The sequence below is a fragment of the Xanthomonas sp. BRIP62409 genome, assembly GCF_003992965.1.
Taxonomy (GTDB): Bacteria; Pseudomonadota; Gammaproteobacteria; order Xanthomonadales; family Xanthomonadaceae; genus Xanthomonas; species Xanthomonas euroxanthea.
On the sequence record NZ_QEZJ01000022.1, the window covers coordinates 1 to 56,817 of the forward strand.

Sequence of the window (56,817 nt, forward strand, 5' to 3'; positions counted from 1 at the left end):
ACAAAACACATCGACCATCCCGACAGGTCCTTGCCCGCCCACCCCCGCAGGACACGCCGCAAGGACGTCCTTGTAGGCTCTTACGCGGCATCCATGCCGCGTGAGGTCTCGCGACGGCGGGCGGGCAAGGACCTGTCGGGATGGTCGATGTGTTTTGTTGCAAACAGCGCTGGTTGACCACGCTGTTTTATTAGCCGTTTCCAGGCGAACTCACGCCTCGCTGCGTACCGCGCGCGTCGGCAAGATCAGGCGTTCGATCAGGTCGACCAGGCCGGGCGGCTCCACCGGCTTGCCCATATGCGCATCGAATCCGGCCACTACGGCGCGGTCGCGGTCTTCTTCGCGCACATAGGCGGTGAGGGCGATCGCGGGGATATGCCGTGGCAGGTCGGTGCGACCGGAGCGCACCGTGCGGATCAGGTCGTAGCCGTCGCGCATCGGCATGGCGATATCGCTGACCAGCACGTCGAAGGGTGCCTCTGCCAGGCATTGTTCGGCTGCCTCCACCGAGCCGGCCGCCTGCACCTGCGCGCCGGCCAGCATCAGGAACTGCACAACTGCCTCGCGCGAATCCTGGTCGTCGTCGACCAGCAACAGGCGCACGCCATCCAGGCGCCCGAGGCAGTCGCTCGGCAACGGGCCGACCTGCAGCGACCCGGACGCCGCCGGCCGCAGATCGCTGACGCCGTGCTGGAACGGCAACACGATGGTGAAGGTCGCCCCCTTGCCTTCGCCTGCACTGGATGCCCCCAGGCTGCCGCCGTGCAGATCGACCAACTGACGCGAGATCGACAAGCCCAGCCCCAGCCCACCGACGCGGCGCGTGGTACCGGCATCGGCCTGCCGAAAACGGTCGAACACGTGCGGCAGGAAGTCGGCTGCAATCCCGATGCCGGTGTCCTGCACGCATAGCCGCAGCCGCTCGTCCTCGATGTCCAGCGCCACCCGCACCGTGCCACCGGGCGAGGTGAACTTGAGTGCGTTGCTGAGCAGATTGGTCAGCACCTGCTGCAGGCGCCCGGCATCGCCGAAGAACCACAGTTCGCCTGCATCGGGCGCATCCAGTTCCAGCGCGATGTCACGCGCCAGTGCGGACGGCTGCATCAGTTCCACCGTGCTGCGCATCAGTCCTGCGATATCGAAGTGCTCTGCCTGCAGGCGGATCTTGCCCGACAGGATCGCGCTCATGTCGAGCAGGTCGTCGATGATCTGCGTCTGTGCACGCGCACTGCGCTCGATGATGATCAGGCCTTTGCCCACATTGGCCGGATCGAACACCTCCGACTGCATCAACCGCGACCAGCCGAGGATGGCATTGAGCGGCGTGCGCAATTCGTGGCTGAGCGTGGCCAGAAACTCGTCCTTGACCCGGCTGGCATGCTCGGCCTGGCTGCGTGCGGCGGTCTCGGCTTGCAGCGATTGGTTGAGCTTGGCGTCCACGCGCGTGCGCTCGATGACGATGCCGGCCAGATGCGATGCAGAGCGCGCCATTGCCTGTTCGCGCAGCGAGGGCAGGTGGGCGCGATCGTAGTAGATGTTGAGCGTGCCCAGCACCTGACCGTTGCTGTCCAGGATGGGCGTCACGCAGCAGGCGACGATGCCCAGTGCCGACGACACCGCATGATGGTCGCTGAAGCTGGGGTCGGCCTGGATGTCCTCGCAGATCACCTGCTGCCCGAGGTAGGCAGAGCGCGCGCAAGGCGGCCCGTTCAGCCCGATCGGCGAGGCTTCGAAATGCCCGCGGTACTCGATCGGAAAATGCGGCGCCGAGCCGAAGCTCAGCGTTTTTCGTACCTCGTCGAGCACCATCACCGCGCAATACAAGGTCGTCTCGCCACGCGCTTCCACGCTCGATGCGATGGCATCCAGCACCACCGGCAGCGGTGCGCCGGTGGTGATCAGGCTCAGGATGGCGCGGTCGGAGGCGGTGGCATCTTCGATGTGCTTGCGTTCGGAGATATCGGTCAGCGAACCGATGTGGCCGAGAAAACGTCCATCGCTGGCGAAGTGCGGCGATGCGGTATCGATGCACCAGCGATACTGCCCATCGTGACGACGCACCCGGTACTCGGCCAGGAACTCGCCACGTTGCGCCAATGCCTGCCCGAACGCATGGCGTACGCGCTCGGCATCGTCGGGATGCATCACATCCCACCAGCCCTGATTCATCGCCTGGTCTTCGGCCTGCCCGGTGAAGTGGTACCAGCGTGGATTCCAGTACACGCAGTCACCCTGCGCGTCGGCCATCCAGATCATTGCCGGCACCGTCTCGCACAAGGCGCGGAAGCGCACTTCGCTTTCGCGCAGCTGTTGTTCGAACGCACGACGGTCATGGATGTCGGTGTAGGTGCCGATCCACTCGCCGATGCTGCCGTCGTCGCCGCGCACGGGCAGGGCGCGCGCCAGGTGCCAGCGCCTCTGGCCATCGTGGCGTTGCAGTTCGCACTCCATTTCATAGGCGCGCTCGCCATCGACTGCCAGCGCCCAGGCCTGCGAAGACACCCGCAGGCCATCGGCGGTATGCGCCCGATGCCATGCGGCGGTCTGGTTGTCTGAAGGATCCAGTCCGGTGTATTCGTACCAGCGCCGATTGAAGTAATGCGGCTGACCCTCCCGGTCGGCGATGAAGATGATCTGCGGCAGCGTGTCGGCCAGTCGGCGCAGCCGCGCTTCGTTGGCGGCCAGTTGCTGCTGTGCCTTGGCGCGTTGCATGGACTCCCAGCAGCGTGCAGCGACCAGGCGGACCAGTTCGATCTCGGTGGACAACCATCGCCGCGGTGCGCGCTGATGCACGCCGATGGCCGCGACCAGGCGGCCGTGTTTGTGCAGCGGAATCGCCAGTGATGCGCGCAGGCCGGAGCGGCGGTACTGCTGGGACACATAGTCCGGTGCACCGGGCGCCATCGCATCGGTGGTGAACCAGGGGCGGTTTTCCAGCAACGCGTCGCGCAAGCCCTGTGCCACTTCCAGCGGAAAATCGCCCTGCAGGCTCGGCATGTCCTGCACATGGTCGCTGATCACGTGCATGGTCCTGCCGTCGGCCGCCGCCAGGCCAAACGCGCAGCGATTGACCTGCAGATGTTCGCCCAGCAATCGCACACTGGTATCGATGATCTGGCGCGGATCGGAGACGTTCTGCAGCGCGTCTTCGAGCATCAGCAAGAAGCTGTCGCGACTGGCCACGTTGCGTTGCTCGGTGACATCGAATCCGTGCACCAGGATCGCGTCGATGCGGCCATCGCGCTCGCGCATGGGCTGATACAGGAAATCCACGAAGGTCTGATCCAGCACGCTGCCGGGCCTGCGCTGCAGATAGGCCGCCATCGATTCGCCGATGAAAGGACGGCCGCTGCGTCGCACCTCATCGAGCAGCTCGACATAGCCCTGGTCGGCGAGTTCCGGCATCGCCTCGAGTAATGGTTGGCCAAGCAACGGACGGTGGCCGACCAGGTCGTGGAAGCGTTGATTTGCGCTCTCGACGATATAACCGGGGCCACGCAGCACCGCCATGAAGGCCGGCGACTGATCGAGCGCGGTGGACACCGCTGCAGGCTCGGCCTCGCTACGGGTCTGTGTCGCAGCAGGGGCGAGTGTGCCGGCGACATACAACATGCCCAGACGTTCGCCGGCCTGCAGGATCGGGCTGCACGACCACGCCGACAGCGGCAATGCTGCATGCGGATGCGCACCGTGGTGGTCGGCTTCAGCGGTGTCTGCAAGTTCCGCCAATGGCTGGCCGAATGCTGCCGGGTGGCGCGCGCCCAGCAGCGCGATGCAGGCATCGTTGTAGATGCAGCGCGACTGGTCGCCCCAGACCAGCAGCATCGGAACCTGCGCGTGCAGGCACACCGAGAGGGTCGTCCGCAGCGCCTGGCTGTCGCGCAGCAGCGGATCGGCGGCGCATGCGGACGACGACAATAATCCGGCGATCTCGCACGTTTCCGGCAGCAGACCGGCAAACGGCGACACGACGCTATCCATTGGGTGACCTGCCCATCATCATGCCTGGATGCACGATTCTAGTGGCAAGCGGGCTGTAGGCGAGGGGTTTGCGACAACCGGCACGGCAGCGCTAACGGCCTGCATTAAGCGCAGCAGCGCGATTGGTTACCGAAGAGTACCAACTATCGACCGCGCCACGTGCTGGCGACACACCGGTAAGCGGTTGCGCTCAGCTGGCGGCACCGCTCAGCTGCCGTGCCCTGGACAGCGCGCTGATCAGCTCTTCGGACAAGTAAGGCTTGGTCAGGATCACGCCGCGTTCGAAGCCGCCGGGGATGGTGCCACTGGCAACACCGGTGGCCAGCACGAACGGAATCCCCAGTTCCGACAACAGTCGGGCGACCGGCTCGCTGGTCTCGCCGTTGCCAAGACGGTAATCGAGCACCGCGATTTCTGGCGCATCGGCCTTGATCAGCGTCAGCGCCTGTGCAACCTCTCCGACCGGACCCAGCACGACGGCACCGGCCTGGACGAGCTGCAGGTCGAGCAGCATGGCATTCATCTGGTCGTTCTCGACCACCAGCACCCGAACTCCACGCAACACCGACATTGCTTACTCCTTCACCTAAGTCGGCCAGTATATCGACACTGCTTCGCCGCGGCGCTGATGACTCCGCTTGCACCTGAATTCGTCAGGCGCGTTCTGACACTGTTCGTTTCATGCACAACTCGCTATACTGCGCGGCCACGCCGAAGTGGCGGAATCGGTAGACGCAGCGGACTCAAAATCCGCCGCCCTTAAAAGCGTGTGGGTTCGAGTCCCACCTTCGGCACCAGGATATAGCGGTACAAGCAGAGCCCTTCTGGCGACAGTCAGAGGGGCTTTTCTTTTTGGCGCTCGACAGCCCTGCCGGAGCAGGCTGGTGATTGCATCGCCGCGCTTGCGCAGTGCCGTCAGGCGTGGAGCGAGGAGGTGTCGATGGTGTGCGCCAGGCGGCGCAGCGTCGTGCCGTGCTTGCATGGCAGCGTGTTCGCTGGCCCGCATCGCTGCCGCGTAGTTGCTGAAGAATGCGGTCGAGATGAGACAGCGCTGCCACCTTGCGCCTGCAGGCACGTAACCATCACGCGCGGTGCGTACCTTGGACAGCTCTTTCAAGCAGGTGGCTTCCATGGATTTTGATTCTTCGCAGCAGCTGCGCATTTTGCGCGACATCCACGACACCAAGCCGGTGACCGACGAAGAGGCCAACTGGGCGGTGCGCGCCGGCTATGCGACACAGGCCGAAGACGGCGATATCGATCTCACCCACGAAGGCCGCAAGGCGCTGGATGTCGGCCAGACCTGATCTGGCGTGGTGCGGACGTTGGTCGATGCGCAAGCCGGTTGGTGCGTCATCGAGTGCACACGTTCCACAGTCGATCGGCGGTGCGTGCGTGTGGATGTAGCGACACGATGCGCCGGCGTTGTGTCGCTACCGATCGGATGCGGTGAAGCAGGGGGCTGCTGAGCAGTATCAGGCAAAAAAAAGCCCCGGCAATGCCGAGGCTTTCTGATGATTGGCGTCCCCACGGGGATTCGAACCCCGGTGTCCACCGTGAAAGGGTGGTGTCCTAGGCCTCTAGACGATGGGGACGCGTATCAAAACCTGGTTGTAGATTCCAGACGGCCTATGTCGGGAATATTGGTGGAGCCAGGCGGGATCGAACCGCCGACCTCCTGCATGCCATGCAGGCGCTCTCCCAGCTGAGCTATGGCCCCACGATGCTGCGAGCCGGCAATCATAGCGACATCGATGACGCTTGGGAAGTGGTGCGTGCAAAAAAAGATGTGCTGAGCGATTTGCCGGTGGCCGGGATCAGCATGGCGTGTGCAGACGCAAGTATGCGATGCGTTCAAGCACCGCCGATTGATCGGGCTGGATGTCGCTGTGCGGGGATTGTCTGATCGGGTAGAGCGCAACGATGCAGTGGCCGTGGTTATCCGCAGGCTCGGCATGTGCGACAGTCCTTGCGCAAGTGATCGACCCGCGTTGCAAGGGGTGCGTGTTCGCGGTCATCGGCATGCGTGCAGTTGCGCTGCAGCCGACGGCGGATCAGCAAAGGGGCCGCTTGCACTGCGGCAACACGCTGCCGCTGCATCTTCGATATCCGCATGACGACATGCCGCACCAGGTGGGCTGCGTGCAAATCCACGACACACGAGCGATGCCGAAAAGCACGCAAAAAAAAGCCCCGGCGATGCCGAGGCTTTCTGATGATTGGCGTCCCCACGGGGATTCGAACCCCGGTGTCCACCGTGAAAGGGTGGTGTCCTAGGCCTCTAGACGATGGGGACGCATATCAAAACCTGAGTTTGTCTACCTGGCGGCCTAAGCCAGGATTGGTGGAGCCAGGCGGGATCGAACCGCCGACCTCCTGCATGCCATGCAGGCGCTCTCCCAGCTGAGCTATGGCCCCACGAAACTGAGAACGAAATGATAGCGGCCTGTTAATGTTCGCGCAAGTGCTTTTTCATCTCGAATGAGACGCAACGTGCGCGGTGGCACCCGACGCGTCTGCAACTCAGTTGACGCCGTGCAGATCGCGCAGCTGCGTCTGCCGCGCACCAAAGTAGGCAGCCAGATCGGCAATGTCCTGATCGCTCAGCGCGGTGGCCTGTGCGGTCATCAGCGGGTGCTGGCGATCGCCGCTGCGGTAGGCCTGCAAGGCGTGCGCAAGGTAGTCGCCGTACTGGCCGCCGAGCTTGGGATAGCTGGGGTCGATGGGAACATTGCCGTCGGCGCCATGGCAATCGATGCAGCTCTGGCCGGTGGCCTTGCCCTTCGCATGCGCCAGCTTGTCGCCGGCCTCGGCGCGCCCGGTCGGCAGCCCGGCGGACGAACCGGAGCCATGTTCGCCGCTGGCGTGGCCGGCATCGCCGGCGGAATGATCGGTGGACTCCACCTGGGATTGGGAGCAGGCCGCCACCATCAGGGCAGCGACCAGGACGATGGCTAGACGCGGAGCGTGCAGGGCGTTCGGCATGTGGGCGCTTATTTGAGGGTGGACAGGTAGGCGGAGATATCGGCGATGTCCTGCTCGGAAAAGCTCTGCGCCTGCGCTTGCATGGTGGGATGCTTGCGTTTGCCCTGGCGGTACTCGGTCAGCGCCTGGGTCAGATACTGACTGGACTGGCCGCCGATCTTGGGCACGCGATAACTCGGATAGGCGTTCTTGTACCCGGTGACGCCGTGGCACCCCTGACAGGTATAGGCCAGCAAGCGGCCGTTGGACGGGTTGCCGGTGGGCGCTGCGGGGGTGGCCGCCGCCGCAGTGGGCGCAGGCGTGGCGGGTGCGGCTGGCGGGACTGATGGTGTCGCTGATGCGCCCCCAAACGGCAGGAAGACGACCAGAGCGAGACAAGCGGCGAGCGGCTGCGGGCGCATGGTTTCGTATCCGGAAGACTGATTGAACGTCCGCACGTGGGGGCATGACGGAACCGGTCCGAGTATGCCTGCGATTTGGCCCCGCGCAAACGGGGTGAATAGGCGAACTTGAACAGACCATGACCTTTGGCGCATTGGCGACATCATCGTTCGGGTGGTCTACTTGCCTACAACACCTGTTCACGCATCCACTAGGACACGACGATGTCGCCACGCTCTTTCTTGCCCGGCCGCAGCGGAACCTGCGCCGCCGCATTGTTGATCACCACGAGCCTGTTGTTGGGCGGTTGCAAGGCCGGAGATGGCGCGGCCAAGGCGGCTGAGGAAAAGAAGAGCGTCGACGCGGTGCCGGTGGAAATTGCCAAGGCCGCACGCCGTGCGGTGGCGGCCAGCTATACCGGCACCGCCGCACTGGAGCCGCGTGCCGAAGCACAGGTGGTGGCAAAGACCTCCGGCGTGGCGCTGGCGGTGATGGTGGAAGAGGGGCAGAAGGTGTCCGCGGGCCAGGCGCTGGTCCGCCTGGATCCGGACCGCGCGCATCTGGCGGTGGCGCAAAGCGAGGCGCAGCTGCGCAAGCTGGAGAACAGCTACCGCCGCGCCACCCAGTTGGTGGGGCAGCAACTGGTCAGTGCCGCCGATGTCGACCAGCTCAAGTTCGATGTCGAAAACAGCCGCGCGCAGCACCGCCTGGCATCGCTGGAACTTTCCTACACCACGGTGCAGGCGCCGATTTCCGGGGTGATCGCCTCGCGCTCGATCAAGACCGGCAACTTCGTGCAGATCAATACGCCGATCTTCCGCATCGTCGACGACTCGCAGCTGGAGGCCACGCTCAACGTGCCCGAGCGCGAACTGGCCACGCTCAAATCCGGCCAGCCGGTGACCTTGCTGGCCGATGCCTTGCCCGGCCAGCAGTTCATCGGCAAGGTCGATCGCATTGCGCCGGTGGTGGATTCGGGCAGCGGCACCTTCCGGGTGATCTGTGCGTTTGGCCAGGGCGCCGAAGCGCTGCAGCCGGGCATGTTCGGGCGCATCCGCATCGACTACGACCAGCGCAAGGATGCATTGGTGATTCCGCGCCTGGCATTGCTGGACGATGGCGAGCCGGCGGTATTTGTGGTGCGCAACGGCAAGGCCAGCCGGGTGCCGGTGAAACTCGGCTATGCCGAAGGCCCATGGCTGGAAGTGCGGCAAGGCCTGAAGGAAGGCGATCAGGTGGTGACCGCCGGCAAGGTGGCGCTGCGCGATGGCACTGCGGTGCAGGTGATCGGCCAGCCCGATCGCAAGCCGGTTGCGGCTGCGGCGCCGGCAACCGGCAGCGACGGGAAGCGCTCATGAGCGATTACGGCAACCTGCACGGACCCGTGCACGACCCGCATGCGTCCTTGTCCGGCGGTGGCGGTCTGGTGGCCTTCGCCACGCGGCGGCGGGTGACCATCGCGATGATCACCGTGACCATGCTGCTGTTCGGGCTGATCGCTTTGCGCAGCCTCAAGGTCAATCTGCTGCCGGATCTGAGCTATCCCACGCTGACCGTGCGCACCGAATACACCGGCGCGGCGCCGGCGGAAATCGAAACGCTGGTGACCGAGCCGGTGGAAGAAGCGGTCGGCGTGGTCAAGAACCTGCGCAAGCTCAAGTCGATCTCGCGCACCGGGCAGAGCGATGTGGTGCTGGAATTCGCCTGGGGCACCAACATGGACCAGGCCAGCCTGGAGGTGCGCGACAAGATGGAAGCCTTGTCGCTGCCGCTGGAAACCAAGCCGCCGGTGTTGCTGCGCTTCAATCCATCGACCGAGCCGATCATGCGGCTGGCGTTGTCGCCGAAGCAGGCACCGTCCTCCGACAGTGATGCGATCCGCCAGCTCACCGGCTTGCGTCGCTATGCCGACGAGGATCTGAGAAAGAAGCTCGAACCGGTGGCCGGTGTGGCCGCGGTCAAGGTCGGCGGCGGGCTGGAGGACGAGATCCAGGTCGATATCGATCAGCAGAAGCTGGCCCAGCTCAACCTGCCGATCGACAACGTGATCACCCGGCTCAAGGAGGAGAACGTCAACATCTCCGGCGGCCGGCTGGAAGAAGGCTCGCAGCGGTACCTGGTGCGCACGGTCAACCAGTTCGTGGATCTGGACGAGATCCGCAACATGCTGGTGACCACGCAGAGCAGCAGCGGCAGCGCCGCGGAAGCGGCGATGCAGCAGATGTATGCGATCGCCGCGTCCACCGGCTCGCAGGCGGCGCTGGCGGCGGCGGCCGAGGTGCAGAGCACGTCCTCGTCGTCGACCAGCAGCATTGCCGGCGGCATGCCGGTGCGATTGAAGGATGTGGCCGAGGTGCGCCAGGGCTACAAGGAGCGCGAGGCGATCATCCGCCTGGGCGGCAAGGAAGCGGTGGAGCTGGCGATCTACAAGGAAGGCGACGCCAACACCGTGTCCACCGCCGCAGCGCTGCGCAAGCGGCTGGAGCAGTTGAAGGCGACCGTGCCCGGCGATGTCGAAATCACCACCATCGAGGACCAGTCGCACTTCATCGAGCACGCGATCAGCGACGTCAAGAAGGATGCGGTGATCGGCGGGGTGCTGGCGATCCTGATCATCTTCCTGTTCCTGCGCGATGGCTGGAGCACCTTCGTGATCAGCCTGTCGCTGCCGGTGTCGATCATCACCACGTTCTTCTTCATGGGCCAGCTGGGCCTGAGCCTCAACGTGATGTCGCTGGGCGGTCTGGCGCTGGCCACCGGCCTGGTGGTGGACGATTCGATCGTGGTGCTGGAAAGCATCGCCAAGGCGCGCGAGCGCGGCCTGAGCGTGCTGGATGCCGCAATCGCCGGCACCCGTGAAGTGAGCATGGCGGTGATGGCGTCCACGCTGACCACGATCGCGGTGTTCCTGCCGCTGGTGTTCGTCGAAGGCATCGCCGGGCAGCTGTTCCGCGACCAGGCGATGACCGTGGCGATCGCGATCGCGATCTCGCTGGTGGTGTCGATGACGCTGATCCCGATGCTGAGTTCGCTCAAGGGCGCGCCACCGATGGCGTTCCCGGACGAGCCGAGCCACCCGCAGTGGCAGCCGCAGCAGCGCTGGCTCAAGCCGGTGGCCGCCGGCCGGCGCGGAGCCGGGGCGAGCGTGCGCTACGCGTTCTTCGCTGTGGCGTGGGCGGTGGTCCGGCTGTGGCGCGGCATCGCGCGGGTGGTGTCGCCGGTGATGCGCAAGGCCAGCGATCTGGCGATGGCGCCGTATGGCCGCGCCGAGCGTGGCTATCTGGCGATGCTGCCGGCGGCGTTACGGCGGCCCGGGTTGGTGCTGGGACTGGCGGCGGCCGCGTTTGTCGGCACCGTGTTGCTGGTGCCGATGCTGGGGGCGGACCTGATTCCGCAGCTGGCGCAGGACCGCTTCGAAATGACCGTGAAGCTGCCTTCCGGTACGCCGTTGGCGCAGACCGACGCGCTGGTGCGCGAGTTGCAGCTGGCGCACGACAAGGACCCGGGCATCGCCTCGTTGTATGGCGTCAGCGGCAGCGGCACGCGGCTGGACGCCAATCCCACCGAAAGCGGCGAGAACATCGGCAAGCTCACCGTGGTGATGGCCGGTGGCGGCAGCCCGGCAGTGGAAGCGGCTGCCACCACGCGGCTGCGCAACAGCATGGCCGGGCACCCGGGGGCGCAGGTGGATTTTGCACGGCCGGCGTTGTTCAGTTTTTCCACGCCGCTGGAAGTGGAGCTGCGTGGGCAGGACCTGGGCGAGCTGGAACGTGCCGGGCAGAAGCTGGCGGCGATGCTGCGGGCCAATGGCCACTATGCCGACGTCAAGTCGACGGTGGAGGAGGGCTTCCCGGAAATCCAGATCCGTTTCGACCAGGAGCGCGCGGGTGCGTTGGGCTTGACCACGCGCCAGATCGCCGATGTCATCGTCAAGAAGGTGCGCGGGGACGTGGCCACGCGTTACAGCTTTCGCGATCGCAAGATCGACGTGCTGGTGCGCGCGCAGCACAGCGACCGCGCCAGCGTGGACGCGATCCGGCAGCTGATCGTCAACCCCGGCAGTAGTCGGCCGGTGCGTCTGGCGGCGGTGGCCGAGGTGGTGGCGACGACCGGGCCGAGCGAGATCCATCGCGCCGACCAGACCCGCGTGGCGATCGTGTCGGCCAGCCTGCATGACATGGACCTGGGCGGTGCGGTGCGCGAGGTCGAGTCGATGGTGCGCAACGATCCGCTGGCCGCCGGCGTGGGCATGCATATCGGCGGGCAGGGCGAGGAGCTGGCGCAATCGGTGAAGTCGCTGCTGTTCGCGTTCGGCCTGGCGATCTTCCTGGTCTACCTGGTGATGGCCTCGCAGTTCGAATCGCTGCTGCATCCGTTCGTCATCCTGTTCACCATCCCGCTGGCGATGGTCGGCGCGGTGCTGGCCTTGCTGATGACCGGCAAGCCGGTGTCGGTGGTGGTGTTCATCGGCTTGATCCTGCTGGTGGGGCTGGTGACCAAGAACGCGATCATCCTGATCGACAAGGTCAACCAGTTGCGCGAGGACGGCGTGCCCAAGCGCGAGGCCTTGATCGAAGGCGCGCGTTCGCGCTTGCGGCCGATCGTGATGACCACGCTGTGCACCTTGTTCGGTTTCCTGCCGCTGGCGGTGGCAATGGGTGAGGGTGCCGAGGTGCGCGCGCCGATGGCGATCACCGTGATCGGCGGGTTGCTGGTGTCCACGCTGCTGACCCTGCTGGTGATCCCGGTGGTGTACGACCTGCTGGATCGACGCGCCGATGCGTACTACCTGGAGCGTGGCCGACGCATGGCCGGGCAGCGTGCGCAGGCACCCGGGAACTCCGACGGGCTGGAGGCGCTATGAGCGTTGCCGCCTTCAGCATCCGTCGCCCGGTCACCACCATCATGTGCTTCGTCTCGCTGGTGGTGGTGGGGCTGATTGCCGCATTCCGGCTGCCACTGGAGGCGCTGCCGGACATTTCCGCACCGTTCCTGTTCGTGCAACTGCCGTACACCGGCTCCACCCCGGACGAGGTGGAACGCAACCTGGTGCGGCCGGCCGAAGAGGCGCTGGCGACGATGACCGGTATCAAGCGCATGCGCTCGACTGCCACCGCCGATGGCGCCAACATCTTCATCGAGTTCTCCGACTGGGATCGCGACATCGCCATCGCCGCATCGGATGCGCGCGAGCGGCTGGATGCCATCCGTGACGATTTTCCGGAAGATCTGCAGCGCTTCCACATCTACAAATGGTCCAGCAGCGACGAACCGGTGCTCAAGGTGCGCCTGGCCAGCCAGACCGACCTGACCGGCGCGTACGACATGCTCGACCGCGAATTCAAGCGGCGCATCGAACGGATTCCCGGCGTGGCCAAGGTGGAGATCTCCGGCGCCCCGCCGAACGAGGTGGAGATCGCGATCGCGCCAGACCGGCTCACTGCGCACGACCTGAGCCTCAATGAGTTGAGCGAGCGCCTGGGCAAGCTCAACTTCTCGGTGTCCGCCGGCCAGATCGATGACAACGGCCAGCGCATTCGGGTCCAGCCGATCGGCGAATTGCGCGACCTGCAGGAGTTGCGCGAGCTGGTGCTCAACGCAAAAGGGCTGCGTCTTGGCGATATTGCGCAGGTGCGGCTGAAGCCGACGCGGATGAATTACGGACGCCGCCTGGATGGACGGCCGGCGATCGGGCTGGATATCTACAAGGAGCGCAGCGCCAACCTGGTGGATGTGTCCAGGGCGGCGTTGAAGGAGGTCGAAGACATTCGCGCCGAACCTGCGATGCGCGATGTGCAGATCAAGGTGATCGACAACCAGGGCAAGGCGGTGACCTCGTCGCTGGCGGAGCTGGCAGAAGCCGGCGCGGTGGGCTTGCTGTTGTCGATCACGGTGCTGTTCTTCTTCCTGCGCCACTGGCCATCGACACTGATGGTGACGCTGGCGATTCCGATCTGCTTTGCGATCACGCTGGGCTTCATGTATTTCGTCGGCGTCACGCTCAACATCCTGACCATGATGGGCCTGTTGCTGGCGGTCGGCATGTTGGTCGACAACGCGGTGGTGGTGGTGGAAAGCATCTACCAGGAGCGCGAGCGCATGCCCGGCCAGCCGCAGCTGGCGGCCTTGCTCGGCACGCGCAGTGTGGCGATCGCGCTCAGCGCCGGCACCTTGTGCCATTGCATCGTGTTCGTGCCGAACCTGTTCGGTGAGACCAACAACATCAGCATCTTCATGGCACAGATCGCGATCACCATTTCGGTGTCGCTGCTGGCTTCTTGGTTGGTGGCCATCAGCCTGATTCCGATGTTGTCGGCGCGCATGAAGACACCGCCGATGGTGAGCTCCGAGCGCGGCGTGATCGCACGGCTGCAGCGCCGTTATGCCAGGGTGCTGGCGTGGACGCTGGCGCATCGTGGCTGGAGCGTGGCCGGCATCGTGCTGGTCAGTGCGATCAGCCTGGTGCCGATGAAGTTGACCAAGGTCGACATGTTCGGCGGCGACGGCGGCAACGAGGCCTTCATCCAGTACCAGTGGAAAGGCTCGTACACGCATGAGCAGATGGGCGAGGAAGTCGGGCGGGTCGAGCACTACCTGCAGACCCATCGCGACAAGTACCACATCACCCAGATCTATTCGTGGTTCAGCGAGGCCGAAGGCAGCAGCACCACCGTGACCTTCGACGCGGGCAAGGTCAAGGACCTGCCACCGCTGCTGGAACAGATCCGCAAGGCATTGCCGCGCTCGGCACGTGCGGACTACAGCATCGGCAACCAGGGCGATGGCGGCAGCGGCAATCAAGGGGTGCAGGTGCAGCTGGTCGGTGACTCGACCCAGGCCCTGCAGGCCTTGGCCGACGAGGTGATCCCATTGCTGGCGCAGCGCAAGGAATTGCGCGATGTGCACGTGGATACCGGCGATCGCACCAGTGAGTTGGCGATCCGGGTGGACCGCGAGCGTGCGGCGGCCTTCGGCTTCAGTGCCGAGCAGGTGGCAAGCTTCGTGGGCCTGGCCTTGCGTGGCACGCCATTGCGCGAGTTCCGCCGCGGCGACAACGAGGTGCCGGTGTGGGTACGCTTTGCCGGCGCCGAACAGAGCAAGCCGGAAGACCTGGCCAGCTTCACGGTGCGCACCAAGGATGGCCGCAGCGTGCCGTTGCTCAGCCTGGTCGATGTGCAGATTCGCCCGGCCGCCACGCAGATCGGCCGTACCAATCGGCAGACCACGCTGACCATCAAGGCCAACCTGGCCAGCAAGGTCACCGTACCGGAAGCACGCGCGGCAATGGAAAAGCCGCTCAAGGCAATGAGCTTCCCGGCCGGTTACAGCTACACCTTCGACGGCGGCGATTACCAGGACGACGGCGAAGCGATGGGCCAGATGGTGTTCAACCTGGTGATCGCGCTGGTGATGATCTATGTGGTGATGGCGGCGGTGTTCGAGTCGCTGCTGTTTCCTGCGGCGATCATGAGCGGCGTGGTGTTTTCGATCTTCGGGGTGTTCTGGCTGTTCTGGATCACCGGCACTTCGTTCGGGATCATGTCCTTCATCGGCATCCTGGTGTTGATGGGCGTTGTGGTGAACAACGGCATCGTGATGATCGAGCACATCAACAACCTGCGTCGCCGCGGCATGGGCCGCACCCAGGCGCTGATCGAAGGCTCACGCGAGCGCCTGCGGCCGATCATGATGACGATGGGCACCGCCATCCTGGCGATGGTGCCGATCTCGCTGACCAGCACCACGATGTTCAGCGACGGCCCGCCGTACTTCCCTATGGCCCGCGCGATTGCCGGCGGGCTGGCATTTTCGACGGTGGTGAGCCTGCTGTTCCTGCCGACGATCTACGCGATTCTCGATGACATGAGCAATGGCGCAGCAGCGCTGGTACGACGTGCGCGCGGTGTGCCGAAGATGCTGCCGGCGAGCGTTGCGCTTGAGTCTTGAACGTTACGCGCTGCCTGAGCCCCTCTCCCGTCGGGAGAGGGGTTGGGGTGAGGTTACGGGTTCTCCGGGCACTGCCAATCAAGCGGCTGTCAGTCGCTGGCTTCGGTAAGGGCGGCAGCGCGTCCGGGGACTGGCTCCTCGGCTCGGTCAGACATCCTGTCTGACTCGCCGCCGCGGCACATCCATGTGCCGCTCTCCGCCAATCCCCGGCCACGCTGTCGCTTCGGCGAGTCGTTTCCGCGACGTTGGGCGACGAAAAACGGCAGCCGGTTCAGTGCTCGATTTTGATGCGTGCCAATCTGCTCTCCGTTCCGCCAACGCAGGAACACTCGAGAGTGGTCCGCGGGCGTCGGGGCAGGACCTTACACGACATGGCGCGTGTAAGAGCCCCATGGATGGGTTCACGGCGTGTCCTGCCCCGGCGCCCGCGGGCCGCTCCCACGCATGGAATCAAGGCGCCAGCCAATCGGGCTCTCCTCGACCAAAACCAAACCGCCAGCAACCCGGGCTTTCCTCAATCAACACCAGGACGCCAGCTGATCAGCGTTCCTCAGCCAACCAGCTTCCACCCGGCTATCCAGCGCGGGATGCGGCCCACAAATCAGCCAGCCCGCACCTGCCGCACGATCGCCGCAGCCTTGGCCGAGCTTTCCTTGACCTTGTCCCACTGGCCCTGGGCCAGCCAGTCCTTGGGCACCATCCAGGAGCCGCCGATGCACAGCACGTTCGGCTGCGACAGGAACTCGGCCGCGTTGGCTTCGCTGATGCCGCCGGTGGGGCAGAGCTTGAGCTCGGACAGCGGACCGGCCAGGCCCTTGAGCATCTGCAATCCCCCCACGGCGGTGGCCGGGAACAGCTTGCAGACGCGGAAGCCCAGGCCCATCAGGGTCAGCAGCTCGGTCGGCGTGGCCGCGCCAGGCACTGCGGGAATCGGCGCATCGGCCAGCAGGCGCGCCAGCGGTGCCGGCGTGCCCGGGGTGACCAGGAAGTCCGCACCGGCATCCACCGACTGACGCAGTTGCAGCTCGCTCAGCACGGTGCCGGCGCCGATCACGATGTCGGGCAGCTCGCGCTTGAGCATGGCCAGTGCGTCGATCGCGACCGGAGTGCGCAGGGTCAGCTCGATCGCGGGCAGGCCGCCTTCGAGCAGCGCATCGGCGACGCGGCGGGCCTGGTCCAGCGTGTCCACGGTGACCACCGGCAGGATGCCGGCGTCGCGCAGCAGCTGTTCGGCGGTGTTCTGGGTCTGGGCAATCGTCATTGCAACTCCGGTAGACGGCGACCGCAGGGCGGTCGCGCAGAGGGAAGGGGAATCAGGCGTCCTTGGACTCGTGCGGTGCGGCGGCGGCCTCGGCATCGGCACCGAGTTCGTACTCGGCGTCGTAGCTCCACAGTGCGCCGTCCGGACGGGTCGGGCCGCAGGAAATCGAGATGGCGCCCTGGTCGGCGGGGCCAACCACCTGGCGGTTGATCGCGAACAGGTTGCGTCCCAGGTCGTTGCCGGCCACCGAGGTGTTCGGCGCGACCTCGCGCGATGCCCATTCTTCGGCCGACACCAGCACTTCCAGCGTGCCGGCTTCGCCGTCCAGGCGCACGATGTCGCCTTCGCGCACACGCCCGATCGGACCGCCGCGTGCGGCTTCCGGGGTCATGTGGATCGCCGCCGGGAACTTGCCCGAGGCACCGGACAGACGGCCGTCGGTGACCAGCGCCACGCGCCGTCCCTGGTTCTGCAACAGGCCCAGCAGCGGTGCCATCGAGTGCAGTTCCGGCATGCCATTGGCACGCGGACCCTGGTAGCGCAGCACCACCACGAAATCGTGCGGCAGCACGCCGGCGGCATGCAGCTTGTTGAGCACCTGCGGCGTATCGATCACCACCGCCGGCGCCTCGATCGTGCGGTGCTGCGGCTTGACCGCCGACAGCTTGATCAGCGAACGGCCCAGGTTGCCGCGCAACAGGCGCAGGCCGCCCTGCGACTCGAATGCGGCGCTGACTGGGCGCGCCACGCTGTCGTCGGCGGTGGTCGCGGTGCCGGGCACGTACACGATCTTGCCGTCCTGCAGGCGTGGCTCGTTGGCATAGGCGCGCATGCCGCCCTCGACCACGGTGGGCAGGTCGTCGTGCATCATCCCGGCGTCCATCAGCTCGCGGAACACGAACGCGGTGCCGCCCGCAGCCTGGAAGCGGTTCACGTCGGCTTCGCCGTTGGGATAGATGCGGGTCAGCAACGGCACGGTCTGCGAGATCAGGTCCATGTCGTCCCAGGTCAGCACGATGCCGGCCGCGCGCGCCACCGCAATCCAGTGGATGGTGTGATTGGTCGAACCGCCGGTGGCCATCAGCGCGACCACGGCGTTGACGATGGCGCGCTCGTCGATCAGGCGACCGAACGGACGGAAGTCCTGGCCCAGCGCGGAGATTGCCAGCGCACGCGCGGTGCCCTCGCGGGTCAGCGCATCGCGCAACTGCAGTTCCGGGTTGACGAACGAGGCGCCGGGCAACTGCACGCCCATCGCTTCGAGCAACACCTGGTTGGAGTTGGCGGTGCCGTAGAAGGTGCAGGTGCCGGGCGAGTGATACGAGGACGATTCGGCTTCCAGCAATTCGGCGCGGGTGGCTTCGCCAGCGGCGTAGCGCTCGCGCACTTCGGCCTTCTGCTTGTTCGGAATGCCCGGCGTCATCGGGCCGGCCGGCATGAACAGCGCCGGCAGGTGCCCGAACGCCAGCGCGCCGATCAAAAGGCCCGGCACGATCTTGTCGCACACGCCCAGGTACACCACGCTGTCGAACATGTCGTGGCTCAGGCCGATCGCCGTGGCCTGGGCAATGTTGTCGCGCGAGAACAGCGACAGCTCCATGCCCGCGCGGCCCTGGGTCACCCCGTCGCACATCGCCGGCACGCCGCCGGCAACCTGCGCGGTGGCGCCGAGCGTACGCGCGGTCTCACGGATCAGCTGCGGGTAATGCTCGAACGGCTGATGTGCCGACAGCATGTCGTTGTAGGCGGTGATGATGCCCAGGTTGGGCGTGGCCGCACCGCGCAGGCGCGACTTGTCGGTCGGCTCGGACGCAGCGAAACCATGCGCAAGATTGCCGCAGCTCAGACGGCTACGGAACGGACCCTCGCGCAGGGCGGCATCGAGACCGGCCAGATACGCCGCGCGCGACGGCGCGCTGCGCTTGCGGATACGGTCGGTGACAGCTTGGATGTTCGGATGCAGGCTCATTGGCTACCGGCTATGAGAAACGGGGAAAGAAAGTAATCACGCTTGTTAGATACCCGCACATGGATGTGCGGGCTGTTGCGAGGGATTCGCACATTTGAATCCCCGCACATGGATGTGCGGGCTGTTGCGAGGGACTCGCACGTTTGAATCCCCGCACAAGGATGTGCGGGCTGTTGCGAAGGAGTCGCACAAAATCGGCTGTTGCGAAGGACTCGCACCAAATCGGCTGTTGCGAGGGACTCGCACTCAAGCACACCAGTGAACCCGCAACTTCGGGCCCGGCTGCTGCAGCGCCACCCGGATCGGATACTCGCTGACATCATCGCCCGCCAGCGCAGCCTGCAACACGTCAAGCTTCTGCTTGCCGCGCAGCAGCAGCAGGCGGGTCGGGATGGTGGCCAGCCCGGCCGGTGTCAGCGTGATCCGCAGCGGCCACTGATTCGAACCGGGGCAGCCGGTGGCATCCAGCGACGCATAGGGCTGCGGGCTGGACAGCGCCTTGCTCAGGTCGGTCGAGCCCGGAAACAACGAGGCGGTGTGGCCGTCGCCGCCCATGCCCAGCACTGCCAGGCATGCGGGTTCGGCATGCCTGGCCTGCAGGTTCGCGGTGTGCACGCACTCGGGCAATTGCTTGCCCGGACGTACCAGCGGAATGAAGGTCGCCGCCGGCGCGTGGGTCAAGAAGCTGTGATTGACCAGCCAGGCGTTGCTGTCCTGATCCTGCGGCGAGAGCCAGCGCTCGTCGACCAGGCCCACTTCCACCCGCGACCAGTCCAGCGGACGGTGGGCGAGGGATTCGTACACCGGCGCCGGTGTGGTGCCGCCGGACAGCAGCATGCGCGCCTGGCCGCGGCGCGAAATCTCCTGTTCCAGCAGGTCGGCCATCTCGCTGGCGACCGCCTCGGTCCATTCGGCCGGGTCTTCGTAGCGCACCAGTGTGATGCGCGGATTGTCCTGCAGGTTCATCGCTGCTCCCCTGGATGCTGACGTTGTGCATCCACCGCATAGGCGGCGGCGCCGAGCAGGCCGGCATGCGGATGCATGACTGCCAGCGACGGCACCCGCGACATGATCGCGGAGAAGCGTCCCTTGTGTTCGAAGCGCTGGCGGAAGCCGGAATGCTGCAGCGAATCCAGCACCTTGGGCACCAGCCCGCCAGTGAGGAACACGCCGTCCCAGGCGCCCTGCATCAGCACCATGTCGCCGGCGATCGCGCCGAAGATGGCGCAGAACAGATCGATGGTGCGCGACGAGCGCGGGTCGCCCGCCGCCGCCCGTGCGGTGATGTCCTTGGGCTGCAACGGACCCGGGTCGACCCCGGCGATCTCGCTGAGCGCGCGGTGGATGTTGACCAGGCCGGGGCCGCAGATCAGCCGCTCGTTGGAGACCCGGCCGAACTGCTCGGACAGGATCTCCAGGATGCGGATCTCCTCCGGCGTGCCGGGCGGGAAGCTGACGTGGCCGCCTTCGGTTTCCAGCGGGAAACAGCGTCCGTTGCGGATGATCAGCCCGCCCACGCCCAGCCCGGTGCCCGGGCCGATCACGCCGTAGTTGCGCGCCTGATCGATCGGCGCCGGCCGCCAGCTGGCGCCGCCGACCTGGACCACGTCCTGCGGGCGCAGCAGGCTGATCGCCATGGCCTGCGCGGCGAAGTCGTTGATCAGGTGCAGGGTGCTGAAGCCCAGCATCGCCGCGGTGCGCGAGCGCGAGATCACCCACGGATGGTTGGTAATGCGTGCCTCGTCGCCATCCACGCGGCCGGCCACGGCGAACACGCCCTGGGTGGCCTGCACGCCGATCTGGTCGAGGTAGTAACGCGCGGCTTCGCCGAGCGAGCCGAAGTCGACCACCGCAAATTCGCGCGAGGTGTCATCCAGCAGCGGTACCGAGGCGTCGACGTCGGCCAGCGCGAAGCGCGCGTTGGTTCCGCCGATATCGGCAACCAGCACCGGCTTGGAAGGAGCGGTCATGCGGTGTGTCCCTGTGCGTCGGTGGCGGGGGGCAGGAAGGGGGCCGCGGCATCGGGGCCCCAACTGCCGGCCGGGTAGGGCTGCAGTGGCAACTGCGCGTCTTTCCAGGCATCGCTGACGCTGTCTATCCACGACCAGGCGGCCTTGACCTCGTCGTCGCGCACGAACAGCGCCGGGTTGCCGTTGAAGGCATCCACGAACAGGCGCTCGTAGGCGATGCGCCGGTGCAGGCCGGTTGGCACCGACAGTTCCAGTTCCAGCGGCTGCAGCTCGATCGCCCCCCATTCCGGGCCGGCCAGGCTGCTCATCAGGCCGAGCTCGATGTTTTCCTGCGGCTGCAACTGGAAGGTCAGCCGGTTGGGCACGGCGTTCTGCCGGTCCGGGCGCTCGAACAGCCAATGCGTCACCGGCTTGAGCGTGACCACGATGCGGGTGGAGCGCTCGGCCAGACGCTTGCCGGTGCACAGATGGAACGGCACCCCGGCCCAGCGCCAGTTGTCGATATGCGCGGTCACCGCGACGAAGGTTTCCACATCGCTGCCTTCCGGCGGGTGATAGGCCTGCGCCGGCTGGCCATTGATGCTGCCGGCGGTGTAGCGACCGCGCACGCTGTCATGGGCGGCATGCTCGGCGGTCATCGGGCGCAGGGCGCGCAGCACCTTGACCTTCTCGTCGCGGATGCGGTCGGCTTCCAGCGAGGCCGGCGGCTCCATTGCCACCAGGCACAACAGCTGCAGGATGTGACTCTGCACCATGTCGCGCAGCGCGCCGGAGCGGGCGTAATAGGCATCGCGCCCGTCCACGCCTTCGCTTTCGGCCACCAGGATCTGTACCGACTCGATGTAGGTGCGGTTCCACACCGCTTCCAGCAGCGTATTGCCGAAGCGCAGCGCGATCAGGTTCTGCACCGCCGCCTTGCCCAGGTAATGGTCCAGGCGGAACACGCGGTCTTCGTCGATCAGCGCGCCGATCGACTGCAGGATCTCGCGGGCGCTGTCCGAATCGTGGCCGATCGGCTTTTCCAGCATCAGCCGGTGCGGCGCGGCCAGTGCGCCGCCCAGCGCCAGGCCCTGGCAGGTGCTGATGTACAGGCCCGGCGGAATCGCCAGATAGCTCACGCACTGGCGGCTGGCCAGCTCGCGCACGGCGTTGGCCACCGACTCGGCATCGCGCAGATCCACCGAGCGGTAGTCGACCCGCTGCAGCAGCGTCTGGATCTGCTCGGGCGTGGCGATCGGCAGCGCGGCGGCCAGGCGCGGGCGCAGGACCTCGCGGAAGGCCTCGGTGTCGTGCGGCGACAACGCCAGCGCACGGATACGGAAATCCTCCGGCAGCAGGCCGTCGACGAACAGTCGCAGCAGGGACGGGAAGAGATAGCGCTGGGCGAGATCGCCGGTGGCGCCGAACAGGATCAGGGTGTTATGCATGGACCGAATTTCAGATTCTGGAGACATCGTGATCAGCAGCTGGTCGGAAAGGCGCCGGACAGCCGGCGGTCGGTATGTCTGTTCCTGAGCGTCACTGGCGTGCGCGCAGCGGGGGATGGACGCGCGCGCCCAGTCCCCGATTGTTGCAGCAAGTGGCCGTCAGCGGTTAGCGCCGCGGCGGTAGATCTGCCCATGCGTGGCCGGATGCCGGCCCTTGCACGGTAGGCTGCACCGCTTGAAACAGCGGCTTGGGTTGGTGGCGGCATGGTCCCTCCCGAGATCGATGTTGCCATGTGAAAACGATTACATGTCAGAATAAACCAATGCATTCGTTTGCAGGAGATTTCCTTGCAGGCGCATGTGGCGTCACCGCCGTCGGGAGGGCCGAGGGCAGGGCGCACAACTTACGTTGAGGCCGAAGATGGCGAAAGTGCAGTTGGAAGGTGTCCGCAAGGTCTACGAGAACGGCCAGGTCGCGGTGCAGGGTGCGAGTTTCGAGGTCGCCGATGGCGAGTTGATGGTGCTGGTCGGGCCGTCCGGCTGCGGCAAGTCGACCCTGTTGCGCATGATCGCCGGGCTCGAGGACATCAGTGCCGGCACGTTGAAGATCGGCGAGCGTGTGGTCAACGACGTGGCTCCGAAGGACCGCGACATCGCCATGGTGTTCCAGAGCTATGCGCTCTACCCGCACATGACCGTGGCCGAGAACCTGGCCTTCGGGCTCAAGTTGCGCGGCCACCCCAAGCAGGTCATCGCCGAACGGGTCAACAACGCCGCCGAGTTGCTGGGGCTGACCCCGATGCTCGACAAGCTGCCCAAGGCGATGTCCGGCGGCCAGCGTCAGCGCGTGGCGCTGGGACGGGCGATGGTGCGCGAGTCGTCGGTGTTCCTGCTCGACGAGCCGCTGTCCAATCTGGATGCCAAGCTGCGCCACAGCGTGCGCACCGAGATCGCGCAGCTGCATCGCAAGCTGGGTACCACGATGATCTACGTCACCCACGATCAGGTCGAGGCGATGACGCTGGGTCAGCGCATCGTGGTGCTCAAGGACGGGGTGATCCAGCAGATCGACAGCCCGATGGCGCTGTACGACCGCCCGGCCAATCTGTTCGTGGCCGGATTCCTGGGCAGCCCGGCGATGAACGTGCTGCAGGGGCGCCTGGATGAGCAGGACGGCCTGCATCTGGTCATGGCCGATGGCTGGCGCGTGCCACTGGGTGCGGCCCGCATCGATCGGAGCTGGTTCGGTCGCGACGTGATCGTCGGCGTACGCCCGGAGCACCTGCAACCGTCAAGCGATGCCGCACTGGGCTTCGATGCGCGTATCGATGTGATCGAGCCGGTCGGCAACGAGATCTTCCTCAACCTCGACCGTGGCGGCCAGCCGCTGGTGATCCGTGTCGCACCGCAGGCCTTGCCGGCGGTAGGCGAGCCGCTGCGCCTGGCGTTGCGCAGCGAGGCGTTGCACTTCTTCGACCCGGCCAGCGGCGAACGGCTGGCGCCGGCCTAACGCGCCAGACCCTGCACGAACGCAAGCGGGCGGGCGGTACGCGCGCCCGCCTGCAGCACGGCGTCGGCCTCCAAGGTCAGCTCCAGCGGCAACACCGCCAGTGCGAGATCGCCCGCCACGCTGACCAGCGTGCCGACGGTGGTCTCGCCCAGCAGCACGGCCTGGCCCGGTTCTGCCGCGGCATCACCGACGGCCGCCTCGACCTGCAGCAGCTGCAGCGCACGCTTGGCCTTGCCCAGGAAATGCGTCCGCGCAACGATTTCCTGGCCCGGATAGCAACCCTTCTTGACGCTGAAGGCGTGCAGGCGATCCAGCGCCAGCTGTTGCGGCGTCCATTGCTCGCGCTGCGCGTCGGGCAGGCGCGCCAGCCCCAGTTGCAGGTCTGCACGGCGCCAATCGGCGTCCATGCGGGCAGATTCGATAGGCGCGGCCAATGCCTGCTGGTCTGACAGCAGCACCAGCGTGCGCGGCAGGGCCGGGCTGCCCATGTCCAATTCGATACGCTGCGTTCCGATATCGGCCTGCGCGCCTTCCGCGCGCGCAGGTGTGGCGAAGCCGCCATAGGCCGAAAGCGCCGCCACGCCGATCTTGAGCTTGCGTCGGAACACAAAACGGCCGAGTTGCGCCGCAATCCCGGCCGCATTGCCGTCGGGCAGCAGCAGCAACAGGTGCGTGTCGTCCTCACGCAGGAGTGCGAAGATGGCGATCACGCGCCCCTTCGCCGTCAACCACGCATTCCATTGCCACTGCCCGATCGCCAGCGCCTGTACGTCGTTGGCAAATTGCGCATGCGCGAACGCCACTGCATCCGTCCCGGTCAAGCGGACGTATCGCATGTCGTGCAGGGAGCCAAAACCCTGCGGAATAAGATTCAGGTTGTCAGCCACGGAAGGGGAGGACTAAAATCGCAATGTTGTGAGACCACTATGATAGGCCATCCAACCCCCACCCCAGCGCAGGATTCCGAGACGCAGCCTTCTCCTCAGGAGCATATTCCCGAGAAGCAGCCACTGCCCAAGGAAATTGGTGGACGCGACGGCCCTGAGCCAACGCGCTACGGCGACTGGGAAAAAAATGGACGCTGCATCGATTTTTGAGCAGCTTTTAGCCACAGCGGCCTAGTGCCGCCCAGCCGAGATACGAGCCCAGCGAATGGCGATACGCGAACGTCCTCTTTCCCCGCATCTCCAGGTGTACCGCTGGCAGATACAGATGGTGACCTCGATTCTCAATCGAGCCACCGGCATCGTACTGTCCATCGGCGCTCTGGCGATTGCCGCCGCCCTGCTGACGTTGATGCTCGGCCCCGACCACTGGAATTGTTTCCGCGCGCATGCCGGCGCCTGGTACGGGCAAGTGTTCCTGTTCGGCTGGACCTGGTGCTTTGCGTTCCATCTGTTTGGCGGCCTGCGCCACATCCTGCAGGACTTCGGGCAGGGCTATGCAGTGCGCTCGTTCGTCAGCCTCGGCTGGCTGTCGCTGATCCTGAGCTTCGTGCTCACCGCTGCCATCTGGGCATATGTGCTGCTGGCCGGAGGTGCCGTATGAACCGCTACCGTACCCCGTTGAAGAACGTGCGTGGCCTGGGTGCCGCCAAGACCGGTACCGAACACTTCGTGGTGCAGCGCCTGACCGCCACTGCCCTAGTGCCGCTGTCGATCTGGTTCCTGATCTTCGTGCTGAGCCTGATCGGTGCCGATCACGCCGCAGCCAGTGCCGCCGTGGCCAAGCCGTGGAACGCGATTCTGTTGGTCGGCTTCCTGATCGCCTCGTTCTGGCATGCGCAGCTGGGCATGCAGGTGGTGCTGGAAGATTACGTGCACAACTCGCTGCTGGCGCTTGCGGCGCAGACGATCGTGCGCTTCGTCGCCGTGCTGGGCGCCATTGTCAGCGTGTTTGCCGTGGCGCGTATTGCGCTTGGCATCAGCTGAGTCGTCCGCGACCAAACAGGAATCCATAATTCGATGTCCGCTTACAAGATCACAGAACACAAGTACGACATGGTCGTGGTGGGCGCCGGCGGTGCCGGCCTGCGCGCCACGTTCGGCCTGGCCCAGAAGGGCTTGCAGACCGTCTGCCTGACCAAGGTCTTCCCGACCCGTTCGCACACCGTGGCGGCACAGGGTGGTATTTCGGCCGCGCTCGGCAACATGGGCGAAGACGACTGGCGCTATCACTTCTACGACACCATCAAAGGCTCCGATTGGCTGGGTGACCAGGACGCAATCGAGTACATGTGCCGCGAGGCGATCCCGGCCATCATCGAGCTCGAGCACTACGGCGTGCCGTTCTCGCGTACCGAAGATGGCAAGATCTACCAGCGCCCGTTCGGTGGCATGACCACCAAGTACGGCGAGGGCCCGTCCGCGCAGCGCACCTGCGCGGCGGCCGACCGGACCGGTCACGCGATGCTGCATACGCTGTATCAGCAGTCCTTGGCGCACAACGCGCGCTTCATGATCGAGTACTTCGCACTCGACCTGATCTTCGACGAAGAGGGCGTCTGCCGCGGCGTACTGGCGCTGGACATGGCCGATGGCAGCCTGCATCTGTTCCGCGCCCATGGCGTGGTGCTGGCCACCGGCGGCTATGGCCGCGCCTACTTCAGCGCCACCTCCGCGCACACCTGTACTGGTGACGGCGGCGGTCTGGTGATGCGTGCCGGCCTGCCGGTGCAGGACATGGAGTTCGTGCAGTTCCATCCCACCGGCATCTACGGCGCGGGCTGCCTGATCACCGAGGGCGTGCGTGGCGAAGGCGGCATCCTGCGCAACAGCAACGGCGAGCGCTTCATGGAGCGCTATGCACCGCATTACAAGGACCTGGCATCGCGCGACGTTGTCTCGCGCTCGATGACCGTGGAGATCCGCGAAGGCCGCGGCGTGGGCGAGCACAAGGACCACATCCTGCTCGACCTGACCCACCTCGGCCCGGAAGTCATCAACGAAAAGCTGCCCGGCATCGCCGAGAGCGCGCACATCTTTGCCGGTGTGGACGTGACCAAGCAGCCGATTCCGGTGTTGCCGACCGTGCACTACAACATGGGCGGCATTCCGACCAACTTCTACGGCGAAGTCGTGCGCAAGCAGGGCGACAACCCGGATGCGGTCGTGCCGGGCCTGTATGCGATCGGCGAAGCCGCCTGCGTGTCGGTGCACGGCGCCAACCGCCTGGGTTCTAACTCGCTGCTGGATCTGGTGGTGTTCGGCCGTGCGGTGGCCAACCGTTGCGCCGAGACGGTCAAGCCCAACCAGCCGCACAAGACGCTGCCGTCCGATGTCTGTGACAAGGCGCTGGGCCTGCTGGACAAGTTGCGCTACGCCAACGGCTCCACGCCGACCTCGGTGATCCGCGACAACATGCAGCGCACCATGCAGTCGGACGCGGCCGTGTTCCGTACCAGCAAGACGCTGAAGGAAGGCGTCGATAAGATGGCCGAGATCTTTGCCAGCTTCGAGGACGTCAAGGTCTCGGACCGCTCGCTGGTGTGGAACTCGGACCTGATCGAGACCTACGAGTTGAACAACCTGCTGCTCAACGCGGTGGCCACGATCAACTCGGCCGAGCAGCGCCACGAAAGCCGCGGCGCGCACTCGCACGAAGACTTCCCGGACCGCGACGACGTCAACTGGCAGAAGCACACGCTGGTCACCGTCGACGACAAGGGCAAGTGCGAGTTCGAATATCGTCCGGTGCACATGTACACGCTGAGCAAGGACGTGGACGTGGTCCCGCCGAAGCCACGCGTTTACTGATCGATGCGCATGGACCGATCCGCTTGTGCGTTGCCTCTGCCGGCCGGTCTGTCCGGGCATGGCAGCGGCGCACCGTTGCAGGCGGATCGTGTCCTGACGCAGCGGCAACGCCGGCACGCCGCCGGCCGTTGCGCCACCGCTTCGGCAGTGGCGTCCGTCATCTTTACCTTCATGCGCACGGTGCGGTCGTCGTCCGCACCGCGCATCGCCTGAGCCAACGAGAGCAGCTATGGCAGAGTTCACCCTCCCCAAGAATTCAAAGATCGGCAAGGGCAAGCATTACCCTGCGCAGGGCGCCAAGAACACGCGCACCTTCAAGGTCTACCGCTGGGATCCGGATGGCGAGGCCAACCCGCGTACCGACAGCTACGAGATCGATCTCGACAAGTGCGGCCCGATGGTGTTGGACGCGCTGATCAAGATCAAGAACGAGATCGACCCGACGCTGGCGTTCCGTCGCTCCTGCCGCGAAGGCATCTGCGGCTCGTGCGCGATGAATATCGACGGCACCAACACGCTGGCCTGCACCAAGGCGATTGCCGCCTGCGGCAAGGCCGAGGTGCCGATCTATCCGCTGCCGCACATGAGCGTGATCAAGGACCTGGTGCCGGATTTGACGCATTTCTACGCGCAGTACGCATCGATTAAGCCGTGGATCCGCACCCAGACCCCGCCGCCGCCGGACCGCGAGCGCCTGCAGTCGCCGGAAGACCGCCGCAAGCTCGATGGTCTGTACGAGTGCATCCTGTGCGCCTGCTGCTCGACCAGCTGCCCGAGCTACTGGTGGAATGGCGAGCGCTATCTGGGCCCGGCGATCCTGCTGCAGGCGTATCGCTGGATCATCGACTCGCGCGACGAAGACACCGGTGCGCGCCTGGACGACCTGGAAGATCCGTTCAAGCTGTATCGCTGCCACACCATCATGAACTGCGCGCGGACCTGCCCGAAGGGCCTGAATCCGGCGCTGGCCATTGCCGAGATCAAGAAGCTGATGATGGCGCGTCGCGCCTGATCGCAGGTATGAAGTCCCGCCTTGGCGGGGAGAGGGTTCACAGCGGCACCGGCCCTTGGTCTGGTGCCGCTGTCGTTTTCGGCGCCGCGTCAGGCGAGGAGAGTGAGATGGATGAACAAGTCCTGCTGAAGAAACTGCGCTGGCGTTGCCGGCGCGGCATGCGCGAGCTCGATCAATTGTTCGGGCGCTATCTGGATCAACGCTGGGCGCAGGCTTCCGAGTCCGAGCGCGCGGTTTTCCTACAGCTGCTGGATTGCGAAGACGATAAGTTGTGGCGCTGGTTCATGGGATACGAGACCTGCCCCGATGCCGCCAACGCCGCGCTCATCGCCGATATTCGCGCCATGCCGGCTTGAATGGCGCCCCTCGCGCGGGCTGGTCTGCGCACTGGGCGTGCTGAGTGCACTCGCGTTGTGGGCGCTCTGGCGTAGCGGGGTGCCGCCGTGGTTGGCAGTGTTGTTGGCGGTCCATGCAGTGGTGGCGGGCGGCCGATCGTTATGCGTGCTGTTGCGTTCGCCAACACGCGAGGTGATCGTGCCGTGGGGCCAAACGCCCGCCAGCGTTGACGGCAAGCAGGTGCAAGGCCTGCAGGTGGCATGGCGCGGCCCGATCGCGGTGGTGTCGTGGACTGGCCCGGATGCACGTCGCCGGCGCCTGCATTTCTGGCCGGATACCTTGCCGGTGGCGCAGCGACGTGAACTGCGTCTGGCCGCTCAGGCACACGCCATTTCGTCCGGGCGGCCGCAAGTGGCACCATAGCGTCCCTTTCCTGGTTGAACCGCATGTTCAAACCTATCCCGGTTGCCATCGGCTTGCGCTACCTGCGTGCCAAGCGGCGCAATGGCTTCATCTCGTTTATCTCGATGGCATCGATCCTGGGCATCGCCCTGGGCGTGACCGTGCTGATCACCACGCTGGCGGTGATGAGCGGTTTCCAGAAGGAGATCCGCGACCGTCTGCTGCAGATGGCCGCGCATGCCACCGTCAGTGCGGACGGCGCGCCGATGCACGACTGGCAGCATGCGGTCGAGGTCGCCATGGCCGATCCGCGCATCGCCGGTGCCGCGCCGTATATCGAAACCGAATCGCTGTTGCAGGGCCCGCGCAAGCAGCCGGCAATCGTGCGCGGCATCGTTCCTGCCGAAGAAGGCAAGGTGTCGGTGCTGGCCAAGAAGATGCAGCAGGGGTCGGTCGACAGCCTGACCCCGGGCTCCTACAACATCGTCATCGGCAAGGAGCTGGCGCTGTGGCTGGGCGTGGACGTGGGCGACAGCATCGTCGTGCTGCTCAGCGATACCCAGGCCACGCCGCTGGGTGCGATGCCGCGGCTCAAACGCTTCACCGTCAGCGGAATCTTCGAGGCGGGCTACAACGAGATCGACCGCGGCCTGGCGGTGGTCAACATGCAGGACCTGGCGCGCGTGCTGCGCATGGATGGCGTCACCGGCGTGCGGCTGCGCCTGCACGACATGGACCAGGCCTGGCCGGTTGCGCGCGATCTGGCGGTGAAGTTGCATGGTCCGTACCGGGTCAGCGACTGGACCCAGGAGAATGCCAACCTCTACCACTCGCTGAAGATGGAAAAGACCGTGATGGGCATCCTGCTGTCGCTGATCGTGGCGATGGGTGCGTTCAACCTGGTGTCCTCGCAGGTGATGCTGGTCACCGACAAGCAGGCCGATATCGCCATCCTGCGCACACTGGGCCTGTCGCCTGCGGGCGTGATGCAGGTGTTCATGGTGCAGGGTTCGTTGATCGGCTTCATGGGAACGATCATGGGCGTGATCGGCGGCATCGTGCTGACGCTCAACCTGGAACGCATCCTGGGCGTGATCGAGACGATCTTCAGCGTCAAGCTGCTGCCCGAGGACGTGTATTACATCACCGGGTTGCCGACCGACATGCAGACCCAGGACGTGGTGGTGATCACCGTCGTCGCGCTGGTGATGAGCTTCCTGGCGACCTTGTATCCGGCATGGCGCGCGTCGCGGACCCAACCGGCGGAGGCGCTGCGTTATGAATGAGATCAGGGAATCGGGATTCGGGAATCGGGAATCGGCCGTGCAGACGTCAAGCCACGCAGAAGCAGTGATCCGCGCCGAGGGTCTGGGCAAGACCTATGCCGAAGGCAAGATGCGCACACCGGTGTTCGATCGATTGGATCTGACCGTGGCGACCGGCGAGACCGTGGCCATTGTCGGTGCCTCCGGTGCGGGCAAGAGCACGCTGCTGCATCTGCTCGGCGGGCTGGATGTTCCGACCTCGGGCGAGGTGTATGTAGCCGGCCGGCGCATGTCGGCGTTGTCCGATGGCGAGCGCGGCAAGTTGCGCAATCAGGCCCTGGGCTTCGTGTACCAGTTCCATCACCTGTTGCCGGAATTCACCGCGCTGGAAAACGTGATGATGCCGGTGCTGTTGTCCGGAAAAGAGGTCGCGCTTGCGCGGGCGCAGGCCTTGCAGCTGCTGGAATCGGTCGGGCTCGGACATCGCATCGAACACAAGCCCAGCGAGTTGTCCGGTGGCGAGCGCCAGCGTGCGGCCGTGGCGCGTGCGCTGGTGAACAAGCCGGGCTGCGTGCTGGGCGATGAGCCAACCGGCAACCTGGACGACAAGACCGCCGAGACCGTGTTCGAGCTGATGCTGGAACTCAATCGTGCGCAGCGCACCAGCCTGGTCCTGGTGACCCACGACCGCAGTCTGGCGCGGCGTCTGGACCGCGTACTCGAATTGCACCAGGGCAAGCTGCGCGAGTTGGCGCCGTCTGCGGTGTAGGACGCACTGCCTGGCTGTCGGGCCAATCCCTGACGGCTAGAGGGTGTTGAATCGCGGGTTTCCGATCGAAGATCCCGTATCCGGTCACCGATGCACCTGTGTGATGGGCGACCGGATGGTGCGACATCCTGCTCGCGCCGTATGCAGCGCCCGCGAACATCGTCGCGTCGATGCGCGCTTGACAGGAAACGGTCGCCATCACGTGGGTGACGACGACCGGGTGCATCAGGGAATGATGCGCTGCGCGCGCAGGCGCGTGAACAATTCCAGGAACGAAGCACGGCTGTCGTAGAACTCCAGAAAGCCCAGCTCGCGGCTCTTGGTCATGTCGTTGACGCACTCGATCTCGCGGCCCAGGTCGGCATCGGTGTGCCACCAGGATGCCAGCCGGTTGACGTCGGCTTCCACCAGGCCATGCTGCTTGGCGATCTCGCTCCACACCGCCGGGGCGGTCTCGCTCAGGCGTGCCTCCAGCGGCATCGGGGTCTCGGGGCAGGGCGCAGCTTCGAGCCCGAAGAAGTCGGCAATCTGGCTCCACATCCAGCGCCAGCGGAACACATCGCCATTGACGGTGTTGAAGGCCTGATTGCGCGCGGCCGGGCTCAGGCCGGCCCAGGCCAGCTGCTTGCCGAGCAGGCCGGCGTCGGTCAGGTCGGTGAGGCTGTTCCACTGTGCCTGCGATCCGGGAAACACGAACGGCTGGCCGGTGTGCTTGCACAACGACGCGTACGCTGCCAGCGTCACGCCCATGTTCATCGCATTGCTGCCGTTGGCCATGCCGATCATGGTGTGCGAGCGATGCACGCTCCAGCCGAAGCCATGCTGCTCGGCATGCGCGAACAGCAGGTCTTCCAGCGTGTAGTAGAAATTCTCGCCGGGCTGGCGCGGTTCGCTTTCGCGGAACGGGGTTTCGGCCTTGCCGCTACCGTAGTTCTCGAACGCGCCCAGGTAGTGCTTGGTGCCGGTGACCAGCGCCATGTGCTGCAGCGGCGCATCGCTCAGCGCTTCGCACAGATGCCGCATCATCGCGCCGTTGGCTTCGACGTTTTCGCGCTCGGTGTCGCGCCGGGTCCAGGTGCAGAAGAATACGTGGGTGATCGGCAGGCCACGCAGCGCCTTGCTGGTGCTCTCGGCATCCAGCAGATCGGCCGCAAGCGGGATCACGCCATCCTGAGGCAGCGGGCGCCGTGCCAGGCCGTAGACGGTCCAGCCGTCGGCCACCAGGACATTGGCGAGGTTGTAACCGGAAATGCCGGTGACGCCGACAATCAGTGCAGTGCCTTTACGCATGGGGGAAGCTCCTCGAAAACAGTGGCGAACATAGCGCGGCGGCCATGAAATCGAGGCGAATGCAGGCCGATACGGTCGATGTGTGGCCCGTACACACTGTCCTGCCCAGCGTGTTGCGCGTCTGTCAGGGGACGTTCCCCCGGCCGGATGCACCACGGCAGGCGCCGTCTTTTTCCTACCAGGCACAGCACCGATCGCTGCTGTGCCCGACACGGGCGCTGGCCTAACCTGAGTCGGTGGATGGACCACGGCCAGGATGGCGACCGACAGCATGCATGCGTCAGCACAGGCATCGCCTTCGCCGCAGCGCATATCGACGATAACGATCGCAGCGGCATTGTTGCTGGGCATCGTGGTGTGCGCATGGTCGCCTGCGCTGCTGTCGCGTGCGGTCTATGCGGCCTGCCTTGGTGCAGCGGCGCTGGGCATCGGTTTCAGCACATGGCTGCGTTTGCGGCCAAGGGTGCTGGTGTGGGCGCTGGCCACCGCCGTTTTCGGTTTCGGGCTGATGGGCTGGCAGGTCGCCGGTGTCCTGCGGGCACAACTGCGCCCGCAGGACGAAGTGCGAGAACTGACGGTGCGCGGTCAGATCGTCGAGTTGCCGGTCGTCGAGCCACGACGCACGCGCTTTCAACTGCGTGTGGATGACGATCCCGCGCAGCCTGCCGCACTGCGCGGCAAACTGCTGCAGCTGGCCTGGTATGACGATTTCGGTGCCGAGCGGATGGGGACGCGTGGTGCGCTGCGCGCAGGCGCAGGCTGGCAGCTGCGGCTCAAGCTGCGTGCGCCGCGTGGCTTGCGCAATCCTGGCGGGTTCGATGCCGAGCGGCATGCGCTGGCACAGCGCATTGCCGCGACCGGCTATGTACGGGTGCCGGCCGCTGCGCAGCAGGTCGCGGCACCGCGTGGGGTGGATGCCTGGCGCGAAGGAATGTCGCAGCGCATTGCCGAGCGCGTGCCCGGGCCGTCGACACCTTACCTGCGTGCGCTCGCGTTGGGCGACACGCGCGGGCTGGACGACGCGGCCTGGGCCACGCTGCGGGCGACCGGGCTCAGCCATCTGATTGCGATCTCGGGGTTTCATGTTGGGCTGGTCGCTGCATTCGTCGCCGTGCTGGTCGCCGGGCTCTGGCGTTGCTGGCCAGCGCTTGGAACCCGGATCCCGCGTGTCCACGCGGCGGCAGTCGCCGCCTCGCTCGGTGCGGCTGGTTATGCGGTGCTGGCGGGTCTGGCGCTGCCCACGGTGCGCACCGTGCTGATGATTGCCGTGGTCGCGTTGGCGCGGGTGGTACGGCGCCGTGCCACCACCGCGCAGATCCTCGCGCTGGCGATGTTGGCAGTGCTGCTGTGGGATCCGCTGAGCGTGCTGGTGGCCGGCTTCTGGCTCAGCTTTGCCGGGGTGGCCTGGCTGGTGTGGTGTCTGCCAGCGGACGATCGCGCGATCGTGCGGGGCTTCCTGTCCGCCCAGACGGCGGCCACCGTCGGCCTGCTGCCGTTGACCGTCAGCCTGTTCGGGCAGGCATCGTTGGTGGGGCCATTGGCCAATCTGGTCGCCATTCCCTGGTGGACCTTCGTGGTGGTGCCACTTGCCTTGCTGGGGACTGCGCTGGAGGCACTTCATCCGGGCCTGGGCGTATGGGCATGGCGATTGGCGGGCTGGTGCTTCGAGCTGTCCTGGCCGGGCCTGGTCTGGCTCGGGCAGACGTCGGTGGCGTTATGGTGGGTGCCCGAGTCCGATGCGACCGCCTTGGTCGTGGCCCTGCTCGGCGCGTTCTGGTTGTTGCTGCCGCGCGGCACGCCCGGCAAATCGCTGGCGGTGCTGCTATGGCTGCCGCTGCTGTGGCCGGACCGCGAACTGCCTGCGGCGGGCGAGGCCGATGTGCAGGTGCTGGACGTGGGGCAGGGCCTGGCGGTGCTGGTGCGCACGCAACGGCATGCGCTGCTATTCGACACCGGTCCGGCGGTGCGCGATGGTTTCGATGCCGGTGAGCGGGTGGTGCTGCCGGCATTGCGCGCGCTCGGCTTGCGCCGCCTGGATGCCATCGTGCTCAGTCATGCCGACGCCGACCACGCTGGCGGCTATGCGGCAGTACGTGCGGGATTGCCCGTTGCAATGACGGCGGCGCCGCCACAGGCGCCGCTGGACGTCAGCACGCGCTGCCGTGCTGGTCAACAGTGGTCATGGGACGGGGTGCGCTTTCGCTTCCTGCATCCCAGCGCCGGTTTTCCGTATCTGCGCAATCAATCCAGTTGCGTGCTGCGTGTCGAGACGCGCCATGCAAGCGCGCTGTTGCCGGGCGATATCGGCGAGATCGTCGAGCGGCGCCTGCTGCGGCAGCATGCCCCGGAGTTGCGTGCCGATCTGGTGGTGGTCCCGCACCATGGCAGCGCCGACGGCTCGCATGCCGGCTTCATCGCCGCCACCGGCGCGCGGCTGGCGCTGGTGTCTTCCGGACACGGCAATCGCTTCGGTCACCCGCGTGCCGAGGTGGTGCAGCGCTGGCAGGGCAGTGGCGCCGAGCTGCTCGACACGGCCCAGGCCGGGGCGATCCGGGTCTGGCTGGGCGCCGACGGCCTGCAGGTACGCGAGCGACGGCGCTGGCAGCCACGGCTGTGGGATGCTGCGGAACGGCGGCGGTCGGCTGCTATCCTATCGACCAGCGAATAGGCGGCCGCGTCGCCGGAGGAATCGAATCGTGTTGGAGCTGGTCAAGGCAGGCGGTTGGCCGATGGTGCCGTTGCTGTTGCTGGGCGTGATCGCCCTGGCGATCATGCTGGAGCGCCTGTGGAGCCTGCGCCGCAACGAGGTGGCCCCGCCAGGCCTGGGCGAAGAGGTCCGCAACTGGGCTGCGCGCGGCAAGCTGGATCCCAGCCACATTGAATCGCTGCGCCGCAATTCGCCACTGGGCGCCTTGCTGGCCGCAGCGCTGGACGTGCGTGGGCGTCCGCGTGAGTTGATTCGCGAGCGCATCGAGGACACCGGCCGGCACGTGGTGCACCGCATGGAGCGCTATCTGAATGCATTGGGCACGATCGCCTCGGCCGGGCCGTTGCTGGGACTGCTGGGCACGGTGGTCGGCATGATCCAGATGTTCCTGGGCATCCTCGATCACGGCGTGGGCGATGTGAACCAGCTGGCCGGCGGCATCGGCAAGGCGCTGGTGTGCACGGCCACCGGCATGATCATCGCGGTGCCGGCGTTGATGGCGCATCGCTTCTTCAAGGGCCGCATCGCCGGCTACATCATCGAGATGGAGCAGGAAGCCACCTTGCTGCTGGACACGATGGACGGCCGCGTGGTGCCGGCCGCCGCGGCGCCGCTTGCGGCAGCTGGCAAACCCGTCATGGCAAAGGGCTGACGGATGCGCATCGGCAGTGACCGACGCCAGGACGAGCCGCATATCGATCTGGTGCCATTGATTGACGTGATCCTTGTCCTCATCATCTTTTTCGTGGTGACCACGACCTTCGACGCACGCTCCACGCTGCAATTGCAGCTGCCGACCGCCAGCGACCAACACACCAGCGCGCCGCCGCGTTCATTGAGCGTACTGGTCAATGCCGACGGGCGTTATTTCATCAACGATCAGGAAGTGCTGCGTTCGGATGTGGATTCGCTCAAGCAGACCATTGCCCAGATCGCCGGTGACGACCGCGAGCAGACGGTGTTGATGCGCGCCGATGCGCGTACACCGTATCAGGCGGTGGTGACCGCGCAGGATGCGCTGGGGCAGCTCGGCTTCCGCCGCATCGCGATCGCCACAGCGCCGCAGGCCGGCACCACACCCACACCCGGCCACACACGCACTAACGGAACCCGCCAGTGACCACCTCCAACGACCGCCCGGCGCCAGTCTCGTCCTGGCGCACGTACCGTCGCCTGCTGGCCTTCGCCAAGCCGTATCGCCTGTTGCTGGTCGCCGCGCTGATTGCCGCGCTGATCGAAGCGGCCGGCACGACCGGCTTCCTGGCGTTGATGAAGCCGATCACCGACGAAACCTTCATCTACAAGAATGCCGAGGTCAGCCGCTGGCTGCCGGTGCAGATCATCCTGTTGTTCGTGGTGCGCGGGGTCGCCGGCTATATCACCGATATGGCGATGGGCAAATCCGCACGCAGCATCGCGCGCGATCTGCGCGTCAAGGTGATGTCCAAATACCTGCGTCTGCCGGGGTCGCGCTTCGACTCCGAGCCGGTCCCGTCGATGCTGATCCGCCTGGGCTCGGACTCGGATCAGGTGGCGCAAGCGGCGGTGGATGCGGTCAAGGTGATGATCCAGCAGTCGCTGCAGGTGATCGGCGCGTTGGCGCTGATGCTGTGGCATAGCTGGCAGGTCACGCTGACCATCCTGGTGCTGGCGCCGGTACTGGCCTGGGTGATGGACAAGGTGGCGCGGCGCTATCGCCGCATCAGCCACAGCATCCAGGAAAGCGGCGCGCATCTGTTGCAGGCGGCCGACCAGACCTTGTCCAGCCACCAGGAGGTCAAGATCTACGGCGCCCAGCAGACCGAAATGGAGCGCTATGGCGCGCTGGCCGACCGCAATCTGCGGCTGGCGATGAAGGTCGAATCCACGCGCGGCATTTCCACCGCCACGGTGCAGATGATCGGCGCGATCGGTCTGTCGGCGCTGCTGTTCGTGGCTGGTGCGCAGGCATTGGCCGGGCGGCTGACCGCAGGTGATTTCGTGGTGCTGATGACCTCGATGCTGACGATCATTCCCGGGCTCAAGCAGCTCACCAATGTGCAGAACATGGTGCAGCGTGGCCTGGCCTCGGCCGAGCGCCTGTTCTCGGTGCTCGACAGTGCCGACGAGCCGGATCAGGGCACGGTGCCGCTGACGCGCGCCAAGGGCTTGATCGAGTTCCGCAACGTCACTGCGCGTTATCCGGGGCAGGTGAATCCGGCCCTGGCCGAGGTTAGTTTCGTGGCGCAGCCGGGCACGGTGACGGCGATCGTCGGGCGTTCCGGCAGCGGCAAGTCCAGCCTGATCAAGTTGATTCCGCGCTTCTACGAGGCAGAGTCCGGGCAGATCCTGCTCGACGGACATCCGGTGCAGGCGTACGCATTGGCCGATCTGCGTCGGCAGATCGCCCTGGTCGGCCAGCAGGTGATGCTGTTCGACGGCAGCATCGCCGACAACGTCGCCTATGGCGAAATGCGCAGTGCCGACGCCGGCCAGCTGGAACGCGCGATCCTGGGCGCCAATGCGATGGAGTTCGTCGCGCAGCTGCCCGAAGGCCTGCAATCACATGTGGGCACCAAGGGCGGGCGCCTGTCCGGCGGCCAGCGCCAGCGGCTGGCGATCGCGCGCGCGATGCTCAAGGACGCACCGATTCTGATCCTGGACGAAGCCACTGCGGCGCTGGACAACGAATCCGAACGCCTGGTGCAGGACGCCCTGCATAAATTGATGCCGGACCGTACCACACTGGTGATCGCGCACCGTCTGTCCACGATCGAGCATGCCGACCAGGTGCTGGTGATGGACCAGGGTCGCATCGTCGAGCGCGGCACCCATCGCCAATTGCTGGAGCAGGGTGGCTTGTACTCGCATCTGCACGGCATGCAGTTTCGCGAACGTCAGGCATGAGCAGGCGCGGCGCCCGCACGCCGGGCTACTGGTACGACAATGCGCCGATTCCGCTGTCGGCGCGCCTGCTGGCGCCGGTCTACGGTGCAGCCATCGCGCTGCGACGCGCGCTGTATCGCCGCGGCTGGCGCAAGCGCCACGGGGTGCCGGTACCTGTGATCGTGGTGGGCAACGTCACCGCCGGCGGCACCGGCAAGACCCCGTTGACGATTGCCCTGGTCGCCAAGTTGCAGGAAGCCGGCTGGACGCCCGGCGTCGCCAGTCGCGGTTATGGCCGCGAGGCGTCGGATGCCGCACGCTGGGTCGAGGCGGACACGCCGGTGGCGCTCGGCGGCGACGAGCCGGTACTGATTGCCTGGAAAACCGGCGCACGCGTGCGCGTGGACCGCGATCGCCTGGCCGCGGCGCGCGCCCTGGTCGAAGCGGGCTGCGACATCGTCGTCTGCGACGACGGGCTGCAGCACTACCGGCTCGCCCGCGATGTGGAGATCGAAGTGGTCGATGGCCAGCGCCGTTACGGCAACGGGCGTCTGTTGCCGGCCGGGCCGTTGCGCGAACCGGCGGCGCGTGCGCGCGACTGCGATTTCCGCGTGGTCAATCTGGGCCAGGCCAGCGCAGCGACGACGCCACCCGTGCCCGCGCCCGATGACGCCGGATTCGGCGAATGGCAGATGCGCCTGAGCATCGACAGCGTGCAACCCATGGATGGCAAGCGCGCTCAGCCATTGAGCAGGCTGGCCGGCCAGCGCGTGCATGCAGTGGCCGGGATTGCGCATCCGGAACGCTTCTTCGCGATGCTGCGCGCGCGCGGCATCGGCGTGGTGCCGCATGCCTTTCCCGATCACCACGTCTATCGCGCCGCCGACTTCAGTTTCGGCAGCCGCCTGCCGGTGCTGATGACCGAAAAAGACGCGGTCAAATGCCGGCCGTTCGCCGACGAGTGGCTGTACAGCGTACCGCTCAAGGCAGAGTTGCCGGCGGCGTTCTGGGTGAGTCTGCTGGATCGCCTGGACAAGTTGGCGAGTCGACAAGGTGTGTAAGCGCGGCGCCAGCAATGGCGCCGTGGATGGACCCTTCAGCGATCTGAAACGCTGGGCAATTTCCGAGTTGTCCTGAAGTGCTGGGTGCGACAATCGGCTTTGATGCCTGGCTTGGCTGCAGGGTCCTTGCCCACCCACCATCGCAGGACACGCCGCAAGTACGTCCGTGTAGGCTCTGGCGCGGCATCCATGCCGCTCAAGGTCCCGCGACGGTGGGCGGGCAAGGACCAGTCGGGATGGTCGGTGCGCACAGTTTAAAAAAAAGCAGTGCGAGAGGTGCGTTGTCCGACACTGATACGCTTTCTCGACGTCCGGTGCAGATCAAGCGGCAACCGGCTTTTCACGTGGCCAGCGACCAACTCTCTGGTGCGGTGAGGACACCACGCCCTCGATTCACTTAAGCTTTTGCTTAAGCATCGAACCGTGTTTCCGCGATGCAATGGTTTGAAATCGTGGATGCTTTATGCGTAAAAACTTCAAGCATCACGCGGGTGCATGATGCGATTTGGTCATCTCGTTTCCTCACACATTCCAGTTTTCCAGAGCGCGCACGTATGACTAACTCAACGCCTGCAGATTTCGTCGTCGCCATCCCCGCGCGCTACGCTTCCACGCGCTTGCCGGGCAAACCGCTGCAATTGATCGGCGATCGCCCGATGATCCAGCATGTGGCCGAGCGGGCATTGCTGGCCGGGGCGCGCGAGGTCTGGGTGGCCACCGACGATGCGCGCATTGCCGAGGTGATCGACGGCCTGCCCGGCGTGCATGTGGCGATGACCGGCAATGCGCACGTATCGGGAACCGACCGGCTTGCCGAGTGCGCGCGGATCGCCGGCTGGGAGGCCGACACCTGCGTGGTGAACCTGCAGGGCGACGAGCCGTTCGCGCCGGCGGCCGGCATCCGTGCGGTGGCCCAGCTGCTGCTGCATTCCGGTGCCGAGATGGCCACGCTGGCCGCACAGGTCGACGACGCGCACGAGCTGTTCGATCCCAATGTGGTCAAGCTGGTGCGTAGTGCTGGCGGCGACGCCTTGTATTTCAGCCGCGCGCCGATTCCCTGGCATCGCGACAGCTTTGCCAGTCAGCCCGACACCTTGCCCGGTGACGGGCAGTGGCTGCGCCACATCGGGATCTATGCCTACCGTGCGGGGTTTCTGCAGCGCTTTGCCGCAATGCCGCCCGGCATGCTGGAGCGCATCGAGTCACTGGAACAACTGCGCGTGATGGAGGCCGGCTACCGCATCGCGGTGGCAGTGACGCCCGAGCAGTTTCCGCCGGGCATCGATACCCCGGACGATCTGGCGCGCGCGCAAACCCGCCTGGCGTCGGCATGAGGGTGCTGATCGTGTGCCTGGGCAACATCTGCCGCTCGCCAATGGGCGAGGGCGCGCTGCGTGCGCGGCTGGACGAGGCGCGCTTGTCGCTGCGGATCGAGGTCGATTCGGCCGGTACCGGCGACTGGCATGCCGGCGACCCACCCGATCCGCGCGCGATTCGCTGTGCACGCGGCCATGGCGTGGACATCTCCGGATTGCGCGCGCGCCAGGTGCGTACGGCAGACTTCGAGCACTTCGACTGGCTGCTGTGCGCCGATGGCAGCAATCTGCGTGATCTGCAACGCCTCGCCCCGGCGCCGCTGCGCGACAAGCTGGCCTTGTGGCTGCCCTGGGCGGGTGTGGAAGAGCGCGACGAAATCCCCGACCCCTACACCGGTGGCATGGACGATTTCGAGCGTGCCTGGCAACTGGTCGATACCGCTGCGCGCCAGACCGTGGCCAGGCTCACCCGCCGCTAATCGGGCTTGGGCATAATTACGGTATGACTGCCCAGCTCACCCAGGAACTGCCGGAATTTCCTACCTGGCTCAACGCCAGGCCATCCACCCTGCAGGAGCATCGCGGGCGTGGACTGGTGCTGGCATTCGTCAATGCCAGCTCGGTGTGGTGCGCCGAGCGCCTGGCCGAGCTGGCGCACTGGCAGGCCCGCAGCCCCGGCCGGCTGCAGGTGATCGTGGTGCAGGTGCCGCGCTTTGACAGCGAACGCGAGCCGCAACGCGCACTCAAGCAGCTGCGCGGTCATGGTGTCAGCGCCCCCATTTTGCTCGACAGGGACTGGGAGACCTGGCGCCGTTTCGGCATCGAATCCTGGCCCACGCTGGTGCTGCTCGATGCCTACGGCCGCGAGCGTCAGCGCCTGGTCGGCGTGACTGGCGATCTCGACAAGGCGCTGGTCGCCCTGTGCGAGGGCCAGCAGCTGCCATCGGATGCCGATCTGCATGGGGTGGCCGAGCGCGACCCCGAGCCGCGCCTGGAACTGCGGTTTCCAACCGGTCTTGCCGCCACCGAGGACCGCCTGTACATCGCCGACACCGGTCATCACCGCGTGCTCGAATGCACGCATGGTGGCCGCGTGCTGCGCCAGTTCGGTCATGGCAATGCGGACTTCATCGATGGTGGCGTCGGTGAAGCGGCGTTCCGGCGTCCGCAGGGCCTGGCGCTGGAACGCGACCAGCTGTATGTCGCCGACACCGGCAATCACGCCTTGCGTCGCATCAACCTGCGCAGCGGGCAGGTCGACACCTTGTGCGGCACCGGGCGCTCCGGCGAGCCGGTCGAGGGGCCGCTGGCGTTCGCCGGTGCCTCGGCGCTGCATTACCCGCAAGGGCTGGCGGTTGCCGACAATCAGGTATTGATCGCCATGGCGGGCGACAACCGCATCTGGAGCTATGACCTGGGTCGCGCCGCACTGAGCGCACGCGCCGGTACCGGCGCGCTCGAGATTCGCGATGGCAGCGGGCATCTGGCCGCGTTCGCACAGCCGGCCGGGTTGGCCGCGGTGCAGCAGGTGGCCTACGTCTGCGATGGCCTGGGTTCGTCGATCCGCACCATGCAATTGCGCGGCGATCTGGTGCAGACCCTGGTCGGCGGGCAGGGCACCTGGCAGTTCGGCGACGAGGACGGCCCGCGCGGCACGGCGCGCCTGCAGTTTCCGCAAGCCATCGCCCTGGCTACCGATTCGCCGATGCTCTGGATTGCCGACACCGGCAACGGCCGCCTGCGTTGCCTGCGTCTGGGCGGCGGCGAACTGACCACCGTCTTGCTGCCACGCCGCCTGCATGGCCCGGCCGGGCTGGCAGTTGCCGCCGGCGCGGTATGGATTGCCGAGACCGATGCCCATGCCGTGTTGCGCTACGACCTGGCGAGCGGCGAACTGCGCGATGTTTCGATAGAAGAATGAACGCAAGGCCCCAAGCCGATTTCGATGGAAAGGCGTTTGCTGCCCAACTGAGCACTGCGCCCGGCGTCTACCGCATGTACGCGGGCGACGACACCTTGCTGTACGTCGGCAAGGCCGGTGCGTTGCGCAAGCGGGTGGGCAGCTATTTCAACGGCACGCCGAAGAACGCGCGGCTGACCTCGATGCTGTCGCAGGTCGCGCGGATGGACGTCACCGTGACCCGCAGCGAGGCCGAAGCGCTGCTGCTGGAAAACCAGCTGATCAAGTCGCTGTCGCCGCGCTACAACGTGTCGCTGCGTGACGACAAGAGTTATCCCTACGTGCTGCTGACACGCGAGCAGTGGCCGCGCATCGCCCTGCACCGTGGCCCGCGCGCCGTGCAGGGGCGCTATTTCGGCCCCTATACCGGCGTCACCGGCGTGCGCGAAACGCTGAGCCTGATGCACAAGCTGTTCAAGTTGCGCAGTTGCGAGGACAGCGTGTTCCGCAATCGCTCGCGGCCCTGCCTGCAATATCAGATCGGTCGCTGCAGCGCGCCCTGCGTGGAGCTGGTCGCCGCTTCCGACTACGCCGAATCGGTGCGCCGCGCCACCATGTTTCTGGAAGGCAAGAGCGACCAGCTCGGCGAAGAGATCATGCACTCGATGCAGCAGGCCAGCGAGGCGCTCGAGTTCGAGCGCGCCGCGCGTCTGCGCGACCTGCTGTCCTCGCTGCGCAGCATGCAGAACCGCCAGTACGTGGACGGCCGCGCGGCGGATCTGGATGTGCTGGCCTGCGCCACGCAAGCCAGTCAGGCCTGCGTGCTGCTTCTGAGTTTTCGCGATGGCCGCAACCTGGGCACGCGCTCGTTCTTTCCCAAGACCAATGGCGAAGACAGCGCGGACGAAATCCTGGCTGCATTCGTCTCGCAGTACTACGCAGAGCATTCGCCGCCGCGCGAGATCCTGCTCGATCGCGAAATTCCCGATGCCGAACTGATCGAGGCCGCACTCGGCAGCGCCGCCGAGCACAAGGTCACGTTGAAGTGGAACGTGCGCGGCGAACGTGCCGGCTACCTGCTGCTGGCCACCCGCAATGCGCAGCTGACCCTGGTCACCGAACTCACCAGCCAGAGCGCGCAGCACGCACGCAGCGAGGCACTGCGCGAGATGCTGGGGCTGGCCGAGCAGGTCAAGCGGGTGGAGTGCTTCGATATCAGTCACACCATGGGCGAGGCGACGGTGGCCTCCTGCGTGGTGTTCGATGCCAACGGGCCGGTGCGCGGCCAATACCGGCGCTTCAATATCTCCGGTATCACGCCAGGTGACGACTACGCCGCAATGCGTCAGGCCATCGAGCGGCGTTTTCGACGTGCGGTGGAAGAAAACGGCGTACTGCCCGACGTGCTGCTGATCGATGGCGGCGCCGGTCAGCTGGCGCAGGCCAAGGGCGCGCTGGCCGATCTGGGCATCGAGAACGTGCTGCTGGTCGGCGTGGCCAAGGGCGAGGAACGCAGGGCAGGGCATGAGGCGCTGATCATGGCCGATGGCCGCGAGCTGCGGCCGGGCGCGGCATCGCCGGCACTGCAGTTCATCCAGCAGGTGCGCGACGAAGCGCACCGTTTTGCAATCACCGGTCACCGTGGCCGTCGTCAGAAGGCGCGCATGACCAGCAAGCTCGAGGATATCCCCGGCATCGGTCCGCGCCGGCGCGCGAGCCTGCTCAAGCATTTCGGCGGCCTGGTCGGGCTCAAGGCCGCCGGCGAGGCCGAGATTGCGCGGGTGGAGGGCGTCAATGCCGCACTTGCCGCGCGAATCTACGCTAACCTGCACGGGCTGGCGCTTCCCGATGCGGCAGGCGAGTCGAGTCCGTAATGAAGTTGACCATCCCCACGTGGCTGACACTGCTGAGGATCGTGATGATCCCGGTGTTGGTCGTGGTGTTCTACCTGCCGTACACCTGGACCAATTTCGCGTCCGCCGGCGTGTTCGCGCTGGCCGCCATCACCGACTGGCTGGATGGCTGGGTCGCGCGGCGTTATCACCAGTATTCGGCCTTCGGTGCATTCCTGGACCCGGTGGCCGACAAGTTGATGGTCGCGGTGGCATTGTTCCTGATCGTGCAGGGCCACCCCACGCCGTGGATGGCGTTCTGGGCGGCGGTCATCGTCGGACGTGAAATCGCGGTGTCGGCGTTGCGGGAATGGATGGCCGAGATCGGCCAGCGCGCCAAGGTGCGGGTGGCGGTGATCGGCAAGGTCAAAACCACCGCGCAGATGGTCGCGCTGCTATGCCTGCTGTATTCGGTCACGCCGGGGCAGATGCCCACGCACGAAATCTGGTTCGGCAACCTGATCTTCCGCGCCGGTTACTGGACGCTGGCGATCGCCGCGCTGCTGACGCTGTGGTCGGGATTCCAGTACCTGCAGGCCGCCTGGCCGAGCCTGCGTGCCGACGAAAAAGCCGCGATCACCAGCAAACCGAAAAAAGTCGAAAGCAATAGTTGACAGCGATGCTGTTCGCTGTAGAATTTCGCCTCCCAAGCGGGAATAGCTCAGTTGGTAGAGCGCAACCTTGCCAAGGTTGAGGTCGCGAGTTCGAGTCTCGTTTCCCGCTCCAGATGTAGACAAGGCCCCTTGCCCGAGGTCTCGTTGTTTCAAGGCAGGATGCCTTGGGTTTGATGTTTCGGCCTGGTGGTAGAGTGGTTATGCAGCGGACTGCAAATCCGCGTACGCCGGTTCAATTCCGGCCCAGGCCTCCACATTGCATGCGTTTTTCATGCGTCGGCAACGACGACAGGACTGGCGCAACGAAGTAACAAGCTGTACAATTTTGCTTCATGCGGGAATAGCTCAGTTGGTAGAGCGCAACCTTGCCAAGGTTGAGGTCGCGAGTTCGAGTCTCGTTTCCCGCTCCAAATCAGAACAACAGAATCCAAAAATTCGGTTGATCACTCAAAAGGGCCTGGCGGCCCTTTTTTGTTGCGTTAAATTGCAGCATGCACTTTGTTTACGTGTCAGTGACTGATGGTTATGCGGCATGAATCACCAGGTACGCCAGGTGATCGCCGTCTGCGGATCAATGAAACCGAAACCGATATCGCATATTTGTCCGTTCGGCAGATCCGGGCAGAGCTGCTCGCTGAGCTGAAGACGAACCGCACCCGTAGTGGGATCCATTGCCACCAAGTACGCGCTCGAAAAATCGAAGTAGCGGCCTACTGCCGAAAAACTCGCCTTGAACAGACTTTCCTTGGCAGAGAAGACGATGGTCAGCAACATCTCCAGTGACCAATCGGTGGACGCGCAGATTGAATGCAATAGCGCCAGCTCCAACCCGTCCACAATAGTGCTCAACAACGCCTCACACACATCAGTGCTGACCACGTGCTCCAGATCGATGCCGATACCGCGCCATCTGCCGAGTGGCGCAACGGCCGCCGCTGCCAAGCGATGGGTATGCGAGATGCTGCCGATCACCCGTGCCGGCCATATCGGTTCACGCGAGCTGCCGGTAGCGATTTCGGGATGCATGCCGATACCGACCAATGCCTGATGTTGCAGGGCTTGTCGCGCAGCCAGTCGACCAAAGAAATACTCGGCTTGGCGTTTGTGGACGCTGCGGGCAATCGTGTCAGGACAGGCAATGTTGCAGGTGTCGAAGGCCTGAAGCGAAAACTTCTCAAGCTCGAACGCCAGGACCTGCACGGTCACTGTGCCGCCGTCCGGGCAGGGCAAGGAGTACTGCCAACGCGTACGTAACGCTTCTATCGCGTCGAGGTCTGGATTACCCGATGGAGACGGGTTCTTGTTCAGCAGAGCCGGCTGCGTGCCATCGTTGGGCTGATCGCTTTGCATACTGGACACTGACGTCCTTAACTTTTCCGGGCTACTTGCTGAGTTACATCAACCAACTCGTCGGCGCCAGTGGCGCGTGTGACCCCACATGGATCAATCCGAAGTGTGCCCGGGGCGGGGGTCGAACCCGCATAGCCTTGCAGCTGAGGGATTTTAAGTCCCTTGCGTCTACCAGTTTCGCCACCCGGGCATTGCGATAGCGTGCCTGATTGCGCGCCGATTGTGAATCGCCGCGTCACAGGCGCGCCGCACTGATGGCCCGGTGGTCGGCTGCGCTATGCTGCCACCGCGCAGGCGCGCAGCAACCGGCTGCGCACGATCGAAGGAACCTCATGTCCAGCACCACGTTACTCGCTCCGCAGCAGGCCCGCATCGCCGTGATCGGGCTGGGCTATGTCGGCCTGCCGCTGGCCGTCGCCTTCGGCGAACAGCGCGACACCTTAGGCTTCGACATCGATGCGCAACGGGTCGGGCAATTGCGCGATGGCCATGACGCCACGCTGGAGCTGGACGACACCGAGCTGGCCGCCGCCACCCGCCTGCGCTACACCGCCAACGCTGCGGACCTGGCCGCGTGCAGCATCTTCATCGTCACCGTGCCGACGCCGATCGACAGCTTCGAGCAGCCCGACCTGGAACCGCTGCGCAGTGCCACCACGCTGATCGCCGCCGCGCTCAAACCCGGCGACCTGGTGATCTACGAATCCACCGTCTACCCGGGCACCACCGAAGAAGTCTGCGTGCCCCTGCTCGAAGCTGCATCGGGCTTGCGCTTCAACGACGACTTCTTCTGTGGCTACAGCCCTGAGCGCGTCAATCCGGGAGACCGCCAGCGGCGCCTGCGCGATATCCGCAAGATCACTTCCGGCTCCACCGCCGAAGCCGCCGATGCGGTCGACGCCTTGTATGCCGGCATCATCACCGCCGGCACCTGGCGGGCGCCATCGATGCGCGTGGCCGAGGCCGCCAAGGTGGTCGAAAACATCCAGCGCGACGTCAACATTGCGCTGGTCAACGAATTGGCGTTGATCTTCGACAAGCTGGGCATCGACACATTGGATGTGCTGGAGGCGGCCGGAACCAAATGGAATTTCCTGCCGTTCCGGCCCGGCCTGGTCGGTGGTCACTGCATCGGGGTGGATCCGTATTACCTGATGCACAAGTCCGAAAGCGTGGGCTATCACCCGGACCTGATCCACACCGCGCGCCAGGTCAACAACCGCGTCGGCCGGCACGTGGCCGAGCGTGTCTGCGGCATGCTGGCCACGCGTGGCGTGGTGCTTGCGCAGGCGAGGGTGCTGGTGCTGGGCGCCACCTTCAAGGAGAACTGCCCGGACCTGCGCAACAGCCGGGCGCTGGAACTGGTGCAGCTGCTGCAAGCTGCGGGCGTGCAGGTCGATACCTGCGACCCGTGGGCCGACCCTGCAGAAGCGCTGCATCATGCCGGCGTGCAGTTGTGCGAGCTTGCAGACGAAGGTGCCTACGACGCCGTGGTGCTGGCAGTGGCGCACGCGCAATACCGCGACTACGACGCGCAGCGCATCGCAGCGCTGGGCAAACCCGGTGCGGTGATCTATGACGTCAAATCGGTATGGCCGCGCGATGCGGTCAGCGATCGCCTGTAGCGCGGTCGTCCGGTCGCTGCAGCCACTGCACCGCGCCATGCGCGGCACGTAATCCGCTGGCAAAGCAGGCAGTCAGCAGATAGCCGCCGGTCGGTGCTTCCCAGTCGAGCATTTCGCCGGCACAGAACACGCCGGGCTGCGCGCGCGCCATCAGTTGCGCATCCAGCGCCTCCAGCTGCACACCACCGGCCGAGCTGATTGCCTCGGCAAGCGGGCGCGGTCGCAGCAGACGTAGCGGCAATCGCTTGAGCGTGCGCGCTGCCAGCGCAGGATCGTCGCCCGCCTGCTTGCCCAGATGTTCGTAGAGCAAGGCGGCCTTGACGCCATCGATGCCGAGCTGACGGCGCAGATGCTCGCTGAAGCTGCGTCCCTTGCGCGGTTTTTCCAGCTCGGCGTTGACGCGTTCCAGCGTGCGCCCGGGCAACAGGTCCAGCACCAGCTCGGCCACGCCATCCGCATCGATCTGCGCGCGAAGATCCGCAGCCAACGCATAGATCAGGCTGCCCTCGATGCCGGTGGACGTCGCCACGCACTCGCCCTGCAACTGATGCGGTGTGCTGTGGCGGTCCTGCCAGTGCGCAACCACGGGTTTGAGTGGCGCACCGGCATGTCGCTGCACGAAATGCGCACTCCAGGCGATGTCGAAGCCGCAGTTGGCCGGTACCAGCGGTGCCACCGCAATGCCGCGTTCCTGCAGCACCGGTTGCCAACGACCATCGGAACCGAGCTGCGGCCAGCTGCCGCCACCGAGCGCCAGCACCACGGCATCTGCAGTGCGTTCGACGTCGCCGGTGGGCGAGTGAAAGCGCAACGCGCCGTCATCGCTCCAGCCAAGCCAGCGATGCTGCACATGAAACGCCACGCCCTGTTCCTTGAGTCGGCGCACCCAGCCGCGCAACAACGGCGCGGCCTTGCGATCCATCGGGAACACGCGTCCGGAACTGCCGACGTAGGTTTCCACACCGAGGTCGCGCGCCCAGGCACGCAGCGCGTCTGCATCGAACGCCTGCAGCCACGAGGCGACCGCCTCGGTGCGCTCGCGATAGCGCTGCGCAAACACCGGCATCGGATCGGAGTGGGTGAGGTTCAGCCCGCCCTTGCCGGCAATCAGGAACTTGCGTCCCACCGACCCCTTGGCTTCGTACAGGTCGACCGCCAGGCCCGCCGCACACGCCGCTTCTGCAGCCATCAGACCGGCCGGCCCACCACCGATCACCGCCAGCCGCCGCTTGCTCGCATCCGTCATTGCTCAGGCCTTCAGCGCGGCTGCACGCCAAGCAATTCCACATCGAACACCAGCGACGCGCCGGGCGGAATCACCCCGCCTGCGCCGTTGTCGCCATAGCCGTACTCGGGCGGAATCATCAGGGTACGCTTGCCGCCCACGCGCATGCCGGCCACGCCTTCGTCCCAGCCGCGGATCACCTGACGGCCGCCCAGCGCGAACTGGAATGGCTCGGCGCGATCAAGCGAGCTGTCGAACTTCTTGCCGTGCTTGTCGGCGGCTTTTTCGTCGTACAGCCAGCCAGTGTAGTGCACGGTGACTAGCGCGCCCGGCGTGGCTTCGGCACCGGTACCGACATTGCGGTCGATCCGCTCGAACGCGGCGATGGTGCCGCCGGACGGCGGCAGGGCGGGCGTACAGGCTGCGAGCAGCAGGGCAGCACAAAGCGTCAACAGAAGGCGCATGGGAGGGTCCGGCAAGGGAAGTGCGCCATTATCGCATCCGGCTCCCGGTATCATCGCGCCCATGGCCAAGCTGCTGCTCAATCTGCGCAATGTTCCCGATGACGAGGCCGACGAGGTACGGGCGCTGATGCGCGAGCATCTCGTACCGATCTACGAAACCCGGCCCAGTAACTGGGGCATTTCCGCCGGCGGCATCTGGCTCAGCGACGATGCCGATTACCCGCGCGCCAAGGCGGCGATGGATGCGTACCAGGCGCAGCGGGGTGCCCTCGCGCGCGCACAACGCCAGGATGCGCTCGCTGCCGGCACCGCCGAAACCTTCGGCGCGCTGCTGCGCAAGCGCCCGCTGTTCGTGATTGCCACGTTGATCGGCATGCTGGTTGTCGCCTCGCTGGTGCTGCTGCCGTTCCTGCTGCTGCGCGGCTGATCGCACCTGCGGCCGCATCGGCTTAAAATGGCCGCATGATCACCAATACCGCTGCCTACCAGTTCGTCACCATCCAGGATCCGCAGTCGCTCGCCGACAGCGTCCTCGCGCAGGCCGGGCAGCAGGCCTTGAAAGGATCGGTGCTGGTGGCCGAAGAGGGGATCAACCTGTTTCTGGCCGGCGAAGCCGAACAGGTCGGCACGTTCTACGCGTGGCTGCAGGCCGATCCGCGCTTTGCACAGATGCGCATCAAGTACAGCTTGAGCGCGTCGCAGCCGTTTGCGCGGCTCAAGGTGAAGGTCAAGCCGGAGATCATCAGCTTCCGCCGCGACGATGCCTCGCCGCTGCAGGGCCGTGCGCCGGCAGTGACGCCCGCCACGCTGCGCGCGTGGATGCAGGAAGGGCGCGACGATCGCGGCCGCCCGCTGGTGCTGCTGGACACGCGCAATGCCCAGGAAGTGGCGTACGGGACGTTCCAGGGAGCGTTGACGCTGCCGATCGACAAGTTCACCGACTTGCCGGCTGCGCTGGAACCGCATCGCGCTGCATTGGCCGATGCCACCGTGGTCAGCTTCTGCACCGGCGGCATCCGGTGCGAGAAGGCTGCGCTGTGGATGCACGCCGACGGCATGGACAACGTGCTGCAGCTTGAAGGCGGCATCCTCGGCTACTTCGAAGAGGTCGGCGGCGAAGGCTACGACGGCCGCTGCTTCGTGTTCGACGAGCGCGTTGCACTCGATGCGCAACTGCGCCCCTTGATGGACGCCGAGCGCAGCACCGAAGCAGGAAAAATCTGACTGGGGGCGAGTGAATTGCCCGATGTTCGCGCATTGGGGGCGCTCGCATCATCCGATCACGCCGCGATCGTGCATTCAATGCCTGCCATGAAACGCGGTGGCAGAGTGCGTCGCATTCTTACTCAAATGTAATACGTCGCATCGAGCTTGCCCTGAATTATTCACGGAGATAGGCTGCATCAGCCAGCCGCACAGCGAGGACAACAAGGATGACCATCAGAGTTTTTCTGATCGACGATCATGCACTCGTGCGTACCGGCATGAAGATGATCCTGTCCAAGGAAGTGGACATCGATGTGGTGGGAGAAGCGGAGAGCGGGGAGGCGGCCTTGCCGCAAATTCGCCAGCTCAAACCCGAGATCGTGCTCTGCGACCTGCATCTGCCCGGTGTCAGCGGCCTGGAAATCACCGAGCGCATCGTCAAGGGCGATTACGGCACCCGCGTCATCATCGTGTCGGTGCTGGAAGACGGCCCATTGCCCAAGCGTCTGCTTGAAGCTGGCGCATCTGGCTATGTCGGCAAGGGCGGCGATGCGCAGGAACTGCTGCGTGCGGTGCGCGAAGTCGCACTGGGCCGGCGCTATCTCGGCAATACCATTGCGCAGAATCTGGCCCTGTCCAATCTGGAAGGGGGCAGCTCGCCGTTCGATGCGCTATCGCCGCGCGAACTGGAGGTCGCCCTGTTGCTGACCCAGGGCCTGCGCCAGGAAGACATCGCCAAGCGTCTGAACCTCAGCGCCAAGACCATCAACACGCACAAGGCGCGCCTGTTCGAGAAGGTCGGCATCCAGGACAACATCGCCCTGGCGCGTCTGGCCAATCAGTACGGCCTGACCGACCCGGCGCGCACCCTGTAAGCCAAGTTCCTCGGGTCCGATCTTGCAGATGCGGCGGTCGGATGCTGCCGCATAAGATGCTGTTGCGGGGAGCCGGAATGCCGGCATGACACTGCTGCACGCAAAAACAAGGCGGCCCGAAGGCCGCCTTGTCTGACGCCACCTGCCTGGATTTACCCAGGCAGGTTCAACCGGCCGGGAGACGATCAGTGATCGCCGCGCGGCTTGTTGGTGTCGTCTTGCTGCGCCTGGGCGTCATCGCCGTTAGGCGATGCATCTGCCGGCTTCGCCGCCTCGGACACGACGACGGTCGCCTTCGGCTTGTCGGCAGTCGGCTCGGTGGCGTCTGCAGGCACCACGGGCGCGACCGATGCCGGCCGCTCGGGCGCCTTGTAGGGCACCGGCGTTTCGGCCTGTGGCGGTGTCGCCGCGGTTGCATCGGCCGGAGCCAAGGCGTCCAGCAGCGTGGTCTGCACCGGAGCGTACGGCTTGCGTGCCGGCGCAGCGTCGGCAGACGGGGAGGTCTGCGGCACCGTGGTGGTGGACGTCGCGGCAACATCGGTTGCCGGGCTTTCCACCGTTGACGGCTCGGCATGCGGCGGCTTGGATGTCACCACGTTCGCCTGGGCGCTCGACGGCGTAGCAGCGACCGGCTTGGGAACGCTGCCCGCTGCCGGCGTTGCGTCGGTCTTCGCCGGCTCCGCTTGCGTTGCTGCTGCGGCGGCTACCGGCGCTGCCTGTTCCTGCCGGGCAACTTCCTGCCGAGCAACGGCCGGCGCTGCAGCGTCGGCCGATACCGACGCCGGTGTTGACCGCATCGTCGGCTCGGACGAAGGCTCTGCCGAGGAAGCGGCACTCTCGACAGGCGAAGCTGCAGCAGGAGCCGCCGCCGACGTCGCAACCGGAGCCGAAGCGGCAACCGGGCTCGACGCAGCGGACGGAGTCGACGCGGCAACCGGAGGCTGGGCCTGCGGGTTCGCCGATTCCTGCGCAACGACCGGAGCCTGAGGCGCTTGCGGACGCGGTGCATTGGCCGACGTCTGCACAGCCGGTTGCGCTGCAGCTGGCGCTGCATTGCCAGCCGGGGCTGTTGCAGCCGGTGCCGGAGAGGCCGCCGGTGCATCGCCACGTGCCTGTTCGGCTGCGGTCACCGCAGGGCTTGCAGCTCGCTGCTCGAACGACGGCGTGGCGTTGGAAACCGGCGCCGTGGTCGATGTCGTGTCGGCCGCCAGCGGCGCTTCCGCACGTTCCTTCGGTACCGGGCGCGGCTTCACTGCTGCCGGAGTGCTGGACTCCGGCTTGGTGCGTGCCGCTACCGCGGGCGTGGTCGCGTCATCGTCGAAGTCGAACTCCGGCTGTCCGGCGCGCGGGGCAGCAGAGGTGTGGACCTGCGCACCGGCATCGTCGCTCTCGGTGTCGCCATCGAGATCGCCCTCGGCATCGCCGTCCAGATCGTCCGTTTCCAGACCATCGACGCCGCTACCGCCTTCACCGTTTGCACCAGCGCCGCGACGGCGACGACGGCCACCGCGACGACCGCGACGACGACGGCTGCCGCCTTCGCCATTGGCCGCATCATCGCCTGCCGCCTCCGGTGCCTGGCCATCCGCATTCGCGTCGGTGCCGCGATCGGCATGCGCTTCGGTCACGATGACCTCGACCGGGTGTGCCGGCGCAGCCTCATGTGCCGAGGCCTGCGTTGCCGGTGCCGCGGTTTCGGCAATCGCCGCGACCACGGTCGCAGTCGTTGCGGTTGCGGCCGTGGAGGTCAGCGTCTGCGCCGAGGCAGTGCCTTCGTCCTGACGCGCAGGGCGCTGTTGCCGCTCGGACGGCGCGCCGTCCTGCTGCTGTGCAGCTGCACGCGGCGGGCGCGGTGCCTGGTTCTGCGGCTTCTGCTTCTGCTGCTGGACCTGCTGTGGCTGCTTGGGTTGCTGTGCCTCGCCGCGGGGCGGCTTGGGCACCTGCACCTGCTGCGCCTGACCGCCGTTCTGCGCAGCCTGGCCATTGGCCGGCTGGCGACGCTCGTCACGACGCTCCTTGTTGGCGCCATTGCCGTTGCCATTGCCGCGGTGCTGATTGCCACCGTTGCCACCATTGCGGGCATCACGGCCGTCGCGACGCTGACCGCCACGGTCGCTACGCTCGTTACGGCTGCTGCGGCCGGCATCGTTCTGACGCGGACGCTGGGTCGACTCGGGCGCAGGCGCGACTGGCTCGACGCCACCGAAGATGCGCTTCAGCCAGCCGACCACACCGGTCACCGGCGCGGGCAGCGGCAGTGCCGCGACCGGAACCGGAGTCGGTGCAGGTGCGGCGGCAACCGGGGCAGGGGCCTCTTCACGCAGCGGCGCCGGTTGGCTCGGCTTGATCGAGGTCACTGCCGGCGCAGCCGGGATATTCAACTGTGCCTTGGTCAGCGCATGTACGGGCAACTTGCGCGGGGTGCCGCGCTGGTAGCTCGGTTTGCCGCTGTCTTCGCCCAGCTCGTTCTCGCGCAGGCGGGTGACTTCGTAGTGCGGGGTGTGCAGCTGTTCGTCGGCGACGATGATGATCGGCGACTCGTGACGCTGCTCGATCTCACGCAGCGCGCTGCGCTTTTCGTTGAGCAGGTAGTTGGCGATCTCCACCGGGGCCTGCACCAGCACCTGTCCGGTGTTTTCCTTCATGGCGTGCTCTTCGGCCACGCGGATGATCGACAGCGACAGCGACTCGACGCTGCGCATGCGGCCATGGCCGTCGCAACGCGGGCACACGATCTGGCTGGATTCGCCCAGGCTCGGACGCAGGCGCTGGCGGCTCATTTCCATCAGGCCAAAGCGGGAGATGCGGCCCAGCTGCACGCGCGCGCGATCGTACTTGAGCGCGTTCTGCAGCTTGTTTTCGACTTCGCGCTGGTGCTTGGTCGAGGCCATGTCGATGAAGTCGATCACCACCAGGCCGCCCAGGTCGCGCAGGCGCAGCTGGCGGGCGACTTCCTCGGCCGCTTCCAGATTGGTCTGGAAGGCGGTCTCCTCGATGTCGCTGCCCTTGGTGGCGCGCGAGGAGTTCACGTCGACGGCGGTCAGCGCTTCGGTCTGATCGACCACGATCGAGCCACCCGAGGGCAGCCGCACGTTGCGCTCGTAGGCGCCTTCGATCTGCGATTCGATCTGGAAGCGGTTGAACAGCGGAATGTCGTCGGTGTAGTGCTTGAGCTTGCGCAGGCTCTGCGGCATCACCTGCTGCATGAACTCCTGGGCGTCGGCGTACAGCTCCGGCGTATCGACCAGGATCTCGCCGATGTCGGCGCGCAGGTAGTCGCGCAGGGCGCGGATGATCAGGCGCGATTCCTGGTAGATCAGGAACGCGGCCGGCTTGCTCAGGGCCGCCTCGGCGATCGCCTTCCAGGTCTGCAGCAGGTAGTCCAGGTCCCACTGCAGCTCTTCGGCGTCACGGCCGACACCGGCGGTGCGGATGATCACGCCCATGTCGTCGGGGATGTCGAGCTTGTCCAGCGCTTCCTTCAGCGCGGCACGGTCTTCGCCTTCGATCCGGCGCGAGACGCCGCCGGCGCTCGGCGAATTGGGCATCAGCACCATGTAGCGGCCGGCCAGCGAGATGAACGTGGTCAGGGCGGCGCCCTTGTTGCCACGCTCTTCCTTGTCGACCTGCACCACGATTTCCTGGCCTTCGCGCAGCAACTCGCGGATGGTCGACTTGTTGTGGTCGACGCCAGCCTGGAAATAATCGCGGGAGATTTCCTTCAGCGGCAGGAAGCCATGGCGCTCGGCGCCATAGTCCACGAACGCCGCCTCCAGCGAGGGCTCGAGCCGGGTGATACGGCCCTTGTAGATGTTGGACTTCTTCTGTTCCTTGGACGGCTGTTCGATGTCGATGTCGTACAGGGTCTGGCCGTCCACAATCGCCACGCGCAGCTCTTCGGCCTGCGTTGCGTTGATCAGCATTCGCTTCATTATTGCGTTCCTCTCGCGCTCTACCGCGCGGAACGCCGTGACGTTTCGCCTCTGGAACAGCTTGTCGGCCCTTCGCGCAACGCGCGGACAGGCCTGACCAGGGTTTCCAGCGCTGCAACACCACGGCAGGCCGCGGGAGCGCTTGTCTTAAGTTTTATAGGTGTTTCAGGGCCGGCAGCCGCGTCCGGAAGAACCGGGGCAGCGCACGGGACATGTTCAGCGCAACGGTCAAAAACCGCTGGCGATGGCCGGGCAGGCCGGTGAGCCGCTAACATGGCCGCCCCGGGGGCGGTGGTCGCGCACTGTGCCGGAATCATCGGAAGGCAGGCTTCTGGCCAATCAACTTCCAACGAAATCAAACCCTTATCTCGCTCGCCGAGTGTAACAGAATAAAGAGCCGGATGACCGACCCCCAGCCCCCCAAGCCGCCTGCCGACCGTGTGGGCGTGCGTATTCTCAAAGTTCCGCAAGACCGTGCTGGGCAGCGGCTGGACAATTTCCTGCTCGGCCAGCTCAAGGGCGCGCCACGCAGCCTGATCTACAAGCTGGTGCGCAGCGGCCAGGTGCGCGTGAACGGCGGGCGGGCCAAGGCCGAGCGCAAGCTCGAGGGCGGCGAAGAAGTGCGGATCCCGCCGGTCCGCGTTGCCGAAGAGGGCGACAAGGCCGCGCCACCGTCGTCGTTCCTGGCGCGGCTGGAAGCGGCGATCGTGTTCGAGGACGCGCGCCTGCTGGCGCTCAACAAGCCATCCGGGGTCGCCAGCCATGGCGGCAGCGGGATCAGCTTCGGCGCCATCGAGACCCTGCGGGCGCTGCGGCCGAACCAGACCCTGGAATTGGTGCACCGGCTCGACCGCGATACCTCCGGGCTGTTGATCGTGGCGAAAAAGCGCTCCGCGCTGACCGAAATGCAGGCCTTGATGCGGGAGGACGACCGCGTCGAGGGCCGCGGTATCACCAAGCGCTATCTGACCTTGCTGGTCGGTCGCATGCCGGACGGGGTGATGACGGTCGATGCGCCACTGCACATCGGGCTGCGCCAGGGCGGCGAGCGGCATGTGCAGGTCAATGCGATCGGCAAGCCGTCGCTGAGCCACTTCACGCTGCTGGAGCGGCGCGGCGGGCACTCGTATTGCGAAGTCCGCATCGAAACCGGCCGCACCCACCAGATCCGCGTGCACGCCCAGCACCTGGGGCACCCGGTGGCCGGTGACGACAAGTACGGCGAGGCGGAGGTCAACAAGCGGCTGCGCGACCAGCTCGGCCTGAAGCGTCTGTTCCTGCATGCCGCGTCGCTGGAATTCACGCTGGACGGCGGCAAGACGCCCTACGTCTTGAGCGCGCCGCTGGCGCCGGAGCTGGCCGAGGCACTGGACCGGCTGGGGCGCTGATGCAGCCAGGGCGGGCAGGGGGCAGGGGCGGCTACAGCGGCGCGGATGCTGGGGCCGCACCCGCGCCATGTGCGGCTGCGCGGGTCACGATCCTGCAGGTAGAGCGGAACCCGCACTCGTCAGGGGAATGGCGATCC

The 56,817-nt window shown here is 65.9% G+C and carries 44 protein-coding genes, 9 tRNA genes and 1 pseudogene; 34 read left to right on the forward strand and 20 right to left on the reverse strand.

Annotated elements, in window-relative coordinates:
* Positions 1 to 210: 210 nt before the first annotated feature.
* Together EO170_RS12920 and EO170_RS12925 are read right to left on the reverse strand one after the other, a co-directional pair.
* Positions 211 to 3,981 carry a PAS domain S-box protein gene (locus EO170_RS12920; RefSeq protein ID WP_126945563.1) on the reverse strand — a complete coding sequence of 1,257 codons (3,771 nt, stop codon included), beginning with the start codon at positions 3,979 to 3,981 and terminating at the stop codon, positions 211 to 213.
* A gap of 190 nt (positions 3,982 to 4,171) precedes the next feature.
* Positions 4,172 to 4,552 carry a response regulator gene (locus EO170_RS12925; RefSeq protein WP_104582548.1) on the reverse strand — a complete coding sequence of 127 codons (381 nt, stop codon included), beginning with the start codon at positions 4,550 to 4,552 and terminating at the stop codon, positions 4,172 to 4,174.
* Positions 4,553 to 4,691: 139 nt separating this feature from the next.
* On the opposite strand from EO170_RS12925, the gene EO170_RS12930 reads away from it, so the two are divergent.
* Both EO170_RS12930 and EO170_RS12935 read left to right on the forward strand, forming a co-directional pair.
* A tRNA-Leu gene (locus EO170_RS12930) sits at positions 4,692 to 4,778 on the forward strand.
* Between the two features lie 333 nt (positions 4,779 to 5,111).
* Complete coding sequence (locus tag EO170_RS12935; protein ID WP_104582549.1) at positions 5,112 to 5,288, forward strand: hypothetical protein; 177 nt, start codon at positions 5,112 to 5,114, stop codon at positions 5,286 to 5,288.
* A 212-nt stretch (positions 5,289 to 5,500) separates the two neighbouring features.
* Here EO170_RS12935 and EO170_RS12940 read toward each other — a convergent pair.
* The 6 genes from EO170_RS12940 to EO170_RS12970 all read right to left on the reverse strand — a co-directional run bounded on the left by EO170_RS12940 (position 5,501) and on the right by EO170_RS12970 (position 7,367).
* Positions 5,501 to 5,576 (reverse strand) — tRNA-Glu (locus EO170_RS12940).
* A 49-nt stretch (positions 5,577 to 5,625) separates the two neighbouring features.
* A tRNA-Ala gene (locus EO170_RS12945) sits at positions 5,626 to 5,701 on the reverse strand.
* A gap of 500 nt (positions 5,702 to 6,201) precedes the next feature.
* A tRNA-Glu gene (locus EO170_RS12955) sits at positions 6,202 to 6,277 on the reverse strand.
* A gap of 46 nt (positions 6,278 to 6,323) precedes the next feature.
* A tRNA-Ala gene (locus tag EO170_RS12960) sits at positions 6,324 to 6,399 on the reverse strand.
* Positions 6,400 to 6,504: 105 nt separating this feature from the next.
* Positions 6,505 to 6,966 (reverse strand): cytochrome c, encoded by a 462-nt coding sequence (locus EO170_RS12965; protein ID WP_164740057.1) that lies wholly within the window; start codon positions 6,964 to 6,966, stop codon positions 6,505 to 6,507.
* Between the two features lie 8 nt (positions 6,967 to 6,974).
* Positions 6,975 to 7,367 (reverse strand): cytochrome c, encoded by a 393-nt coding sequence (locus EO170_RS12970; protein ID WP_115676948.1) that lies wholly within the window; start codon positions 7,365 to 7,367, stop codon positions 6,975 to 6,977.
* A gap of 204 nt (positions 7,368 to 7,571) precedes the next feature.
* On the opposite strand from EO170_RS12970, the gene EO170_RS12975 reads away from it, so the two are divergent.
* Genes EO170_RS12975 through EO170_RS12985 form a run of 3 tightly spaced genes read left to right on the forward strand, consistent with a single transcriptional unit; the run spans position 7,572 to position 15,294 of the window.
* The gene (locus EO170_RS12975) at positions 7,572 to 8,705 is read left to right on the forward strand and encodes an efflux RND transporter periplasmic adaptor subunit (RefSeq protein ID WP_164739042.1); all 1,134 of its coding nucleotides are present in this window, start codon (positions 7,572 to 7,574) and stop codon (positions 8,703 to 8,705) included.
* Positions 8,702 to 12,211 (forward strand): efflux RND transporter permease subunit, encoded by a 3,510-nt coding sequence (locus tag EO170_RS12980; RefSeq protein WP_126945569.1) that lies wholly within the window; start codon positions 8,702 to 8,704, stop codon positions 12,209 to 12,211. The genes EO170_RS12975 and EO170_RS12980 overlap by 4 nt, the downstream gene beginning before the upstream one ends.
* A complete protein-coding gene (locus EO170_RS12985; protein WP_126945572.1) occupies positions 12,208 to 15,294 on the forward strand; it encodes an efflux RND transporter permease subunit in 3,087 nt (1,028 codons plus the stop codon). The genes EO170_RS12980 and EO170_RS12985 overlap by 4 nt, the downstream gene beginning before the upstream one ends.
* A 601-nt stretch (positions 15,295 to 15,895) precedes the next feature.
* On the opposite strand, the gene EO170_RS12995 is transcribed toward EO170_RS12985, so the two are convergent.
* The 5 genes from EO170_RS12995 to zwf form a co-directional block, all read right to left on the reverse strand.
* Complete coding sequence (locus tag EO170_RS12995; RefSeq protein ID WP_104650443.1) at positions 15,896 to 16,555, reverse strand: bifunctional 4-hydroxy-2-oxoglutarate aldolase/2-dehydro-3-deoxy-phosphogluconate aldolase; 660 nt, start codon at positions 16,553 to 16,555, stop codon at positions 15,896 to 15,898.
* 52 nt (positions 16,556 to 16,607) lie between these two features.
* Positions 16,608 to 18,524: a phosphogluconate dehydratase gene (gene edd, locus EO170_RS13000; RefSeq protein WP_104650444.1), complete on the reverse strand. Its 1,917-nt coding sequence runs from the start codon at positions 18,522 to 18,524 to the stop codon at positions 16,608 to 16,610.
* A 246-nt stretch (positions 18,525 to 18,770) separates the two neighbouring features.
* The gene (pgl, locus tag EO170_RS13005) at positions 18,771 to 19,490 is read right to left on the reverse strand and encodes a 6-phosphogluconolactonase (RefSeq protein ID WP_104582556.1); all 720 of its coding nucleotides are present in this window, start codon (positions 19,488 to 19,490) and stop codon (positions 18,771 to 18,773) included.
* Positions 19,487 to 20,494: a glucokinase gene (glk, locus tag EO170_RS13010; protein ID WP_104533472.1), complete on the reverse strand. Its 1,008-nt coding sequence runs from the start codon at positions 20,492 to 20,494 to the stop codon at positions 19,487 to 19,489. The genes pgl and glk overlap by 4 nt, the downstream gene beginning before the upstream one ends.
* On the reverse strand, positions 20,491 to 21,921 hold the full coding sequence (zwf, locus tag EO170_RS13015; RefSeq protein ID WP_104582557.1) for a glucose-6-phosphate dehydrogenase: 1,431 nt from the start codon (positions 21,919 to 21,921) through the stop codon (positions 20,491 to 20,493). The genes glk and zwf overlap by 4 nt, the downstream gene beginning before the upstream one ends.
* A 421-nt stretch (positions 21,922 to 22,342) precedes the next feature.
* Between zwf and ugpC the strand changes: the two genes are divergently transcribed.
* A complete protein-coding gene (ugpC, locus tag EO170_RS13020; RefSeq protein WP_115676952.1) occupies positions 22,343 to 23,431 on the forward strand; it encodes a sn-glycerol-3-phosphate ABC transporter ATP-binding protein UgpC in 1,089 nt (362 codons plus the stop codon).
* On the opposite strand, the gene EO170_RS13025 is transcribed toward ugpC, so the two are convergent.
* Complete coding sequence (locus tag EO170_RS13025; RefSeq protein WP_126945575.1) at positions 23,428 to 24,318, reverse strand: folate-binding protein YgfZ; 891 nt, start codon at positions 24,316 to 24,318, stop codon at positions 23,428 to 23,430. The two genes, ugpC and EO170_RS13025, sit on opposite strands and share 4 nt — an antisense overlap.
* Before the next feature lie 39 nt (positions 24,319 to 24,357).
* Here EO170_RS13025 and EO170_RS21775 point away from each other — a divergent pair, with 39 nt between their 5' ends.
* From EO170_RS21775 to lolD, 10 genes are all read left to right on the forward strand, one after another.
* Positions 24,358 to 24,528, forward strand: a complete 171-nt coding sequence (locus tag EO170_RS21775) for a DUF1674 domain-containing protein (RefSeq protein WP_164739043.1) — start codon at positions 24,358 to 24,360, stop codon at positions 24,526 to 24,528.
* A gap of 55 nt (positions 24,529 to 24,583) precedes the next feature.
* On the forward strand, positions 24,584 to 24,979 hold the full coding sequence (sdhC, locus tag EO170_RS13035; RefSeq protein WP_104582560.1) for a succinate dehydrogenase, cytochrome b556 subunit: 396 nt from the start codon (positions 24,584 to 24,586) through the stop codon (positions 24,977 to 24,979).
* Positions 24,976 to 25,362 (forward strand): succinate dehydrogenase, hydrophobic membrane anchor protein, encoded by a 387-nt coding sequence (gene sdhD / locus EO170_RS13040; RefSeq protein WP_016902592.1) that lies wholly within the window; start codon positions 24,976 to 24,978, stop codon positions 25,360 to 25,362. Before sdhC ends, sdhD begins: the two co-directional genes overlap by 4 nt.
* A 33-nt stretch (positions 25,363 to 25,395) precedes the next feature.
* The gene (sdhA, locus tag EO170_RS13045; RefSeq protein WP_104650447.1) at positions 25,396 to 27,186 is read left to right on the forward strand and encodes a succinate dehydrogenase flavoprotein subunit; all 1,791 of its coding nucleotides are present in this window, start codon (positions 25,396 to 25,398) and stop codon (positions 27,184 to 27,186) included.
* Between the two features lie 3 nt (positions 27,187 to 27,189).
* Positions 27,190 to 27,399 (forward strand): hypothetical protein, encoded by a 210-nt coding sequence (locus tag EO170_RS13050; RefSeq protein ID WP_104582562.1) that lies wholly within the window; start codon positions 27,190 to 27,192, stop codon positions 27,397 to 27,399.
* A gap of 16 nt (positions 27,400 to 27,415) precedes the next feature.
* Entirely contained in the window at positions 27,416 to 28,198 is a 783-nt protein-coding gene (locus EO170_RS13055; protein WP_024938686.1) for a succinate dehydrogenase iron-sulfur subunit, read from the forward strand.
* Between the two features lie 107 nt (positions 28,199 to 28,305).
* Positions 28,306 to 28,554, forward strand: coding sequence for a succinate dehydrogenase assembly factor 2 (locus EO170_RS13060; protein ID WP_104582563.1), 249 nt, complete (start codon positions 28,306 to 28,308; stop codon positions 28,552 to 28,554).
* On the forward strand, positions 28,505 to 28,957 hold the full coding sequence (locus EO170_RS13065) for a hypothetical protein (RefSeq protein ID WP_126945581.1): 453 nt from the start codon (positions 28,505 to 28,507) through the stop codon (positions 28,955 to 28,957). Before EO170_RS13060 ends, EO170_RS13065 begins: the two co-directional genes overlap by 50 nt.
* A 23-nt stretch (positions 28,958 to 28,980) precedes the next feature.
* Positions 28,981 to 30,222 (forward strand): lipoprotein-releasing ABC transporter permease subunit, encoded by a 1,242-nt coding sequence (locus EO170_RS13070; RefSeq protein WP_104582565.1) that lies wholly within the window; start codon positions 28,981 to 28,983, stop codon positions 30,220 to 30,222.
* Positions 30,215 to 30,970 carry a lipoprotein-releasing ABC transporter ATP-binding protein LolD gene (gene lolD / locus EO170_RS13075; RefSeq protein WP_164739044.1) on the forward strand — a complete coding sequence of 252 codons (756 nt, stop codon included), beginning with the start codon at positions 30,215 to 30,217 and terminating at the stop codon, positions 30,968 to 30,970. The genes EO170_RS13070 and lolD overlap by 8 nt, the downstream gene beginning before the upstream one ends.
* A 225-nt stretch (positions 30,971 to 31,195) precedes the next feature.
* Here lolD and EO170_RS13080 read toward each other — a convergent pair whose 3' ends face one another.
* A complete protein-coding gene (locus EO170_RS13080) occupies positions 31,196 to 32,260 on the reverse strand; it encodes an SDR family oxidoreductase (protein WP_126945584.1) in 1,065 nt (354 codons plus the stop codon).
* 256 nt (positions 32,261 to 32,516) lie between these two features.
* On the opposite strand from EO170_RS13080, the pseudogene EO170_RS13085 reads away from it, so the two are divergent.
* The 13 genes and pseudogenes from EO170_RS13085 to EO170_RS13150 all read left to right on the forward strand — a co-directional run.
* Positions 32,517 to 35,063: pseudogene (locus EO170_RS13085) on the forward strand (DNA internalization-related competence protein ComEC/Rec2); the annotation flags it as partial.
* Positions 34,957 to 35,619 carry a MotA/TolQ/ExbB proton channel family protein gene (locus tag EO170_RS13090; protein WP_104650451.1) on the forward strand — a complete coding sequence of 221 codons (663 nt, stop codon included), beginning with the start codon at positions 34,957 to 34,959 and terminating at the stop codon, positions 35,617 to 35,619. The pseudogene EO170_RS13085 and the gene EO170_RS13090, both read left to right, overlap by 107 nt.
* A 3-nt stretch (positions 35,620 to 35,622) precedes the next feature.
* On the forward strand, positions 35,623 to 36,087 hold the full coding sequence (locus EO170_RS13095) for a biopolymer transporter ExbD (RefSeq protein WP_104582570.1): 465 nt from the start codon (positions 35,623 to 35,625) through the stop codon (positions 36,085 to 36,087).
* Entirely contained in the window at positions 36,084 to 37,853 is a 1,770-nt protein-coding gene (gene msbA, locus EO170_RS13100) for a lipid A export permease/ATP-binding protein MsbA (protein ID WP_104582571.1), read from the forward strand. The genes EO170_RS13095 and msbA overlap by 4 nt, the downstream gene beginning before the upstream one ends.
* Positions 37,850 to 38,893: a tetraacyldisaccharide 4'-kinase gene (gene lpxK, locus EO170_RS13105; protein ID WP_126945590.1), complete on the forward strand. Its 1,044-nt coding sequence runs from the start codon at positions 37,850 to 37,852 to the stop codon at positions 38,891 to 38,893. The genes msbA and lpxK overlap by 4 nt, the downstream gene beginning before the upstream one ends.
* Before the next feature lie 554 nt (positions 38,894 to 39,447).
* Positions 39,448 to 40,227 carry a 3-deoxy-manno-octulosonate cytidylyltransferase gene (gene kdsB, locus EO170_RS13115; protein ID WP_126945593.1) on the forward strand — a complete coding sequence of 260 codons (780 nt, stop codon included), beginning with the start codon at positions 39,448 to 39,450 and terminating at the stop codon, positions 40,225 to 40,227.
* Entirely contained in the window at positions 40,224 to 40,688 is a 465-nt protein-coding gene (locus EO170_RS13120) for a low molecular weight protein-tyrosine-phosphatase (protein ID WP_104582574.1), read from the forward strand. Before kdsB ends, EO170_RS13120 begins: the two co-directional genes overlap by 4 nt.
* Before the next feature lie 23 nt (positions 40,689 to 40,711).
* On the forward strand, positions 40,712 to 42,130 hold the full coding sequence (locus EO170_RS13125; RefSeq protein ID WP_164741043.1) for a hypothetical protein: 1,419 nt from the start codon (positions 40,712 to 40,714) through the stop codon (positions 42,128 to 42,130).
* Positions 42,127 to 43,983: an excinuclease ABC subunit UvrC gene (gene uvrC / locus EO170_RS13130; RefSeq protein WP_126945596.1), complete on the forward strand. Its 1,857-nt coding sequence runs from the start codon at positions 42,127 to 42,129 to the stop codon at positions 43,981 to 43,983. Before EO170_RS13125 ends, uvrC begins: the two co-directional genes overlap by 4 nt.
* Complete coding sequence (gene pgsA / locus EO170_RS13135) at positions 43,983 to 44,615, forward strand: CDP-diacylglycerol--glycerol-3-phosphate 3-phosphatidyltransferase (RefSeq protein WP_016902574.1); 633 nt, start codon at positions 43,983 to 43,985, stop codon at positions 44,613 to 44,615. The genes uvrC and pgsA overlap by 1 nt, the downstream gene beginning before the upstream one ends.
* 36 nt (positions 44,616 to 44,651) lie before the next feature.
* Positions 44,652 to 44,727: transfer RNA gene (locus EO170_RS13140), tRNA-Gly, on the forward strand.
* 68 nt (positions 44,728 to 44,795) lie between these two features.
* A tRNA-Cys gene (locus tag EO170_RS13145) sits at positions 44,796 to 44,869 on the forward strand.
* A gap of 80 nt (positions 44,870 to 44,949) precedes the next feature.
* A tRNA-Gly gene (locus EO170_RS13150) sits at positions 44,950 to 45,025 on the forward strand.
* Between the two features lie 127 nt (positions 45,026 to 45,152).
* Here EO170_RS13150 and EO170_RS13155 read toward each other — a convergent pair.
* Complete coding sequence (locus EO170_RS13155) at positions 45,153 to 45,965, reverse strand: 4'-phosphopantetheinyl transferase superfamily protein (RefSeq protein WP_104650456.1); 813 nt, start codon at positions 45,963 to 45,965, stop codon at positions 45,153 to 45,155.
* A gap of 106 nt (positions 45,966 to 46,071) precedes the next feature.
* Positions 46,072 to 46,155 (reverse strand) — tRNA-Leu (locus tag EO170_RS13160).
* Positions 46,156 to 46,297: 142 nt separating this feature from the next.
* On the opposite strand from EO170_RS13160, the gene EO170_RS13165 reads away from it, so the two are divergent.
* A complete protein-coding gene (locus EO170_RS13165) occupies positions 46,298 to 47,590 on the forward strand; it encodes a nucleotide sugar dehydrogenase (protein ID WP_119131916.1) in 1,293 nt (430 codons plus the stop codon).
* On the opposite strand, the gene EO170_RS13170 is transcribed toward EO170_RS13165, so the two are convergent.
* A complete protein-coding gene (locus EO170_RS13170; protein WP_126945599.1) occupies positions 47,574 to 48,836 on the reverse strand; it encodes a TIGR03862 family flavoprotein in 1,263 nt (420 codons plus the stop codon). The genes EO170_RS13165 and EO170_RS13170 overlap by 17 nt on opposite strands.
* An 11-nt stretch (positions 48,837 to 48,847) precedes the next feature.
* Entirely contained in the window at positions 48,848 to 49,279 is a 432-nt protein-coding gene (locus EO170_RS13175; protein ID WP_164741044.1) for an FKBP-type peptidyl-prolyl cis-trans isomerase, read from the reverse strand.
* Positions 49,280 to 49,340: 61 nt separating this feature from the next.
* Between EO170_RS13175 and EO170_RS13180 the strand changes: the two genes are divergently transcribed.
* The 3 genes from EO170_RS13180 to EO170_RS13190 all read left to right on the forward strand — a co-directional run bounded on the left by EO170_RS13180 (position 49,341) and on the right by EO170_RS13190 (position 51,360).
* Entirely contained in the window at positions 49,341 to 49,706 is a 366-nt protein-coding gene (locus EO170_RS13180; protein WP_104650459.1) for a DUF6164 family protein, read from the forward strand.
* A 35-nt stretch (positions 49,707 to 49,741) separates the two neighbouring features.
* Positions 49,742 to 50,503 (forward strand): sulfurtransferase, encoded by a 762-nt coding sequence (locus EO170_RS13185; protein ID WP_104650460.1) that lies wholly within the window; start codon positions 49,742 to 49,744, stop codon positions 50,501 to 50,503.
* A 209-nt stretch (positions 50,504 to 50,712) separates the two neighbouring features.
* The gene (locus tag EO170_RS13190) at positions 50,713 to 51,360 is read left to right on the forward strand and encodes a response regulator (protein WP_016904564.1); all 648 of its coding nucleotides are present in this window, start codon (positions 50,713 to 50,715) and stop codon (positions 51,358 to 51,360) included.
* 185 nt (positions 51,361 to 51,545) lie between these two features.
* On the opposite strand, the gene EO170_RS13195 is transcribed toward EO170_RS13190, so the two are convergent.
* A complete protein-coding gene (locus tag EO170_RS13195; RefSeq protein WP_126945817.1) occupies positions 51,546 to 55,283 on the reverse strand; it encodes an Rne/Rng family ribonuclease in 3,738 nt (1,245 codons plus the stop codon).
* 410 nt (positions 55,284 to 55,693) lie between these two features.
* Here EO170_RS13195 and EO170_RS13205 point away from each other — a divergent pair, with 410 nt between their 5' ends.
* The gene (locus EO170_RS13205) at positions 55,694 to 56,680 is read left to right on the forward strand and encodes an RluA family pseudouridine synthase (protein ID WP_104582583.1); all 987 of its coding nucleotides are present in this window, start codon (positions 55,694 to 55,696) and stop codon (positions 56,678 to 56,680) included.
* Positions 56,681 to 56,817: the final 137 nt, after the last annotated feature.

What these genes read in the sequence shown, in the direction of transcription:
- EO170_RS13050 (WP_104582562.1), top strand. Translation starts at nt 27,190, where the DNA reads ATGCGCATGGACCGATCCGCTTGTGCGTTGCCTCTGCCGGCCGGTCTG.
- zwf (WP_104582557.1), bottom strand. Translation starts at nt 21,921, where the DNA reads ATGCATAACACCCTGATCCTGTTCGGCGCCACCGGCGATCTCGCCCAG.
- EO170_RS12920 (WP_126945563.1), bottom strand. Translation starts at nt 3,981, where the DNA reads ATGGATAGCGTCGTGTCGCCGTTTGCCGGTCTGCTGCCGGAAACGTGC.
- EO170_RS12925 (WP_104582548.1), bottom strand. Translation starts at nt 4,552, where the DNA reads ATGTCGGTGTTGCGTGGAGTTCGGGTGCTGGTGGTCGAGAACGACCAG.
- edd (WP_104650444.1), bottom strand. Translation starts at nt 18,524, where the DNA reads ATGAGCCTGCATCCGAACATCCAAGCTGTCACCGACCGTATCCGCAAG.
- EO170_RS13055 (WP_024938686.1), top strand. Translation starts at nt 27,416, where the DNA reads ATGGCAGAGTTCACCCTCCCCAAGAATTCAAAGATCGGCAAGGGCAAG.
- EO170_RS13095 (WP_104582570.1), top strand. Translation starts at nt 35,623, where the DNA reads ATGCGCATCGGCAGTGACCGACGCCAGGACGAGCCGCATATCGATCTG.
- EO170_RS13170 (WP_126945599.1), bottom strand. Translation starts at nt 48,836, where the DNA reads ATGACGGATGCGAGCAAGCGGCGGCTGGCGGTGATCGGTGGTGGGCCG.
- EO170_RS13190 (WP_016904564.1), top strand. Translation starts at nt 50,713, where the DNA reads ATGACCATCAGAGTTTTTCTGATCGACGATCATGCACTCGTGCGTACC.
- EO170_RS13070 (WP_104582565.1), top strand. Translation starts at nt 28,981, where the DNA reads ATGTTCAAACCTATCCCGGTTGCCATCGGCTTGCGCTACCTGCGTGCC.
- EO170_RS13120 (WP_104582574.1), top strand. Translation starts at nt 40,224, where the DNA reads ATGAGGGTGCTGATCGTGTGCCTGGGCAACATCTGCCGCTCGCCAATG.
- lpxK (WP_126945590.1), top strand. Translation starts at nt 37,850, where the DNA reads ATGAGCAGGCGCGGCGCCCGCACGCCGGGCTACTGGTACGACAATGCG.
- EO170_RS13195 (WP_126945817.1), bottom strand. Translation starts at nt 55,283, where the DNA reads ATGCTGATCAACGCAACGCAGGCCGAAGAGCTGCGCGTGGCGATTGTG.
- EO170_RS12985 (WP_126945572.1), top strand. Translation starts at nt 12,208, where the DNA reads ATGAGCGTTGCCGCCTTCAGCATCCGTCGCCCGGTCACCACCATCATG.
- EO170_RS12980 (WP_126945569.1), top strand. Translation starts at nt 8,702, where the DNA reads ATGAGCGATTACGGCAACCTGCACGGACCCGTGCACGACCCGCATGCG.
- sdhC (WP_104582560.1), top strand. Translation starts at nt 24,584, where the DNA reads ATGGCGATACGCGAACGTCCTCTTTCCCCGCATCTCCAGGTGTACCGC.
- EO170_RS13060 (WP_104582563.1), top strand. Translation starts at nt 28,306, where the DNA reads ATGGATGAACAAGTCCTGCTGAAGAAACTGCGCTGGCGTTGCCGGCGC.
- EO170_RS13185 (WP_104650460.1), top strand. Translation starts at nt 49,742, where the DNA reads ATGATCACCAATACCGCTGCCTACCAGTTCGTCACCATCCAGGATCCG.
- uvrC (WP_126945596.1), top strand. Translation starts at nt 42,127, where the DNA reads ATGAACGCAAGGCCCCAAGCCGATTTCGATGGAAAGGCGTTTGCTGCC.
- EO170_RS13155 (WP_104650456.1), bottom strand. Translation starts at nt 45,965, where the DNA reads ATGCAAAGCGATCAGCCCAACGATGGCACGCAGCCGGCTCTGCTGAAC.
- EO170_RS13180 (WP_104650459.1), top strand. Translation starts at nt 49,341, where the DNA reads ATGGCCAAGCTGCTGCTCAATCTGCGCAATGTTCCCGATGACGAGGCC.
- EO170_RS12995 (WP_104650443.1), bottom strand. Translation starts at nt 16,555, where the DNA reads ATGACGATTGCCCAGACCCAGAACACCGCCGAACAGCTGCTGCGCGAC.
- sdhA (WP_104650447.1), top strand. Translation starts at nt 25,396, where the DNA reads ATGTCCGCTTACAAGATCACAGAACACAAGTACGACATGGTCGTGGTG.
- glk (WP_104533472.1), bottom strand. Translation starts at nt 20,494, where the DNA reads ATGACCGCTCCTTCCAAGCCGGTGCTGGTTGCCGATATCGGCGGAACC.
- EO170_RS12975 (WP_164739042.1), top strand. Translation starts at nt 7,572, where the DNA reads ATGTCGCCACGCTCTTTCTTGCCCGGCCGCAGCGGAACCTGCGCCGCC.
- sdhD (WP_016902592.1), top strand. Translation starts at nt 24,976, where the DNA reads ATGAACCGCTACCGTACCCCGTTGAAGAACGTGCGTGGCCTGGGTGCC.
- kdsB (WP_126945593.1), top strand. Translation starts at nt 39,448, where the DNA reads ATGACTAACTCAACGCCTGCAGATTTCGTCGTCGCCATCCCCGCGCGC.
- EO170_RS12935 (WP_104582549.1), top strand. Translation starts at nt 5,112, where the DNA reads ATGGATTTTGATTCTTCGCAGCAGCTGCGCATTTTGCGCGACATCCAC.
- EO170_RS13165 (WP_119131916.1), top strand. Translation starts at nt 46,298, where the DNA reads ATGTCCAGCACCACGTTACTCGCTCCGCAGCAGGCCCGCATCGCCGTG.
- EO170_RS13205 (WP_104582583.1), top strand. Translation starts at nt 55,694, where the DNA reads ATGACCGACCCCCAGCCCCCCAAGCCGCCTGCCGACCGTGTGGGCGTG.
- EO170_RS13080 (WP_126945584.1), bottom strand. Translation starts at nt 32,260, where the DNA reads ATGCGTAAAGGCACTGCACTGATTGTCGGCGTCACCGGCATTTCCGGT.
- EO170_RS13065 (WP_126945581.1), top strand. Translation starts at nt 28,505, where the DNA reads ATGCCGCCAACGCCGCGCTCATCGCCGATATTCGCGCCATGCCGGCTT.
- pgl (WP_104582556.1), bottom strand. Translation starts at nt 19,490, where the DNA reads ATGAACCTGCAGGACAATCCGCGCATCACACTGGTGCGCTACGAAGAC.
- EO170_RS13125 (WP_164741043.1), top strand. Translation starts at nt 40,712, where the DNA reads ATGACTGCCCAGCTCACCCAGGAACTGCCGGAATTTCCTACCTGGCTC.
- ugpC (WP_115676952.1), top strand. Translation starts at nt 22,343, where the DNA reads ATGGCGAAAGTGCAGTTGGAAGGTGTCCGCAAGGTCTACGAGAACGGC.
- EO170_RS13175 (WP_164741044.1), bottom strand. Translation starts at nt 49,279, where the DNA reads ATGCGCCTTCTGTTGACGCTTTGTGCTGCCCTGCTGCTCGCAGCCTGT.
- pgsA (WP_016902574.1), top strand. Translation starts at nt 43,983, where the DNA reads ATGAAGTTGACCATCCCCACGTGGCTGACACTGCTGAGGATCGTGATG.
- EO170_RS12965 (WP_164740057.1), bottom strand. Translation starts at nt 6,966, where the DNA reads ATGCCGAACGCCCTGCACGCTCCGCGTCTAGCCATCGTCCTGGTCGCT.
- lolD (WP_164739044.1), top strand. Translation starts at nt 30,215, where the DNA reads ATGAATGAGATCAGGGAATCGGGATTCGGGAATCGGGAATCGGCCGTG.
- EO170_RS21775 (WP_164739043.1), top strand. Translation starts at nt 24,358, where the DNA reads ATGATAGGCCATCCAACCCCCACCCCAGCGCAGGATTCCGAGACGCAG.
- EO170_RS12970 (WP_115676948.1), bottom strand. Translation starts at nt 7,367, where the DNA reads ATGCGCCCGCAGCCGCTCGCCGCTTGTCTCGCTCTGGTCGTCTTCCTG.